This is a genomic window from Myroides pelagicus (assembly GCF_009711055.1).
Taxonomy (GTDB): domain Bacteria; phylum Bacteroidota; class Bacteroidia; order Flavobacteriales; family Flavobacteriaceae; genus Flavobacterium; species Flavobacterium pelagicum.
Map to the genome: position 1 here is coordinate 1 of NZ_WMJY01000006.1, position 57671 is coordinate 57671.

The following is a 57671-nucleotide window of genomic DNA, read 5'->3' on the forward strand; positions in this document are numbered from 1 at the left end:
GTAAGCTCAAAGATAAATTAAGAGTAATTACTAAACGAAGTAATGGACAAGGATATGAGAAACTCAAAGCAACATTAAAGATGTATGTAAGAGGTTGGGTGTCCTATTTCAAACTAGCACATATGTCAGATAAGATTAAGCGTATAGATAAATGGCTTCAGTCAAGAATACGGATATTTATATGGAAGAAGTGGAAGAATAATAGGACAAGATACACCAATCTTAAAAAGATAGGTATTAAAGTTAATCAAGCTTATCAATGGGCTAATACCCGAAAGGGTTGTTGTAGTGTAGCCTTGAGTCCCATTTTAAAAACATCATTGAATATTCAGATTCTAAGGAAAGCGGGCTATACATTTCTGAATGACATTTACCTAAAAGTATCGTAAATTAAGAACCGCCATGGTACGGAACCGTATGCCTGGTGGTGTGAGAGGTCGGCTGAAGAAATAATCTTCAGCCTCCTACTCGATTATTATTATTATTATTATTTCTTATTTTTGTTTGAGCTATTACACTCTATGTTATTAAACTTTTTAGTACTTTGTTAGTTGCTATTGAGCAATTTGACCTAGAATAATATTGTTTTTTTGGATTACTTTATCAGCAAATTGGTCTTTGATGAATAGTGCATTGACTAAAGTGATTTCATGAATAAGTTTTCCTTCTTCGCCATTACCAAGGATAGCACGGCGTGAGTTTATGCTTATCTGCCCTTCGTTAGCGATCCATAACTCTTGTAGATGATTGATGTTGTTGTCATTTGATCCAGGGATATTACCAGAGTTAGCACACACTTGATCAATGTTGATACCTGCTTTCCTGTATTGCTTGAAGGTAGCTGTCTTATCCTGACCTAGGTTGATTATTTTAGCAGTTGTTGTTTCCTCTGTAGGAAGATCTGCTAAAGAAAGATTGATAAATAAGGCTTCTTTATCGGATAGTGCAATATATTGATCATTACAGCTGTTGAGTTCTTTTAATGTGTTATCTGTATTGGTAAACTTAAAGTCTAGGGTACGAGCGTCGTAAGTGTATGTGCCAAAGAACATTTTGTCGTATTTGATATTTGTATCGCCCTCTTGGAAATTGACATTCAGTAGTGTAAAGGCATACTGATAAGTCAGTCCAGAACTATTATTTGCATTCTCTTTTACATGAATGACACGTTCAGTGCGCACAGTTCCTCCAGGTGAAGCATGAATACTCGTAGTTACATTTGGAAAAGCAGGTGCGGGGATTTTACAAATATTTTCTTGACTCAGCTTATCGCTGTACTTTCTATACTCTAAAGAGGTGTTTGTTCCGTCAATCGGCGTATCCACAAGTTTGGTTGTAGGATCAGCCATGAGATTATTTGTATCGATTAACAAGAGTAGCGCTTCTTTGTCCTGAATTTTGTAGTGTACTTTTTCAGCACCTGTTGTACTACATTTGTTAACTGTAGTATTTTTGCTAAAATCAATATCGTTATATACTAAATCACCGTCATTACAAGCACTTAATAGTGTTAGTGCTGCAAAGCTAAGCGTGAAGATTACCTTTTTCATACGTTTGGAATAAATCAGTTCAATAGAGGCAAAAATAGTTTTTTCTTTGCATAAAACCTCATTTTTGAATGTTTAAAAGTAGATTTGGTTATCTTTGAAAATGTTAAAACAAATGAAAAAACAACCTCAGATGAGTCAATCTACGATTAAGACCAATTACCCAGCTTTATACACTTTAGTAACAGTGTTTTTCTTTTGGGGATTTTTCGCGGCTGGAAACAGCATATTTATTCCTTTTTGTAAGGCATTTTTTCACTTAGATCAGTTCCAATCTCAGTTAATTGATTTCTCTTTTTATACAGCTTATTACCTTGGGGCTTTAGGGCTTTTCTTAGTGAGTTCGTATAAGCGAAAAGATGTAGTGAATGGTTGGGGGTTTAAGCGGTCTATTGTTTATGGCTTGTTGTTTTCTACTATTGGTGCAGCAGCGATGATTTGGGCAGTACAAGTAAGTGTTTATGCAGCTTTGTTAGTAGGTTTGTTTGTTGTGGCGTTAGGCTTTTCACTTCAACAAATAGCGGCTAATCCCTTGGCTATTAATTTAGGAGATCCGAAGACAGGTACGAGCCGCGTAAGTCTTGGAGGGGGGATTAACTCTTTGGGGACGACTATCGGTCCTTTGTTAATGGCTTATGCTTTGTTTGGTTCTACAACAAGTCTAACCGATGATCAGATTCAACATTTGAGCTTGGATAAGATGGTCTTCTTATATGCTGCAGTAGGTGGATTGTTTTTATTAGCAGCAGCTATGTTTTATTTTTCAAAAAAAATACCTGCAGGGGTTAGTCATGAAAAGATAGAACCAGCACATAAGTCAATTAAGTTACTATTAGTGATGACAGGGTTGCTGATTGCTTTGTTTGTTTCAGTGTTTAGTTCTTATACAAGCGAAGCTTTTTTAGAGGTTGAGCAATTAGAAGCGCAATACAAGCGTCAGTCGGCTGTGTTAGATCAGAAAGAAGCGTTAAGTAAAGATGATCAAGCTTGGTTGTTGGAGAAAAAAGCGGAAATTCTCTCAGCAAAAGCACCTATAGAAAATAAGCGAATTACATTATTATCTGCTGTATTAGTAGTAGTTGCCGGTAGTATTGCCTTTGCTTTTTTTAGAAGTAAAAGGGATAAAGAAGGTTGGGGAGCGATGCAATATCCACAATTACTTTTAGGTATGTTTGGGATATTTGCTTATGTAGGTGTCGAAGTAGGTATTGGAAGTAATCTGGGTGAATTGTTAAAATTAGAAGAGTTTGGTTCTTTGCAATCCTCAGAAATAGCGCCTTATTTATCAATGTATTGGGGGAGCTTAATGATTGGTCGATGGGCAGGAGCAGTTAGCGTGTTTAATTTGAATAAGACAAAGCGTATATTCGCTTTAGTAATCGTTCCTTTTGTTGCATTTGGGGTAGTTTTGCTTGCTAATAGTTTAGCAGGAAATGCAATTGAGCATTTGTATTATTACAGTATCTGTGTAGCTATACAAGTTTTATTTTCATTTTGGAGCAATAATAAATCAGCAAAGACGATGATTTTGTTTAGTCTTTTTGGATTGGTAGCTATGTTAATAGGTTTGTTTAGTACAGGAATGACGGCTATTTATGCATTTTTAGCAGGAGGATTAGCTTGTAGTGTATTATGGCCTGCGATTTTTAATATTTCTATTATGGGATTAGGTAAATATACAGCACAGGGATCTTCGTTTTTGATTATGATGATACTAGGTGGAGGAATAATCCCACCAATACAAGGTAAAGTTGCTGATATTATAGGTATTCATTATTCTTATATTGTGTGCGTGTTGTGTTTTGTCTATTTATTAATCTTTGGGTTAGTAGCAAAAAAAGTATTGAAAAATCAGAATATTGCTATTGATCAGATTGATAAATGATAGAATTGTCAGACTTGTCTTTGAATATTTATAGCAAGTATTGTTTTAAATTTTTAAGGAATTATTACATTTGCGTACCCCGATGAGAAACTAATAAAAAACTAACCATATTTAAGGAATATAAATAAACCAACTATAATGAAACAAATATATTTAGATAACGCAGCTACAACTTCAGTTCGTCCTGAAGTAGTAGAAGAAATGGTAAAAGTATTGAGAGATGATTATGGAAATCCCTCTTCTACTTATGCAATTGGTAGGCATGCAAAATCACTTATAGAAAATGCTAGAAAGACAATTGCTAAACAATTTAATGCAACATCATCTGAGATTATATTTACTTCTTGTGGAACAGAGGCTAATAACTGGATATTGCGTTCGTGTATTCGTGATTTAGGCGTAAAGCGTATTATTTCAACTAAACTTGAACATCATGCAGTATTGTATTCAATTAATAATTTGGCTGAAGAGTACGATGTGGAGGTCGTGTTTTTGGATATACTGCCAAGTAGTGAGATTGATTATACACAGCTAGAAGAGCTACTTAAAGATGAAAGTCAGAAGACATTAGTTTCACTAATGCATGTGAATAATGAAGTAGGAACAGAACTAGATTTAAAGCATGTTGCTCAGCTATGTACGACATACAATGCGTTGTTTCACTGTGATACTGTCCAGTCAATTGGGAAAAAAAGAATTGATTTAGCAGAATTGCCAATTGACTTTATAGTGGCAAGTGCACATAAATTTCATGGACCAAAAGGAATAGGTTTCGCATTTATTCGTAAAAAAAATGTACTGAAACCAGTTATTTTTGGTGGGGAACAAGAGAAAGGACTACGAGCAGGAACCGAAGCGGCTCATCAAGTTGTCGGAATGGCAAAAGCTTTAGAAATGGCTTATGAGTTATTAGATGAGGAAAGTGAACATATAGGTATGCTAAAGGCATATTGTAAAGAGGAACTGTGTAAAGTATTTCCAGAGATTAAGTTTAATGGAAATGAAGTAGGTTTCTATAATATATTGAACGTGTTGTTACCACTATCGGAAGAAAAAGCAGCTATGATGTTGTTTCAATTAGATATGAAGGGAATTGCTGTGTCTCGAGGAAGTGCATGTCAATCTGGAAGCCAAAAACCTTCCCATGTGTTATCACAGTTTTTGTGTGAAGAGGATTTAAAGAAACCAAGTTTGCGCTTGTCATTTAGTCATGAAAACACAAAAGAAGAGATAGATACACTTATAGAAGTGCTACAAGTAATCTAGCTAAATAAGGGAAAAATCTACTGTGGTGATATAGTAGATTTTTTTTGTGCCCAAAAGGTCCTTTTTTTAAAATAAAATGTGTTTGAAGTAAAATAACATTGTTTTACAAAAACATTAGCATTAAATTTGCGCGCAAACAACAACACACTAAATATGAGTTCGAATAATAGATATGCTTTAAGAGGAGTTTCTGCTGAGAAAGAAGATGTTCACAATGCAATTAAAAATATTGACAAAGGATTATTTCCTAAAGCATTTTGTAAAATAATACCAGATCACTTAACAGGAGATGAAGACTACTGTCTAATTATGCATGCTGATGGTGCAGGAACAAAATCATCATTAGCCTATATGTATTGGAAAGAAACAGGAGATCTTTCAGTATGGAAAGGCATCGCTCAAGATGCTTTGATTATGAATATTGACGACTTATTATGTGTTGGTGCTACAGATAATATTTTATTGTCTAGTACAATTGGTCGTAATAAGAACTTAGTTCCGGGAGAAGTAATCTCTTCGATAATTAACGGAACAGAGGAGTTAATAGAAGAGTTAAAAGGTTTTGGTGTAACTATTCATTCTACTGGTGGAGAGACGGCAGATGTAGGTGATTTAGTACGTACAATTATTGTTGATTCAACTGTTACTGCACGTATGAAACGCAGTGATGTAATTGATAATGCGAATATTAAAGCAGGCGATGTTATTGTTGGATTAGAGTCTTTCGGTCAAGCTTCTTATGAGAAAGGCTATAATGGAGGTATGGGAAGTAATGGATTAACTTCTGCCAGACATGATGTGTTTGACCATTCGCTAGCAGCAAAATATCCAGAGAGTTATGACTCTTCAGTACCAGAAGAACTTGTTTACTCTGGAAAGGTTCAATTAACTGATGCAGTTGAAGACTCTCCAATTGATGCAGGGAAGTTAGTTTTGTCTCCAACGAGAACCTATGCGCCAATTATTAAAGCAATATTAAGTAAATATAAATCAGATAGTGTACACGGTATGGTTCATTGTAGCGGAGGTGCACAAACGAAGATATTACACTTCATAGATAATTTGCATATTATCAAAGATAACTTATTTGACGTACCACCATTGTTTAAATTGATACAAGAACAATCGAAAACAGATTGGAAAGAAATGTATCAAGTGTTTAACTGTGGACACCGAATGGAGTTATATGTTAGTCCTGAAATAGCAGAAGATATTATAGCTATCTCAGCGTCTTTTAATGTTAAAGCACAGATCGTAGGTAGAGTGGAAGCAGCTGATAAAAAACAGTTGACAATCAACTCAACACATGGAACATTTGTTTATTAAAAAAGAATAAAAATGGGGAGGTTACTTTCAATTGATTTTGGAGAGAAACGAACAGGTATAGCCGTAACAGATGAATTGCAAATTATAGCTTCTGGCTTAACTACTGTAGAAACGCCAAAGTTGATGGAGTTTTTAAAAGAATATATTTCGAAAGAACAAGTAGAAAAAGTAATAATTGGAGAGCCTAAACGACTCAATAATGAGCCTTCTCAGGTTACCCCTGTGTTAAATGCGTTTATCGAGCAATTTCACAAGCAATTTCCTTCTATGGTTGTAGTGAGAGTAGATGAACGGTTTACTTCTAAGATGGCTTTTCAAACAATGATTGATAGTGGTCTAAAAAAGAAGCAACGCAAAGATAAAGCTTTGATAGATGAGATAGCAGCAACTATCATCCTTCAAGATTATATGAATCAATAATTTGATTAAGATAATTTAAGAAAAGTTTACCCTTTTGCCTTCTTAATTAGAAGTAATTTTGTAGAGAAAAATAAATTAGTAATAATGTCAAGTATACAAAAATCAGAGGCTGATGTTGTTTTAGTAGGTACTGGAATTATGAGTGCGACTCTAGGTGTCCTATTGAAAGAGCTGAAACCAAATTTAAAAATAGAGGTTATTGAGCGTCTCGACAGTCCAGCTGCCGAAAGTTCCGATGCAATGAACAATGCTGGAACAGGACACTCTGCGTTTTGTGAATTAAACTATACGCCTGAAAAAGCTGATGGAAGCATCGATGCTACTAAGGCAATTAATATTGTTGAGCAGTTTGAGGTATCTCGACAATTCTGGACATATTTGTTGAAAAAAAATGTCTTAAAGAATCCAAAAACATTCATTCATTCAGTACCACATATGAGTTTTGTATGGGGAAAAGACAATGTTAGCTTTTTGAAGAAGCGTTTTGAGGAATTGCAAAAGTACCCTTTGTTTCATGGAATGGAGTATTCTGATAATCCGGAGAAGATTAAAGAGTGGGCACCATTACTTATGGAAAACAGAGATGCTAATGAAGAATGTGCCGCAACTCATATGCCATATGGTACGGATATGAATTTTGGAGACTTGACACGTCAAATGTTTTCGCACTTAGGTGAAACAGATGGAGTAAATATTACATTTAACAATCAGGTGACTAATCTAACGAGAGTTGGTAAGAAGTGGAACGTAGCTTCTACAGATAGAAAGTCTGGAGCTAAAAGAGAAATTAGTGCTGACTTTGTCTTTGTAGGTGCAGGAGGTGGAGCTATTTTATTACTACAAAAAGCAGATATACCTGAAAGTAAAGGTTTTGGAGGATTCCCTGTTGGAGGTGAGTGGTTGGTTTGTCGTAATCAAGAGATTGTACAAAAACACTTGGCCAAAGTTTATGGTAAGGCATCAGTAGGAGCACCTCCTATGTCTGTACCTCACTTAGATACTCGTTATATCGATGGAAAACAATGTTTATTATTCGGTCCTTATGCTGGTTTTTCTACTAAGTTTTTAAAACAAGGGTCTTATTTTGACTTGATCAAATCGCTTGAGTTTAATAATATTGGGCCTATGTTAGGTGCTGGTTTAAGGAACTTAGATTTGACAAAGTACTTGATTGAACAAGTGTTGCAGTCAAATAAATCAAGACATAAAGCCTTAAGAGCTTATTATCCTGATGCAAAAGAGGAAGATTGGACGTTAGAGCATGCTGGTCAACGTGTTCAAGTAATAAAGAAAGACCCTAGTGGTAAGGGAATTCTACAGTTTGGTACTGAAGTTGTAGCCTCTGGAGATGGAAGTATTGCAGCTTTATTGGGTGCATCACCAGGAGCGTCAACAGCGACTTCTATTATGCTGAAGTTGTTAGCAAAGTGTTTTAAAGATGAATTCGAATCTGACCAGTGGCAAGCTAAGTTTAAAGAGATGATACCATCTTTTGGACTAAGCTTAAATGAACATCCTGAACTAGTATCAGAAGTTCGTGAGAAGAGCTCAGAAGCTTTAAAAATATACCCACATAATAATTAGTGGGAACTTACATTATATAAAGATAGGCCTCCTTTAAATAGCAATATTTAGGGGAGGTCTTTTTTTGCCTTTTGAGGTTATAATATATTGTTAATTCGTTTGTACTAGTGTCCTAATGCATTGTTTATTGTTTTGTTTACCAATAAAAAAGCGTATTTTTATAATAGAAAACATACAAATATGGAAAATAAAGAAAATTCAAATAGAAGAAAGCAACCTATTCTGGATGATATCTTCGATATGGCAAAAGAGGTTGTAGGAGATTTGTCAAAAGGGCTAAAAGAAGTAGGTGATAATGCTGATAAGATAGAAGCTTTTCTGAAAGTGGGATTAGATAAGTTCAGAGACAAAGCAGGAGAGACTTATACTAAAGTGAAGGAAGAAGGAAAGGAAGCATGGGAAGAGTTTAAGGAAGAATATGATGAAGCAAAAGTTAAAGCTGATATTGTTTATAAACGTGCAAAAGCAGAAGGCTTTGCTACTTGGGAAGAGTTTAAAGATAGCTTTCAAGATGTTCGAGAGGATATCAAGAAAGAAAGTGAAGAAGTGCTGAATCACGTTAAAAATATGTATGAGAAGAAGAAGAATGGGGGGTATGATACTTATGAGGATGTGACAGATATACACGAACAAGACAATCAAGATAAAAAACAATAGAAAAAGATAAGATTCTAAAAATATGTTTATTTCTTAGGTCAATTTACCGATTAGAAGGTAAGTCTGGATATAGGGACTTACTATATAGTGTTTTTAGAAATATTATCGTACATTAACTATTAAATTGAAGTTAGCTATGATAATGATTTATTTTCACGGGTATGGTTCAGATAAAACTTCCCGTAAATTTTTAGACTGTAAAGAATTGTTTAAGAATTCATCTAGCTTTTGTGTTGAGTGGACGCCAGAATCTGATATAGAAGGAATACTCAATGTGGTAGAAGCTGGATTAGCAGAACAAGAGCAAGTGATTCTAATTGGTGATTCTACTGGTGCTAATTTAGCTTATCAGTTGCGCGATAAGCGTAAAGAAAAAGGATTAAAATCTGTATTAGTACTATTAAGTCCTTTATTAGAATTAGACGCTCGTTTGAACACTAAGCTACTGTTTAGTGATAATTTGAGAGAGAATATTGTAAAGATTACTAATCCTGAAGATGCCTTTATATTAATCGGTAAACAAGATGAGGTGTTAGATTATACAGGACTACAAGATAAAATCACCTATAATACGGAAATATTGTTTGTGGAAGACTCTCATCGTTTGCCAAAATTTAGAGATTACTTAGGGTATATTAATTACTATGTTCAACGAAAGTTGAAGTTTGAATATTTCTAAGAGATGGAATGTAAAAAAGCAGAAGAAGTACTTATTCTGCTTTTTTTATTGCTTTGTAGTAGAGTTTTTTTAGAAAAGTAGTAAACTTGTAATAAAATATAGTAAATGGCAGGTAATACATACGGAAAACGTTTTCAACTTACAACATTTGGTGAATCACACGGTGAGGCTATCGGAGGAGTTATAGATGGTTGTCCAGCAGGTATTTCATTAGATATGGATTTAATTCAATTCGAATTGGATCGACGTAAACCAGGACAATCGAAGATTGTTACTCAACGTAAAGAGGCTGATGAAGTTCGTTTTCTTTCAGGTATATTTGAAGGTAAAACGACGGGTACTTCAATAGGTTTTATAATTGAAAATACTAATTCAAAATCGAAAGATTACGATCATATAAAAGATATATATAGGCCAAGTCATGCAGATTATGTTTATGATCAAAAGTATGGACATCGTGATTATCGTGGTGGAGGGCGTAGCTCTGCTAGAGAGACTGCTTGTAGAGTAGTTGCTGGTGCTATAGCTAAGCAAGTATTAAAGGAGTTGAAAGTGACAGCTTATGTTTCTTCAGTAGGTGATCTGACGGTAACTAAACTGTATCATGAATTAGACTTTAGTGAGATTGAGAAAAACCCTGTGCGTTGTGCTGATCCGGTAATAGCCATTGCTATGGAAGACTTAATTAAAACTGTAAAGAAAGATGGTGATTCTATAGGAGGTGTTATTACCTGTGTTATACAAGGAGTTCCTGTAGGATTGGGCGAGCCAGTATTTGATCGTTTGGATGCTGAATTGGCAAAAGCCATGATAGGAATAAACGCAGTAAAGGGAATTGAGTTTGGTCGAGGGTTTGCTGCAACACGTATGCGAGGGAGTGAACACAATGATGAAATTCTTGTAGGAGGAACAACAAAGACTAATAATGCTGGAGGAATAGTAGGGGGCATAAGTAATGGAATGGATATTTATTTTAATGTAGCTTTTAAACCTACCGCAACATTGATGAAAGACCAAATGTCTATAAATAAGAATAACGAAGAGGTGATAGTACAAGGTAAAGGAAGACATGATGCTTGTGTCTTACCTAGAGCTGTGCCAATTGTGGAAGCCATGGCAAGTATTGTGATGCTGGATATGTATCTAGAACAATATGGAAAACAAGGAATAGATAAATAGATTGATATTATAAAGAAAAACTAAACAAGGACTAATCACAATTGATTAGTCCTTGTTTAGTTTTGTTTATATCTTTTCGTTATTTGCTTTAATAAAGTCAGTTACTAGAAAGGAGATTAATTTACCTACGAGGTTCTTATTTTCAGGATAGTCTAAGGTAGGTGCGCCCTCACAAATATGTAAATAAGTTGCGTTCTTTGACTTTCCAAAGAAATGGATAAATTGACGCGCTTTTTCAGTAGCAAAGCCAGTAGGTGTTATTGCACTGCTAGCTACTAAACGTATTGCGTCTAGATCAATTTCTATACCATAAGGATTGTATTCTATGTGTTTTTGAGCAATATTTAGTTCTGTTTCGAAAGATTTTTCACCTCTTACATTCATTTGCTCAAAAGTGTTGTATTTAACTCTCTCAGCATTTGCTTTAATATTCATAAACACACTTTTTGATGTGTAGTTTTCATGTAGTCCAAAGATGAAGTAATTTTTAAGGAAGCCTTCTTCGAAAGCATAGGAAAAACCATTTCCACTATGTCTTCCTTCCAATGGTCTAAAATCAGTATGTGCATCAAAATTAATAGCATTTATTGCCTTTCCTTTAGCTAAAGCGCTTCCTTTGATATTTCCGTATGCATTATTATGCCCTCCACCTACAATAATGGGAAGCTTTCCTGCACGAACTATTTTGGTTACTATGTGAGATACTTCTTTATCAATTAACTGTACTAATTCAAAAAGTCTTTTTCTATGTTCTTTGTTGGATGGGTTCAGATCATTAGCTTCTTTTATTTCCTTTTCAAAATCTAAATGACCTAAAACAGTGACCCAACTGCCTTTACAGAATCGATTGTGCTGGATATTTAAGAAAGCACTTAAAAACGATTCCCATGCAGAGTTGGTTCCAGGTCTTCCAAAGTTTGCCTTTACGCCAATATCTTCTGGTATGCCAAGTACTACGTATTTAGTCTCTTGAAGTTTTAGCTCTTCTTCCCAATTTGCTGTAGGTGCTAAAAGTTGCACTTTCTCTCCAAACTTTATTTCACCATGTCTGAAATTAGTATAGTTTATTACTTCCTGTTTGGAAAGTACTTTTAATTTTACTATTGGCATAATCTCACAATTTGTTAGGTTATTGTATTTTACCTTTTAGAATAACTTTATCGATGTTATTTGTACCAAAGGCGTATGGTAATTCATAAAATGAATGCAATGGTTTAGTAATGATTAGGTTTGCTTTTTTACCAACAGTAATACTACCATATTCTTTTTCTATACCCATTGCATAAGCAGCATTGATAGTTGCAGCATTAATAGCTTCTTCTGGTGTCATTTTCATTTTAATACAAGCTGTTGATACTACGAAATTCATATTATGTGATGGCGTGGTTCCTGGATTAGAGTCCGATGCTAAAGCTAATGGTAAACCTGCATCTATTATTTTTCTCGCTGGGGTATACGGAATAGAAATAAAAAATGAACACGTTGGTAATGCGACAGGCATCGTTTTACTATCCTTTAAAATTGCGATATCTTCGTCATTGACAATCTCAAGATGGTCCACTGATAGGGCTCCATTATCTACACATGTTTTAATTCCTCCAATAGTGGTGAATTGATTGACGTGCACTTTGGCAATCATTCCGTGTTTTTGACCTGCTTGTAATATTTGTGCAGTTTCTTCATTGGAGAAATAGCCTGTTTCTAAAAACGCATCAATAAAATCAGCTAGTTTTTCTTTTGCTATAGCAGGAATCATTTCATTGATTATTTGATCGATGTAGCCTTGGTGATTATCTTTAAATTCCGATGGAAAAGCATGTGCTCCTAAGAAAGTAGCTTTTATTTCAATAGGGTAATTTTCTTTTAAACGCTTGATTACACGTAGCATTTTTAATTCAGATTCGACTGTTAATCCATACCCAGACTTTATTTCTACGGCTCCTGTTCCTAAGCTTATAACCTCTTCTAAGCGCTTTTTAGATTGATTGTATAATTCATCTTCTGTGGTTTCTTGTAGTTTTTTAGCAGAATTAAGAATTCCTCCTCCGCGATTGAATATTTCTTCATAACTAAGACCATTGATGCGATCGACAAATTCTAGCTCTCTATTTCCTGCATAGACTAGATGGGTATGACTATCTATCCAAGTAGGCAAAACTGTTTGTCCAGTAGCGTCAATGATAGTGTCAAAATCTTCTGAAGTGTCCAAATTCTCCATTTTTCCAAAGGAAGCAATGTGTTCTCCTTCTAAGATAAGATAGGCATTGTCTAATTGAGGGAGTGTTTTCATATCTGCTCCAGCTAATTTATCTACCTGTTCTGTTCGTATTTGAAGTAATTCTTTTATATTTTTGATTAATACTTTCATGTACTTTTATTCTAATGGTTACTTTAGTGCGTGAAGTTAATTATCATTAATTGTTTAAACAAAAATAATAATTGTGAAACGTACTAAATATAAGAAAATAAGAAAACTTCAACCAAATTTCCTCGAATATTCAGGTTCGTTTCCTGATGTTCCAATTAGTATGCAATTATTTATTTATGATGAGAGTGGGTATGTGGAGTACAATGATCTAAGTATGCGTGAAATTGAAACAGTCTTGAAGTCTTCTGATCCAGCAGCTGTGAAATGGTTTAACTTGCACGGTTTGCACGATATTGCACTTTTAGAAGAAATAGGTAATTTCTTTTCTATTGAGAGTTATATCATGGCTGAAATTCTAAACTTTTCTCGTAGAACGCATGTTGAAGAGTTGGACGAGGTGATGTTTTTTAGTGTAAAAGCTATTTTACCTTATAGTGATGAGGAAGAGGTAGTAAACATAGAGCAGATCAGTTTTATTCTCAAAGAGAATATTTTATTGTCCTTTCAAGAGAAGCGAGGAGCCATTTTTAACTTGATTCGCGAACGTATTCGTACGAAAGTAGGGCAGATCAGAAAGCGTGACGTTGGGTATTTGCTTTATGGTATGATTGATTCTTTGACTGATAACTTCTTTATTTCACTTGATGCTATAGAAGATAGGGTGGAACAAGTATTGGTTGATTCACGTAGTAATTATCAAAATGAGGTGCTCATCCGCATAGAGGAACTTACACAAGAATTAAATGATATAAAACGGGCTGTAACTCCATTAAAAGAGGTGTTGTACAATTTGAGTCAGCAGTATGAAAAGAAAGATGATTTATTTGTGATTAGTAAATCAAGTATATACTTTTTTGCCCGTTTACAGTTTAAATCAACTGAAATATTAGACCAAATTGAATATAATCTTAATAAACTTGATAGTGCAACTAATTACTTCTTTTCCTCTCAGAGTAATCGAATGAATGAGATAATGAAAGTACTAACTATTGTGTCAGTTATATTTATTCCTCTGACCTTTATCGTTGGCGTGTATGGAATGAATTTTGAAAATATGCCTGAATTAAAGAGTGTAAATGGTTACTATTTTACGCTTGGCGCTATGGTGCTGATTGTCTTGGTAATGATTGGTTACTTTAAATGGAGAAAGTGGTTTTAGTCGTTTAGTTGATATTTATTAAAAACAAAATAAAGGGAAACTGTGTCAAACCACAGTTTCCCTTTGTTGTTTAAGTGCTAGAAGAGAGTTTTTTAATTGTTGTTTTCATTCCAATAATAACTATCAGGATAGATTCTCTGTCCAAATATTGCTGTCCCAATGCGCAGTATAGTCGCACCTTCTTCAATAGCTACCTCTAGATCATTACTCATTCCCATGGATAGTTCTTTTAGCTCAACATTCGGTATATTGAGTGTTGTTATATGTTTTTGTATAGTTTTTAACATTTGAAAGCAAGGTCTTACTTTTTCTGTTTCAGCGCTGAATAGACCGATTGTCATCAATCCTTTAATTTGTATAGTAGGGAATTTCGCAACAGCTCTAATAAAGGGTTCAGCTTCTTCAGGCTTTATCCCAAACTTACTTTCTTCATTTGACGTATTGATCTGTATAAATACATCGATCTTCATCTGTCTTCTGTCTAAGTGCTGGTGCAGTTTTTCGGCTAAGTCTAGTCGGTCGAGTGATTCTATGCAAGTTACATCATGTTTAAGTATATCCTTTATTTTATTGGTTTGTAGGTGACCAATGAAGTGTTTGCGATGGGGTACTGTATTCAATATCTCATATTTTTGTTTGATTTCTTGTACCTTGTTTTCGCCAATTAAGGGGTACCCGGCTTCTATGGCAATTTTGATATTGTCTGCACTAACGGTTTTTGTGGCTAATAATAGTTTAACTTCACTTGGGTCTCTGTTATATTCGCGACAAGCGTTTGCAATTCGTTGTTCAATAATGTTGAGATTGCTTAAGATAATCTCTTTCATAGCACTTTTAGTTTTAGTAGTTATTGTTTAGAAATGGCTTTATTTCCACCAATGATAGTAGTTGTGTCCTTGATCAAGGATAAAACCACATCTTGGGTATAATGTATTGCTAATATCGTTAGTTTTTTCTGTTTCTAGCATTAATCCACAAGCTCCTGTTTCGATACACCACTCTTTGCTTCGCTGAATTAGGGCTAATGAAACACCTTTTCCTCTATGCGCTGGTTGCACGTATAAATCACTCAACAACCATTGTTTTTCTAGCTTTATATAGTGAAATAATTTGTATAATTGAACAAAACCAATGGCTTTGTCTTCACTTGTAGCGATAAAAATGTCGGCTTCATTGTTCAGTAAACGTTGCTTGATGAAATCAGTGCTTCTTGCAGTATGGCTAATTTGGCGGTAAAAAACACGATATTCATCGAATAGTTGTCCAAGTTGCTGGATGTCTTCTAGACTTGCCTTTCGAATTTTAAATTTCATTGTTTTGCTAATTTTTCTGTTTGTCTATGGCAAAAGTAGTTTAACTTTGGATGATGTTAATGATACAGATTTTGTATAAATAGGTAGTCCAGATGTTAAGACCGTGGAAATTAGAGATAGAGCTTACAAGCGATAGTCAAAAGGCTCTTTATTTGCAGATTGCAGATGCTATTATAGAGGATATTCAGATGGGGAGGTTGCAGAGTGGTACAGCTCTGCCAGGTAGTCGTGTATTGGCGAAGGAATTAGGTGTTAATCGAAACACGATAGTTGAGGCGTTGAATGTCCTTATTGCAGAGCGCTGGTTGGAGAGTAAAGAGCGGAAAGGGACATTTGTAGCCAGTGAATTACCAATGTTAAGTAGATGTGATAAAAGTGAAGGTGAATTGGTGCCTATTGCAGAAGAAGAATCGAGAAAAGCTTGGATTAGTTTTAATGACGGTCATTCTGATAGTCGGTTAGCTCCAGTTGATGAATTAGCTCGAGCTTATCGAAAGATTTTTAAGATGAAAGCGAAGTGGCAACTCATGGGGTATGTTGATCCTTTTGGGCAGTTGGATTTCCGTAGTGCATTAGCAGAAATGGTTAATTTTCAACGTGGGATGAATATTACTTCAGATCACATTTGCATCACAAGGGGGAGTCAGATGGCTATGTATTTATTAGCTAATTGTCTGTTTGAAAAGGGAGATTGTATGGTAGTGGAAGAGTTAGGGTATAACCAAGCTTGGCAAGCCTTTAAGACGTCAGGTGTTGAGTTGATTAGTATTGGTGTAGATGAAGAGGGGTTATGTGTGGAGGAATTAGCCTTGTTATTAAAGCAAAATAAACAGATCAAGGCTGTTTATACTACGCCTCATCATCAGTATCCAACTACAGTTACGATGAGTCCTAAGCGACGATTAGCGTTAATAGCTTTAAGTAATATTTATAATTTTTTGATTATAGAAGATGATTATGACAATGAGTTTCATTACGATTATCGACCTGTATTGCCTTTAAGTAGTCATGTTGAGTTGAAAAATTATGTTTATCTAGGATCGTTAAGCAAGATTATTGCACCCGCACTTCGCATCGGGTATTTGATTACAACCAATAGGAATTTATTGGATCGTATTGGTCATTTGCGCAGGCTTATCGATGTACAAGGAGATGTTATAATGGAGCAGGCAGTTCTCCAACTTATTCGCGAGGGAACGATAAAAAAGCATTTGCGAAAAGTTTCTCTCGTGTATAAAGAGCGAAGAGCACAAATGAAGTTGTTGTTAGATACTTATCTGTCTACCTATGTGAGTTATACGATTCCTTCGGGCGGATTGGCTTTTTGGGTTGTTCTTAAAGAAAAGATTGATTGTAATCGCTTTGAGCTCATAGTACGTAGTAAAGGAATCGATTTGCAATCTATTTCATCTTATAGTTTTCATGGAAAAGAATTGGGATTTCGCTTGAGTTTTGGAAATCTAGTAGAGGCTGAAATGGAAAAAGGAGTGATAGCTTTGAGTACTTGTTTTAAAGAATTAAATGAAGTAAAATAGTAGATTCAACAGTACAATTTGTGGTAGTACTCTACTAATTGTAGGTGTTTGTTGGAGTACTCAGTTGTGTATTGCGTCATGAGGTGTTTTTGTGTATTTTCGTTTGATGCAACTAAGATAGGTGAGTTGACAATGTTTAAGCTAATTAACTTATAGCTACTTTATGTAACGTTTGTATATTAGGTAAATATGTTTTTCGAAAAAGCTACTGTTCTCACGGATAAAACATTAGTATGACACGAAGCTGAGGTATAGTTTTTTTAAAACAAAGTTGCTTACTCTAACTCATGGAGTATTCAAAAAAGCAATATTTGTTGCCAAGCTATAGGTATAATTGCAGTATACGTGCAGAATACTAGCCCAGGAGAGTATTCTTGGCAAGGAAAGTGCAGGCATTGTGCAGGCATTGGTCAAGGATGCTAGGAAAAGGGGTAGGTGTAAGGAGAGGGGGACTCACAGTGCTTTAGATTATTTTGGATAAAAAGTAGTATTGTAACTTTTATTGATTTAGTTTACTGCTAAAGAATATTGAGTTATGCTTGATTTGAGTGAAAAAAGAGAGTCATTTTGACGTTTTTTCTGAATAGTTAAAAAGGAGACTATCCATTAAGTTAGTTGTTGTTCTTTGGAAAAATTAGATAAAGTAGGATAATGATTAGAATTCTTTTAGATGAATGAATAAAATGATGGGGAATGAATAAAGTAGTTGTAAATCTATGTGATTTTGGATAGGCGAAAATTGTCATAATATTAATATAAAGTACAATAGAGTTTTGTAGTAGAGTTGTATCTTTGCATCGATTTTAGAAGAAGGGATTAATAGTAAGAATAGTGTATTTTTTGGATGGTATATTAACGTAAAAAATGTTAATATATGGATAGGTTGTAGATTTTGGTATAACCTTTGATTCTAAAGATTGTAAATAAAAATAAAAGTATGATTTTGGCGTTAACAGTTTCTTTGTTTCCATCTTGTGGAATGGAGCAACCGAAAGATAAAAGTAGTAAAGACAACACGTCTAAACAAATGGATTTGTTGAATAAACATGATTTGGAGGGAACTTTTTTTAAGGCTGTAGCACAAGATTCTTTGCAGGTAGTGGCTATCAGTAAAAAGGGAATCGTATATTCAAGTTCGAAACCAAATCAGAAGATAATATTCCCATTTGTGGAGCCTTTGATTGAAGGAGAGAGTAGAGTGTATAAGTCTTCAACGAAACACGAGGAAATCGAAATAGTTATTTATGAAGATGAGACGGCACGTGATTTTTTTGATGGACGTTTTGATCATTCAGTAGCGGTTAGCTTGACGAAAAAACAGGAAATGAAAGATGAAATTATTGATTTTGCTTGTTTTGGCCACTATTTATACGATAATTCGCTTTCGGGAAACTGGGTTTTTCAATCGTACGAAGGGAAGCGTGTCGAAGAGTTAGGAATTAATCAAATACCGCTTATATGTATTGATATAAACACTCGTAGCTTTTCAGGAAGTGGGGGGAATCATATGATTTATGGTGATATTCGATGTGAAGGTGATTCGATTTACTTTAAGATTATTTTATCTCCGGAGTATGTAACTGATATGTATCAACGTGAAAAAGAGTTGTTGGCAGTATTAGATAGCTGTGATCGTTATGAGATTAAGGGAGAATATTTAGTATTGTTTGAGGGTATGACGCAAAAGTTGACTTTCGTGCGAGATGCATATTCTTTATAAAATAGAATTTACATTATATTTTTGTACTAAAAAAAGGAAAGATAACAATTGTTATCTTTCCTTTTTTATTTTGTTTCAAGCTTTTTTAGTTCGTCAAATGACATTTGATCAGGTCTTTCTTCGCTCCTTTTATAAGCATTTACAATCTGTTTTACTAACCTATGACGGACAATATCTTTATCGTCTAGGTACAAAATACCTATGCCTTCAATATCTTTCAAAACATATAGGGCTTCTTTAAGTCCAGAAGATACCTTGCGAGGTAAATCTACTTGGCCAGGATCTCCTGTAATGATGAATTTAGCACTTTTCCCCATTCTTGTTAAGAACATTTTCATTTGAGAATGTGTTGTGTTTTGTGCCTCATCAAGAATAACAAATGCATTATCTAGTGTTCGACCACGCATAAAAGCGAGTGGAGCGATTTGAATAACTCCTTTTAGGATATAATCATCTAAGGTTTGGGGAGGGATCATATCTCTAAGAGCATCATATAGAGGTTGCATGTATGGGTCCAACTTATCCTTCATATCACCAGGCAAGAATCCTAAGTTTTCACCTGCTTCAACAGCGGGTCTTGTAAGAATGATGCGCTTAACCTCTTTGTTCTTCAAAGCGCGTACTGCTAGAGCAACTCCAGTGTAGGTTTTACCTGTACCTGCTGGGCCAATGGCAAATACCATATCGTTTTTTTCGACGAATTTAACTAGCTTTTGTTGGTTAGGAGTTAATGCCTTGATAAGTTTGCCTGACACGCCATGTACTAATACATTGTCTAAGGGATTCATGACCTGAGGTCCGTTATCCATTACAATTCGCTCTATGGCATTCTCATCAATCTTGTTGTACCTAATAAAGTACTTGATTAATCGGTCGAATCTCTTTTCAAATTCGTCTAAAATCTCTTGATCACCATATATTTTTACTATACCGCCTCGTGCAACTATTTTAATCTTAGGGAATAGTTTTTTAAGTAAGTCTAAATGAATATCTTGAGGCCCCCAAAAGTCTTTTGGGCTAAAATCTGTAAGTTCAATTACTCTTTCGTTCAATACCTATGAGAATTAATTAAAAAAAATAACATAATTTTGTATCTCAAAGCTACTATAAAAATTTGATTCTTCTTTAATTTACATTAAAAATTTACAATGCAAAGGATAATTACATTGACGACCGATTTCGGGTATAGGGATTATTATGTTGGCGCATTGAAAGGAAAAATCTACTCAAATATCTCTAATTGTACTATTATAGATATCTCCCATGGAATAACGAGTTATAATAAGGAGGCTGCTGGTTTTGTTGTACGAGCGACTTATCACAACTTCCCGAAAGGGAGTATCCATATCATAGCAGTAGATGCTTTTATTTCTGAGAATACGCCTGCAATATGTGTGAAGTGTGATGGACATTATTTCATCACTACTGATAATGGAGTATTGACTAATTTGTTGATTGATAAAGATTATGAGCAAGCCGTATATATATATAACGAGGGAGGGATGCGTTCTAATGATTTGTTTGTATATTGTGCTTATCAACTTTCAGAAGGTCGTCCTCTCGAGAATATAGGTACTAATGTGGATTCGCTACAAAAACTGAACTTCATATCTGACAAGCTAACTATTGAAGAGAATACAATTCAAGGTAAGTTTGTCTATGAGGATAATTATGGTAATTTAATTACAAATATTAGTAGAGAAGTTTTTGAGCGTGTAGGTAAGGGGAGAAGATTTCAGATTCGTGTAAAGAATAGTTTGATCACACGAATCAATAATTACTATGCCGATTTTAAGTTATATGAAAACTCTACACTTAATGATCGAGCTGGTGATTTATTAGCGGTTTTTAATGATCTGGATTTGTTGGTGATAACGATATTTTACTCAAGACTTGACGGAGCTGGGGGGAGTCCACGAACTTTATTGAATTTAAATATGTACGACAATATTCGAATAGATTTTGTCGTTGAGAATATATAAAAAATAGAACCAAGATGTTTATTAGAATTGTTAAGTTAACTTTTAAGGAAGAGCACGTAGAGGAGTTTGTGCAATATTTTGAAGAAATAAAGCATGTTGTGAGAAGTCAACCAGGTTGTTCTTTTTTAGAGTTATATCAAGATAAAACACAGTCAAACGTTTTCTTTACATATAGTTATTGGGAAAATGAGCAAGACTTGGATATTTATAGATATTCAGATACCTTTAAAGAAGTTTGGCCATATGTAAAAAGTATGTTTGCTGAGCGAGCTCAAGCTTGGAGTGTAGATAGATTATTAACTGTAAACTAATTAATCTTATATGTTTGCAATTTGTTTTAGAGAGATTCGTTCTTTTTTGAGTAGTCTTACTGGGTACTTAGTAATTGCGGTTTTTCTTATCATAAACGGCTTGATGTTGTGGTTTTTTGATGGAAGTTATAATGTTTTGAATGGAAATTATGCTGATTTAGCTCCGTTCTTTTATTTATCGCCTTTGGTTTTGGTTTTTTTAATACCAGCTGTAGCTATGCGTAGTTTTTCAGAGGAAATCAAGCAAGGTACAATAGAGCTATTACTAACTAAGCCATTGTCAGTATGGCAGATTGTTTTAGGTAAGTATTTTGGGGTATTAAGCCTTATTATTTTGTCTATTTTACCTACAGTTGTCTATGTTTGGATATTAGAAGGATACATTATTGATGGTCAGTATTTTGACTATGGTAGTTTAATAGGGTCTTATTTCGGGTTGCTTTTTTTAGCAGCGATGTATGCTTCTATGGGGGTTTTTGCCTCTTCTCTGTCAGACAATCAAATAGTAGCTTTTATATTAGGAGCACTGCTGTGTTTGTTTTTGTCTTTTGGAATAGATTTATTGTCATCAGTAGCACAAAGTGGGATACTAGAGCAGTTTGGTGTACAGTACCATTTTAGGAGTATATCAAGAGGAGTAATAGATACCCGCGATTTAGTGTATTTTATCAGTGTTTCTTTTCTTTTTTTGAGTTTAACGGTATTAAGAATTAAATCGCTTCGTAGATAATGAATAATAGTAAGAAATCAAAAAGTATTCGATATATCTCGATAGTCGTAGTGGTCGTGTTGATTAATATCTTAGCAACGTTCTTTAGTTCTCGATTTGACTTGACACAAGATAAACGTTATACTTTATCAGAGACAACAGAGGTAATTTTGTCGCATGTAGAGCAACCTGTAATTATTGATGTTTTTTTAGAAGGGACTTTCCCTGCAGAATTCAGACGATTACAGGCGGAAACACGTCAAATGTTAGAAGAGTTTGAATTGATGAACTCTAATATAAAATTTCATTTTGTCAATCCGCTAGAAGGGGAAGATAATGAAGAAGAAGTGCTCGGTCATTTGATGGAATTGGGAGTAAAACCAATGTCAATAACGGTAAATGACAAAGGGACACAGACAAAGCAAGTAGTATTGCCTTGGGCTTTGGTTTCTCAGGGGCAAAAGACGGTAAAGGTATCTTTGTTGAAAAATATGATGGGCATTAGTACGGAAGAAAAGGTATTATTGTCAGTACAAAACTTAGAATATGTTTTTGCAGATGCAATACAGAGTGTGTCTAGTGAGAAGCAAAAGAAAATAGCAGTTTTAAAAGGTAATGGGGAACTGTCTGATATTTATATTGCTGACTTTCTAATATCACTAAGAGAGCGTTATCATATAGGTCCATTTACATTAGATTCGGTTGCGTCTAGGCCACAGGAAACTTTGGAGGAGCTAAAGCAGTACGATTTGGTGTTATTAGCAAAACCTACAGAGCAGTTTTCAGATAAGGAAGTCCAGGTCTTAGATCAATATATATTAGGAGGAGGGAAAGGTCTGTTTTTATTGGATCAGGTTCAAGCGGATTTTGATAGTTTACGAAATACTGGTCGAATGTTGGCTTATGCAAAAGATCAAAGTTTAGGAGAGTTGTTGTTTAAGTATGGCTTGCGAATAAACCCTGTATTGGTTAAGGATGAAATAGGGGTACCTATCAAATTAGCAATTGGTAAACAAGGAACTCAAACACAATATGGTGATTTTATCTGGAAATTTTCGCCTTTTGTATATCCAGAAAGCAATCATTCAATTGTCAAGAATATTGAAGGAGTGAAATTTGATTTTGTTTCTCCAATGGACACTTTAAAAAATGGAGTAGATAAAACAGTGTTACTCCAGACATCTAAGTATTCTATGACAGTAGGGACGCCAAATGAGATTAGTTTTGATGTACTCAATGAGGAAGTGTCACCAGAGATTTATGAAGGTAAAGGAAGTTATATTGTAGGTGTTTTATTAGAAGGCGATTTTAAGTCAGTTTATCAACATAGAATATTGCCTTTTGAAATGGAAAGACCTTTAAAAGAAGGAAAAGATAATAAGTTGATTGTTTTTTCAGATGGAGATCTGATAAAGAATCAAGTGGATCAAAACGGCGTACCACTTGAGTTAGGCTATGATAAATGGACAAATCGCTTGTTTGGTAATAAAGAGTTATTGCTTAATTCAGTTGACTATTTGTTAGATGATCAAGGTTTATTAGAATTGAGAACTAAAGAAGTGAAACTACCTATGCTAGATAAAGTTAGGGTGTATCAAAATTATACAAAAATTCAATTACTAGCATTGTTTTTGCCATTGGTTGTTGTGGTATTTATTTTAGTTCTTTTTTTGTTAATGAAAAAAGGTAAATTTCAAAAAAAGACCAGCTAAATCGTTTTTATTATTAATAATAATCCGATATATTTGTAGCTATAATGCACTTTGCGGAGTTAAATAATTGTAATATGAAGTTTATAGTATCGAGTTCCTACTTGTTAAAACAACTACAGGTTTTAGGTAGTGTTATCAATAGTAGTAATACCTTACATATATTAGATAATTTTTTATTTGAGTTAGATAATAATATCTTGAAGGTATCTGCTTCTGATTTAGAGACAACTATGTCTGCTACTTTAGAGATTGAATCAACAAGTCAAGGGAGTATTGCCGTACCAGCTAAATTGTTGTTAGAAACATTAAAAACGTTTCCAGAGCAACCGTTGACTTTTTCAGTTAAGGAAAACAATACCATAGAAATAAGTTCAGATGTAGGTAAGTATGTATTAGCTTACGCACAAGGAGAAGAGTTTCCAAAAGCAGAATCACTAGAAGAACCTTCAAGAACAGATGTGCCAGCTGGAGTGTTAGCTACAGCAATTAGCAAAACTATCTTTGCGGCAGGAAATGATGATTTGCGCCCTGTAATGTCAGGAGTGTTTTTTCAGTTCTCGCCAGCAGGGTTAATATTTGTGGCAACAGATGCACATAAATTAGTGAAGTATTCTAGAGCTGATATCGTTTCTTCGAATGAAGCAAGCTTTATTATGCCTAAGAAACCATTGACGATTTTGAAGAATATTTTAATGTCTTCAGGAGCAGATGTAACTATAGAATTTAATGAGTCAAACGCTCAATTCTTGTTTGAGAATTATGCTTTGACATGTCGTTTAATCGATGGGAAATATCCAAACTATGAAGCGGTAATTCCGAAAGAGAATCCGAATAAATTATTGATTAATCGTGTACAGTTTTTGAGTTCAGTACGTCGTGTTTCTATTTATGCAAATAAAACAACACATCAGATACGCTTGAAAGTAGCGGGAACGGAACTGAATATTTCAGCTGAGGATATTGATTATTCAAATAAAGCTGATGAGCGTCTGACTTGTGATTATCAAGGAGATGATATGCAAATTGGGTTTAACTCACGTTTTTTAGTAGAGATGTTGAATAATCTGCAATCAGATGATATTTTGTTAGAAATGTCTTTACCTAATAGGGCTGGTATTTTAACTCCAGTAGATGGATTAGAAGACGGAGAGTTTGTAACTATGTTAGTAATGCCAGTGATGTTGAATAACTAGTGTTTAGTTAGAAAATTTAAGGAAAAAAGAAATATAAAAAAGTGCTCTTGTGTATGTATAAGAGCTCTTTTTTCTATTATTATAAGTTAGTTTTATAAAAATAGAAGCTCTCTATTAATTATAGAGAGCTTCTTTAATAATTATAGGAAATCAAATGTATAATTGTAGTAAAAGTAAATAGTTATCTGTGTTTTTATGATTTCCGATATCTAAATTACGTCTTAATAATTAAAATATTTTATTTGTTTATTGTTTTTAATAAAAGTTATATTATTTAGATAATGTTTTATTGATATCCAGACGAAACGTTTTTCTTTCTTTATGGATGATGGGGTCTAAGTTTTTCCAAAGAGCTTGAATCTTATTGTTTTCTATTAATAAAGGGTTTGTTTCAATAAACTCTATTTTGTGTTTTTTGAAGCTAGCGTAAATTTCTCTGAAGATTATAGCAGTAATTCCTTTGCTCCTATATTCTGGGTCAACTCCGATTAGATAAAATTCGGCATGATTGTTTTGTTTTGTAGCTTTTAATAGATGGATGAAGCCAAAAGGGAATAGTTTACCTTTTGCTTTTTGAAATGCTCTAGAAAAAGAAGGCATTGTAATAGCAAAGGCAATCATTTTATTATCTTGATCCATTACACAAGTAATAAAGTCTGGGTGGATAAAGTTTAGATATTTTTTTTTATAGTGTTCAATTTGAAAATCTTGTATAGGGACAAAGCTCTGTAGATCTGCGTATGTTTTGTTCAATAGTGCAAACATTTCGTCTACATACGGCATTAATTCTTTAATGTTTCTGAACTCTAGTTTTTTGACATGGTATCGATTTTCGATAAGATTAGCCATTTTAGTTAGCTTCTCTTTATCGTATTTTTGCAGATCAAGTTTGTATTCAATCCATTCTGCCTCAGGTTTGAACCCTAGTGCTTCTAAATGCTTTGGATAGTATTCAGCATTATAAATACCGATCATTGTAGCAATGTAATCAAATCCTTTTGTTAACATGCCTGCTTTATCCATATTTGAAAACCCCATAGGTCCTTCAATATATTGCATGTTGTGTTCTTTACCAAAGGCAATTACCGTATTAATTAAAGCTTTAGTGACTTCAATATCATCTATCATGTCGAACCAACCAAAACGTACTTTAGGTTTGTGAAGTTCGTTGACTTCAGCCCAGTTAATTGCGCAAGCAACTCGACCTACGATCTCTTTATTTTTATAAGCTAAGAAGAATTTTACGTTTACTGTTTTGAAGATGTCATTGCTAGGATCAAAACTTTTTACTTCTTCTTTAATTATAGAAGGGACCCAGTATGGGTTGTCTTTGTATAATGTGAATGGAAATTTAACGAAAGCTGTGATTTCGCTTTTACTTTTAGCTTCTTTTATTTGTATCATGGTGTTTATAGTCAAATACGGTTCTTGCAAAGATAATTAATTGTTTGGGGAACTGAATTGTGTTAAGATAGCTTTTTGATAGTTAAGAGCTCGTTGTATTTGAGGCTTTTGGGGTAGATACGCGTCGAATAATTTGTGTTATCAAAAAGAGAGATGAATTTTTCGTTCCTAAGTTTGTGTTCTTGATTTAATGTAATCGTATTGAATAGAATAAAGCCATCTTTGCGCAACATTTTTTTTATATGTCGAATGAAATAGTCTTCAAATAGGAAAGAAGGCATGATGTGATCTTGAAAAATATCTATTATAATGAGATTAAATGTTTCTTTTGAGCGTAGAGCATATTCAAAAGCATCAATTTGTATAATTGTATGCTTATGTTGTAATTCGTTTAGTTTAAAATATTTTTTACCTAAATCAATAACAATAGGATCTAACTCTATGCTAGTGATTTTGTTTTCGTATTGAATGTGATTTCTTAGGGTATCAACAACGCTACCAGCACCTAATCCTAAAATTAGAATACTATCCATATTCTTGATTTTCCTTTCTCCAATGTATTTAAGTCCATCTCGCAATACTCGCTCTAAATTTCCGTAAGAATAGTTTGTGTTTTTTGAATTGAGATTTAACTCTCCTTTCTGCCAAGTGATATCGAGTTGGTTGCTGATAGATGATGAATACTTTTTTACTGTTATAGGAAAGAAGTAACTGAGGAATTTGGTAATCATTTTTAGTACTTAGCTATTTAAGTGTTGTGGTAAACAATATCAAAGCCTAAAGATAGTAAAAGTTGTAGCAGTGCGAAAGTATGAGTTTAATTAGATTGATTATTTTCGATTAGATTTGGTAATAAATATCAAAAGAGTTTGGTGTTAAATTTTATGACTATGCGAATTAAAAATTTCAATTAGTTACATTTGTATAATGCATAATTTAGTGTTTTTGATAAATGAATATAGATACAATAGTTAATACTTGGAAATGTAATGAAGTAACGGGAAGGTATGTTACAACTGAAATGATTTCACCTGTATTTAATGAATTGGGAGATCAATTTTCGGTACGATTAGAAGGGAGTTCTGTGTTGGGTAAGGAAATTAAAAGTGTGTGTTGGGGACAAGGACAAGTGAAAATTCTAATGTGGTCGCAAATGCATGGTAATGAATCTACAACCACAAAAGCTGTAATGGATCTGTTGAAATTTCTTTCTAGTGAAGAGGAAGAAGTAAAACAATGGTTCTCATATTTTACGATAAAGATCGTGCCGATACTTAATCCAGACGGTGCATCAGCATATACGCGTATTAATGCAAATCAAGTGGATTTGAATAGGGATTCTATTGATTTGACTCAGCCAGAAAGTAAGGTTTTGCGTAGTTTATTAGAGGAATTTAGACCTAATTATGCTTTTAATCTACATGATCAACGTACTATATTCGGTGTAGGGGATACTCCTGAACCCGCAACAATTTCTTTTTTATCTCCGGCGTTTAATGAGCAAAGAGATTTGAGTGCTTCACGTGAAGAAGCGATGAGGTTAATTGTGGCGATGTACAATGAGTTGTGTGTAGATATACATGGAAAAATAGGTAGATTTGACGATAGTTTTAATAAGAACTGTATTGGAGATTATTGTCAAACACTTGATATTCCTACTATTTTGTTTGAGGCAGGGCATTATCCAGAGGATTATGAAAGAGAAGTAACTAGAAAAGTTGTCTTTAAGGGGTTATTAACAGTAATTAGTCAACTGAAAAGTGGTGCTTATAGAGGCTTGTCTGTAAAGGATTATTTTGCAATACTTGAGAATAAAAAGAATTTCGTTGATATAATTTTTACAAATGTTGAAAATGCGCAAACAGGAGAAATATATGTTTTAGAGGTACAATATTTAGAAGTTTTGCGAGATAATAAAGTGGAATTCGAACCGATGGTTGTGGGTGTTGCAGACAGAATTAATAAGTTTGCACATCTTTCAATAAAAAATAGCTATTTTCTAAAAGATTGTATTAGCAGTAAAGAAGCTTTGTTAAATAGAAAATTGTCCGAGGTTATGAGTTTTGAGGAATATGAGATTAAAAAATTATTAAAAAAATAATAAAGTTTGATTATTTTTAAAGAAATACGGTTTTAATTTAGTATTATTGTACAGAATTATAGATTTAGAATTAAGATAAATAATTGATTTATGAGTAAATTTCGTTTAGATGAAATCGATCACCAAATATTAGATATGTTGATTGATAATACGAGAGTTCCTTTTACAGATATTGCAAAAAAACTTTTGATTTCTGCTGGTACAGTACACGTACGTGTTAAAAAAATGGAAGATGCAGGTATTATTCAAGGATCTTCGTTAACATTGGATTATGAAAAACTAGGATATGCATTTATCGCGTATATTGGTATCTTTTTGCATAATACTTCTCAAACAAAATTCGTTTTAGAGAGAATTAATGAAATACCATTCGTAACAGTAGCTCATGTTACTACAGGTAAGTTTAATGTGTTTTGCAAGATTAGAGCAAAGAATACACGTCACGCGAAAGAGGTTATTTATATGATTGATGATATTGAGGGAGTTTACAGAACTGAATCAATGATTTCTCTTGAAGAAAGTATCAATGATAAAAAACGTTTAATGCATACTATTTTTAAAGAATTATAGTAGCTATATTAGCTTATAGAACAAATAAAAACTGCTTAACGGCAGTTTTTTTTGTATAATTACTTAATTTAAATATATGGATTCACTGACACAAATTATATTAGGTGGAGCAATCGGAAACGCAGTTCTTGGTAATAAGCTCAAAAACAAAGCGGTGCTTTATGGTGCAGTAGCTGGTACTATACCTGATTTGGATGTAGCTGTTGGGTGGTTTACTGATTCATTGACAGCTTTGGAAATTCATAGAGGGATTAGTCACTCTATTCTTTTTGCACTTGTGTCGTCTTTTTTATTCGGATATATTCTTTTTAGAAGGGAACGAAACAAAGGAGTGACTTATGAAGAGGGGTATTGGTTGTTTTTTTGGGGATTATTTACTCATTCACTTTTAGATGCTTTTACTTCATGGGGCACACGTCTTTTGTGGCCTATGGATTATTCTTTCGCTTTTAAGTCTATTTTCGTTATTGATCCTTTATATACGTTGCCTTTTCTTTTCTTTTTGATTCAGTCAATGCGCTCAAAGAATGATTTGGTAAAGCGAATGCAATATAATACTCTGGGATTGATTGTTAGTACAGGTTACTTATGTATTACTCTATTTTTGAAAGGAGTTGTGTATTATAAGTTTACAGATAGCTTAGGGAAGCAAAATATTGAGTATACATCATTGTCTGTGAAACCCACAGCAATGAATACAATTTTATGGAATGGAATTGTTGAGACGAAGGATTCTTTTTTGATTGGGGAATATTCTTTTTTTGATCAATCACAATTACGTTTCCAAGTTTTTAATAAAAATCATCATTATACTGAACAATTAATGAATCACCAATTATTGAAAAGATTAGTAAGAGTTTCAGAAGGAAAATTCACTATATCGGAAGAAGATGAAAGACTGTATTTTAATGATTTGCGTTTTGGTTTGCTTAAAAATAATGGTGATGATATACAGTTTGCTTTTAGTTATGAGTTTTATGTTAATAGTCATGGGGAATTGGCAGTAAGAGAGGTTAAAAAGGAAAGAGCAGATGGTATAATTTTGTTAAAGAAGCTATGGCAGCGTCTGAAAGGTATGTAGCTAGCTATGAATATATAGAGATAACTATTATATTTGGGTAGAAATAACTGTGAACTATGAAAATTTTAATATCTCCAGCAAAAAGCTTGGATTATACTACAGAAATACCTACCACTACAATATCGAAACCGATTTTTTTAAAAGAAGCAAAAAAAATCAACAATGAATTGAAATCCAAGACACCTATGGACCTAATGGATTTGATGAAAATATCAAGCACTTTAGCGGATTTGAATTGGAACAGAAATCAGCATAGACATTTTGTACAATCAGATAATGATCAAAGTGATTTTAGGCAGGCTATTTATGCTTTTAATGGTGATGTCTATGTTGGATTAGATGCTTATAGTTTAAAGGATAGTCAGTTGGAAGATTTACAGAGTAGAGTGAGGATTTTATCTGGATTATATGGTTACTTAAGACCATTTGATGCAATCGAGCCTTATCGTTTGGAAATGGGGACAAAGCTTCCTGTGGATCAGGCTTCTAATTTATATGAGTTTTGGAAGCCTATATTGGCGAATTCTTTGAATAAAGAGTTGAAATCAAGTGAATTAGTGGTTAATTTAGCAAGTAATGAGTATTTCAGTTCAATCGATACTAAAGTACTTAAAGGTCAACTAGTGATTCCTGAATTTAAAGAGTTAAGAGATGGTAAGCTAAAGACGATTAGTTTTTATGCTAAGAAAGCTAGAGGTATGATGGTGAGATATATATTAGATAAGAAAGTAGAGAGTGTTGATGATTTGAAAAAATTCAACGTAGATGGTTATGGATTTTGTGAGGCAGAGTCTAAAGGAAATAAATTAGTTTTTACAAGATAAATAAATATTACCCCAAAATAACTTATGGATACGATACATTATATTAGCTCAGATGTTTTTACAATTGAGAAATTAAATGAAATAATTACACAAAATCAACGAATAGCTTTGTCAGAAGAAGCTAGAGCCAATATTGTAAACTGCAGAGATTACTTAGATGAGAAGATGGAGAAACATGCAGATCCTATTTATGGTATCAATACAGGTTTTGGTTCTCTGTGTAATGTAAAAATTAGCAATGCTAACTTATCGAAGTTACAAGAAAACTTAATGAAATCTCATGCATGTGGAACAGGAGACTTAGTGCCTGAAGAGGTAGTAAAGATTATGTTGTTATTGAAGGTGAAGTCATTGAGTTTCGGACACTCAGGAGTTCAGTTGGAAACTGTAGAGCGATTGATTGACTTCTATAATCAAGATGTTTTACCAGTAGTTTATACACAAGGATCTTTAGGAGCTTCAGGAGATTTAGCGCCTTTAGCTCATTTAACTTTGCCATTGATAGGAGAGGGAGAGGTTGTGTATGAAGGATATCAACAGCCTGCATCAAAGGTATTAGCTAAGTTTAATTGGGAACCTATAACGTTAAAATCAAAAGAAGGTTTGGCGTTGTTAAATGGAACTCAATTTATGAGTGCTTATGGTTGTTATATCTTATTAAAGTCTCGAAAGCTATCTTATTTAGCTGATTTAATAGGAGCTGTTTCGCTAGAAGCATTTGACGGACGTATTGAGCCTTTTAATGAGTTAATTCATTACGTTCGCCCACATAAAGGACAGATATTAACGGCTCAGTTTTTTAATGACGTTTTAGAAGGATCTGAGTTGATAACAAGAGCTAAAGAACATGTGCAAGACCCTTATTCATTTAGGTGTATCCCGCAAGTGCATGGAGCTTCTAAAGATGCTATTGATTATGTAGATCGGGTTTTTAAGACTGAAATAAATTCGGTGACAGATAATCCTAATATTTTTTATAAAGATGATTTGATTGTTTCAGGAGGTAATTTTCATGGGCAGCCTTTAGCGTTAGCATTAGACTTTATAGGAATTGCTTTAGCAGAGCTAGGTAATATATCTGAACGTAGAACGTATCAATTAATTTCTGGCTTAAGAGGATTGCCTGCATTTTTAGTGTCTGATCCAGGGTTAAATTCTGGTTTTATGATTCCTCAATATACAGCAGCAAGTATAGTGAGTCAAAACAAACAATTGGCTACTCCATCAAGTATTGATAGTATTGTGTCTAGTAATGGACAAGAGGATCATGTGAGTATGGGAGCTAATGGAGCAACTAAGACTTTGAAGATACTAGAAAACTTAGAGAGAATTCTAGCAATAGAGTTATTCAATGCGGCACAAGGTTTAGATTTTAGAAGGCCATTGAAGTCAAGTGCATTTATTGAAGCTTTTGTTGGGGCATATAGAGATGAGGTTAGTTTTGTGTCAGAAGACAGAATTTTGCATTATGACATAGAAAAGACAATATTATTTTTGCAGTCATTTCAAATAGAGTTAGAAAATTAGGAAGTAAATATTTTAGCCTACACCCTTTTTTATAAAGGGTGTTTTTTTTTAATATCTTTGTTGTTGAATTCAATAAAATAGATATACTTGGTACCATCAAACAAATTAACTATTCTAAATGACCCAATTTATGGTTTTATATCCATACCAAATCCCTTGTTGTATAATTTAGTTCAGCATCCTTATTTTCAAAGGCTTAGGAGGATATCTCAGATGGGGGTGTCATATTTGGTTTTTCCTGGAGCTCATCATACACGTTTTCATCATGCATTAGGTTGTATGCATTTGATGCAAAAAGCTGTGCAAGTTCTTCGCTTCAAAGGTGTTGAAATATCGGAAGAAGAAGAGAATGCATTATATATCGCTATACTACTTCATGATATTGGTCATGGTCCTTTTTCACATGCAATGGAACATAGTATAGTAGAAGGAGTGCATCACGAGTCAATCTCGCTAATTTTTATGAATAAACTGAATAATGAGTTTGATGGTAAGTTAGATTTAGCTATTCAAGTTTTTAAAGGCGAATATCCGAGAAGATTTATGTATCAATTGATCTCTAGTCAGTTAGATATGGATCGATTAGATTATTTGAAGCGTGATAGTTTTTATAGTGGTGTAGTGGAAGGGAATATTAATTCAGAGCGGCTAATTCAGATGCTGAACGTGGTTGATGATAAATTAGTAGTAGAAGAAAAGGGTGTGTATTCTGTTGAAATGTTTTTGATAGCACGTCGATTGATGTATTGGCAGGCCTACTTACATAAAACTAGTGTTTGTGCTGAGTTGATACTTGTTCGTGTATTAAAACGAGCAAAAGAATTAAGTTGTCAAGGGGTGCAGTTATGGGCAAGTGAGTCGTTGCTTTATTTTTTAGATAATCAAGTCAATGCAAAAGAGTTTGAAGAAAAGGCACTTGAATACTTTGCTTTATTAGATGATTCAGATATTATGGGAGCACTAAAAAGCTGGCAATTTCACGATGACTTTATCTTATCGACATTGAGCAAGATGATTGTAAATAGAGATTTGTTGAAGATAGAGGTTTATAATAAGAAAGAAGAACGTCTTAGTAAAATGGCTGATTTGAAGAAAGTTGTTGCGAAAAGGTTTGATTTGGACGAACGTAAAGTGAATTATTTTGCCTTTGACGGAAAGCTTAGGAATTTAGGATACAGTAAGGATAAAGAGCCTATTATGATACTTAAGAAAAATGGTTCTGTGATTGATATATTAAAAGTATCCGATCATTTGAACTTAAAACCGTTGACTAAAGAGGTAACAAAGTATTTAGTTTGCTACCCAAAAAACACATTTGAAAGTTAATTTTCAATTATATTTTATATTTTTGCCCTAATGAAAATATCAGCAGAACAAATAGCCGGGGTTTTGGAAGGCGAAGTTGTAGGGGATCCTACAGTTTTGGTTAGTACATTATCAAAAATTGAAGAAGGAAAAGTAGGATCGTTATCTTTTTTAGCGAATCCTAAGTATATACATCATATTTATACCACGCAAGCATCTGTAGTTATCGTTAATAATAGTTTTATTCCGGATCAGGAAGTAAAAGCGACGATGATTAAGGTGGAAGATGCTTATAAATCATTTTCAAAACTTTTAGAGTATTATAATCAAGTAAAATTGATGAAATCTGGTATAGAACAATATGCTGTTTTATCAGAGGGAGTGGAGCATGGTGATGATCTTTATTTAGGAAGTTTCTCTTATGTGGGAACTAACACTAAAATAGGAAATAATGTTAAGATTTATCCTAATACATTCATTGGAGATAATGTTAAAATAGGAGATAATACTATTATTTTTGCAGGAGTAAGAATTTATTCAGAGACTGAAATAGGTAATAATTGTATTATACATGCTGGGACTATTGTAGGGTCAGATGGTTTTGGTTTTGCTCCAAATCCAGACGGAACGTACAATAAAGTGCCTCAAATAGGTAATGTAATAATTGAAGATAATGTAGAGATAGGGGCAGGGACTACAATAGACCGTGCTACATTAGGTTCTACAATTATTAGAAAAGGAGTAAAGTTAGATAATCAGATTCAAGTAGCACATAATGTGGAAATCGGAGAGAATACTGTGATTGCCTCTCAAAGTGGTGTGGCAGGTTCAACAAAGATTGGAAAGAATTGTATGATTGGTGGACAAGTGGGCATTGTAGGGCATCTAACAATTGGAGATGGAGTGAAAATACAAGCCCAATCAGGAGTGACTAAGAATTTGAAGAACAATGCTGCTGTGCAAGGATCTCCAGCTTTAGCACATGCGGATTTTTTACGTTCTTATAATCACTTTAAGAATTTGTCAAAGTTATCTGAGGAAGTTGAACAATTAAAAAAGAAGAATTAGTTATAATTATTTATAGCCATCAAAACACTAAATAGATTTAATTATGGTTAAGCAAAAAACCATCCAAGACGAAATTACTTTAGTAGGTGTTGGTTTACATACAGGGCAAGAAGTAACAATGACTTTTAAGCCTGCACCTGTAAACAACGGATTTACTTTCGTTAGAGTGGATTTAGAAGGACATCCTGTAATCGAAGCAGATGCTAATTATGTTGTGAATACGCAACGAGGAACGAATTTAGAAAAAAAAGGAGTTCGTGTACAAACCACAGAGCATGTATTAGCGGGACTAGTAGGGTGTGATTTAGATAATGTAATTATTGAGTTGAATGCATCTGAGCCACCAATTATGGATGGTTCATCAAAATATTTTGTAGAGGCTGTAGAGAGAGTTGGTGTTGTAGAGCAAGATGCAGAGCGCGAGGAGTATATCGTGAAAGAAGTTGTTTCATATGTAGATGAAGCGACTGGAAGTGAAATCATATTAATGCCAGCAGATACATATCAAGTGACAACAATGGTTGATTTTGGTACTAAGGTTTTGGGTACTCAAAATGCTACATTGAAATCAATGAGTGACTTTAAAACTGAAATTTCAGAAGCTCGAACATTTAGTTTCTTGCACGAGTTGGAAGCTTTATTGGCTCATGGTTTGATTAAAGGTGGAGATTTGAATAATGCTATTGTTTATGTAGATAAAGAAATATCTCCAGAAACGATGGGACACTTGAAAAAAGCTTTTGGTAAAGAAAATATTAGTGTTAAGCCAAATGGTGTTTTAGACAATTTGACTTTGCACTATCCGAATGAGGCAGCGCGTCATAAATTGTTAGATGTAATAGGTGATTTAGCATTGATTGGAACTCGTATAAGAGGTAAGGTTATAGCTAATAAGCCTGGACATGCTGTAAATACGACATTTGCTAAGAAGATGTCTAAGATTATCCGCAATGAAAAGAGAAATCAGGTTCCAACTTTTGATTTATACAAAGAACCATTGATGGATGTGACAAGAATTATGGAACTATTGCCACATAGACCTCCGTTCTTGTTGGTGGATAAGATTTTAGAAATGTCAGATAAGCACGTTGTAGGTGTTAAAAATGTAACAATGAACGAGCCGTTTTTTGTAGGACATTTCCCTGGAGCACCTGTTATGCCTGGAGTTCTTATTTGTGAGGCGATGGCTCAATCTGGTGGGATATTAATATTAAGCACTGTTCCAGATCCGGAGAATTATTTGACATACTTTATGAAGATGGATAATGTGAAATTTAAGAACAAAGTTTTACCTGGTGATACTTTAGTTTTTAAGTTAGAACTAATTACGCCTATTAGACGTGGAATTTGTCATATGCAGGGCTATGCGTATGCAAATGGTAAGTTAGTGGCCGAAGCTGAATTGATGGCTCAAATTTCAAAAGTAAATAATATATAAAAAGATAATATGAATCAGCCTTTAGCATATGTACACCCTGGAGCGAAGATAGCACGTAATGTTGTTATTGAGCCATTCACAACGATTCATAATAATGTGGAGATTGGTGAAGGTACTTGGATAGGATCAAATGTGACTATCATGGAAGGAGCAAGAATTGGGAAGAATTGTAAGATTTTTCCAGGAGCTGTAATTTCTGCTGAACCTCAAGATTTGAAATTTGAAGGAGAGGTAACGACTGTTGAAATTGGAGATAATACAACAATTCGCGAATGTGTAACGATTAATCGAGGGACTAAAGATAGATATAAAACGATAATTGGAAGTAATTGCTTGATTCAAGCTTATAGTCATATTGCGCACGACTGTGTGGTAGGTAATAACTGTATCTTCTCGAACTCTAGTACGTTAGCAGGACACGTTACTGTAGGAGATTATGTTGTTTTAGCTGGATTGGTAGCTGTTCATCAGTTTTGTACAATTGGTTCACATTCATTTATTACAGGTGGTACTTTAGTTCGTAAAGACGTTCCTCCTTATATTAAGGCAGCTCGTGAGCCAATCTCATACGCGGGTATTAACTCTGTAGGATTGAGAAGACGAGGGTACGAACCAGAAAAGATACGTGAGATTCAAGAGATTTATCGTATTTTATATCAAAAGAACTATAATACGACTCAAGCATTAGAGCTTATTGAAGCAGAAATGGAAGCAACTCCAGAGCGCGATGAAATACTAATGTTTATTCGAAACTCTTCTCGTGGTATTATGAGAGGATACTCAGGAATTTATTAATTAATAATATTAAAATTTATTAAATACAATGGCAACTACATCGGATATTAGAAACGGTTTATGCATCAAGTATAACAATGATATTTATAAAATTGTTGAGTTCTTACACGTTAAACCAGGTAAAGGACCTGCTTTCGTAAGAACAAAAATGAAAAGTTTAACTAATGGTAAAGTATTAGAAAATACGTTTTCTGCAGGGCATAAGATTGATCCTGTACGTGTAGAAACTCATAAATTTCAATATTTATACCCAGAAGGGGACTTGTTTCACTTTATGAATGTCGAAAATTATGAACAAATTACGCTTTCTAGAGATATTCTAGATGCACCAGGTTTATTAAAAGAAGGTGAAAATGTAATGGTTCAAGTAAATACTGAGACTGATTTGCCGATAGCAGTGGATATGCCAGCTTCTGTAATTTTAGAAGTTACTTATACTGAGCCAGGAGTAAAAGGAAATACGGCAACAAATGCTACTAAACCAGCTACAGTTGAAACAGGAGCTAGTGTGAATGTTCCATTATTTATCAATGAAGGTGATAAGATCAAAATTGATACTACAAATGGTGCATATGTAGAGCGTATTAAGGAATAATTGATTTAGAAGTACAAATATGCGCTTTGCAAAGGTTCAAGACTTACAAATAATAGCAGATATTATTGGAGCTAAGTTTGTAGGAGATGCTTCATTTCCTGTATATGGAATGAATGAAATTCACGTAGTTCAAGAAGGAGAAATTGTCTTTGTTGATCATCCTAAGTATTATGATAAGGCTTTGAGTTCAAATGCTTCAATAGTTTTGATTAATAAAGAAGTTGATTGCCCTGAAGGTAAGGCTTTGCTGATTTCAGATGATCCTTTTAGAGATTTTAATAAACTATCTCGCTTTTTTAATCCTTTTAAGCCTGCAACAGCTTTGGTGGCTAAAGATGCGATTATTGGAAAGGGAACAATTGTACAGCCAAATGTATTTATAGGGAACAATGTTGTTATAGGAGAAAATTGTTTAATTCATCCTAATGTTGTTATCTATGATGGTACGATTATCGGTAATAATGTAGTGATTCATGCAGGAACTATTTTAGGTGCTGATGCTTTCTATTATAAAAAACGGCCGGAAGGATTTGATCCTTTAGTTTCTTGTGGTCGTGTAGTAATTGAAGATAACGTTGGTATCGGAGCTGCATGTACTATTGATAGGGGAGTAACAGGTGATACGACAATCAAAGAAGGGTCAAAGATAGATAATCAAGTTCATATTGGTCATGACACTATTATTGGTGTGCGTTGTCTGATTGCAGCACAATGTGGTATTGCAGGTTGTGTTGTGATTGAGGATGAAGTTACATTATGGGGGCAAGTCGGTACTACAAGTGGTATTACAATCGGTGCTAAAGCTGTAGTGTTAGCACAATCAGGTGTTTCTAAATCTCTACAATCCGGTAGGGTATATTTTGGATATCCTGCTGAGGAGTCACGTGAAAAGCTAAAGCAAATTGCTAGTGTGAAACGTATTCCTGAAATAATGGAGAAATTGAAGCAATTGTAGAGTATGATTAGTTCATATTTTTATAATAAAATAAAATTAGATAATAATTAATATAACTTTACCTTTAAAGTAGAATAAAAAATTTTATTGATTGATAGAATTGTTTATTTTTGTGTAAGGAAGTTTAAATAAATAAAAACAAGATCATGAGTGTTTTAGTAAATAAAGATTCAAAAATAATCGTTCAGGGATTTACTGGAAGTGAGGGTACATTCCACGCTTCTCAGATGATTGAATATGGTACTAACGTTGTAGGAGGTGTAACTCCTGGAAAAGGTGGTAGTTCGCATTTAGATCGTCCAGTATTTAATACTGTAGCTGAAGCTGTTGAAAAAGCTGGGGCAGATACATCTATTATCTTCGTACCGCCAGCATTTGCTGCTGATGCGATTATGGAAGCTGCTGATGCAGGTATTAAAGTAATTATTTGTATTACAGAAGGTATTCCTGTAGCTGATATGATCAAAGCTTATGATTACATCAAACATAGAGATTGTCGTTTAGTAGGTCCTAACTGTCCAGGGGTTATTACTCCAGGTGAAGCTAAAGTTGGTATTATGCCAGGTTTCGTTTTCAAAAAGGGAACAGTAGGTATTGTATCTAAATCAGGTACTTTAACTTACGAAGCTGCTGATCAAGTAGTAAAAGAAGGTTTAGGTATTACTACTGCTATTGGTATTGGTGGTGACCCTATCATTGGTACTACTACTAAGGAGGCTGTGCAATTATTAATGGCTGACCCAGAGACTGAAGCTATTATCATGATTGGTGAGATTGGTGGACAATTAGAGGCTGATGCTGCTCGTTGGGTTAAAGAAAATGGAAACAAAAAACCAGTTATTGGTTTTATTGCGGGTGAAACTGCTCCAAAAGGTAGAACAATGGGGCACGCTGGTGCTATCGTAGGTGGTGCTGATGATACTGCTGCTGCTAAAAAACGTATTATGGCTGAGTGCGGAATTCACGTTGTTGATTCTCCAGCTGAAATAGGAAAAAAAGTAAAAGAAGTTTTAGGATAGTCTAATGCTTTTATATGATACAAAAAAAGGTTACCCAAGTGGGTAACCTTTTTTTGTATCATATAACTCATTATATAATTCTTTTAGTAAAAGGAAATACTCTGTCTGGAATTATTCTCCATGGGTATTGCCTTTTTCTTGATTTGTCATAGAAGATCTCAATCTTAATAAACAACAAGAGGCTATCCTTACTAGATAGCCTCTTATTATTTTTATTACTATAGAATGCTTTTTATTATCTTAATTGAGCATTTAAGTTATTTTCTAATTGGTATTTAATTTTACCCATTATCTTATCAACTTGACTGTCTGTTAATGTCTTGCTCGAATCTTCCATTAAGATAGATATAGCGTATGATTTCTTACCATCTTCTATTTTATCCCCTTGGTAGACATCAAACAATGTAACGTCTTTTATTGTGTTTTTATCAACTTGTTTTGTTAATTGATATATTTGGTCAAAAGTTACTTTTTCATCTATTAGAAGTGCATAATCACGTTTTACAGCTGGGAATTTATTTATATCTGTAAACTTAATCTTTTCGCTAACGACTTTAAGTACATTATCCCAGTTAAAGTCAGCGTAACAAACCTCTTGTTTGATATCTAGTCCTTTTAATACAGCTTTTTTAAGTATACCAAATTCAACGATAATATCTTTACCTAGATAGTATGCAATTCCTTCAGAGAATACATCATTTTCAGTAGGTTGTGTAGTTGTTTTAGTAATCCCTAAGCGTGTCAATATACTATTTATATATCCTTTGAATTCAAAAAAGTCAGTTGCTTTTGGAGTTGAATTCCATGAAGGCTTTATATTGTTACCTGTTGAGAATACAGCAAAGTGCTTGTGTTCTTCATAGCTACCTAGCATCTTGTGGTATGACTTACCGAATTCAAACAGTTTTAAATCACTTCTTTTTCTGTTTATATTATAGGCGATAGCTTCTAGGCCACCAAATAATAACGATTGACGCATAACGCTTAAATCGTTACTTAGTGGATTTAATATATCTACTTGAAAACTAGTTTTTATATTGTCAGAAAGTTTATTGTACTCAGGTGTAGTTAATGAGTTAGACATAATTTCATAAAAACCTTGAGCGACTAATAAATTTGATATTACGTTTTGTACTTTATGGTCTTCAGTTCGTGAAGCATTAGCAATCGTCGCATTTAGCTTAGATGAGAACGTAATGTTGTTGAATCCATATACGCGTAATATCTCTTCAATTACATCAATTTCTCTAGTTACGTCTGCTCTGTATGGAGGAACTGTAATACCTAGTCCTATATCAGACATACTGTGTACTTTAATATCTAGAGAAACAAGTATTTTCTTGATTGTTTCTTTTGATATTTCTTCTCCTAGAATTCTATTGATATTATTGAAATTTAAGAATACTGAATGATCTTCAATTCTCTTAGGATATAAGTCTATAATATCTGACGTGATTTCGCCTCCAGCTACTTGTTGTATTAATAATGCTGCATGTTTTAATGCGTATTCAGTAATAGCAGGATCTATTCCTCTTTCAAAACGGAAAGAAGAATCTGTATTTAATCCATGTCTTTTAGCAGCTTTACGGATTACAACTGGGTGGAAATAAGCACTTTCTAAAAAGATTGTTGTTGTGTTGTCACTTACAGCAGCTCTTGTGCCACCGAAGATACCAGCCATACATAAAGGACCGTTTTCATCACAAATCATTAAATCATCTTGATGTAACGTTCTTTCTACTTCGTCTAATGTTGTGAATTTTGTTCCTGCTTCTACTGTTTTAACCAATAGTTTGCTTCCTTTGATCTTTCCAGCATCAAATGCGTGTAGTGGTTGTCCTAGGTCATGAAGAACATAGTTAGTTACATCGACTATATTGTTTTTAGGAGTAATTCCTATTGCTTTTAATCTATTTTGCAACCATTCAGGAGAAGCCTTAACTTCAATACCTGAAATTGTCACACCACAATAACGAGGTGCTTTTTTGTAATCTTCAACTGTTACGTCAATTTTAAGAGTTCTTCTTTCAACTTTGAACTTACTTACTGACGGTGTGATTAATTCTTTGTGTTGAGTATCTTCTTTTGAGTTTTGCAATAATCCAGCTCTCAAGTCACGCGCTACCCCCCAATGGCTCATAGCATCAGAACGATTAGGTGTTAATCCAATCTCGAAAACTTCATCAGTTGCAATATTGAAAACTTCAGCTACTGGTGTACCTGGCTGTAAAGCAGCATCTAGAACCATAATTCCGTCGCCGTTGGTACCAATACCTAACTCTACTTCAGAACACACCATTCCAAAGCTTTCTTCTCCTCTGATTTTTCCTTTTTTTATTTGGAATGCTTTTCCTTCTGCATCATATAATTCAGTACCTACAGTTGCTACAGGTACCTTCTGACCTTCAGCAATATTTGGCGCTCCACAAACAATTTGCACGGGTTCACCTGTACCTAGATCTATCTTTGTTAAATTTAATTTATCAGCATTAGGGTGCTTAACACATGAAACTACATGTCCTACAACTACTCCTTTTAAACCACCTTTCAGGCTTTCATAACGCGTGATTCCTTCTACTTCAAGACCTAAATCTGTTAATATCTCTGAAGTTTCATCAGGTGTAATGTCTAATTTGATGAATTGTTTTAACCAATTGTATGAAATATGCATTCGAATAATTTTTATAAGTATGCAAATATAAGCATTGAATAAGTTTAAGGGAAATTATTTATGATTAAATATTTCTAAACGTTTATGCGGTTTTTGCTCAAATATTGTGATAGCTTGGAATAGTCTTATCGTTGTAACTTGTCTTAGTTCTGACTTTGTAAATTAAAACCGCCTTACCCTAGAATAAGGGAAGGCGGTTTATATATCTTGTTTAGTTATTGATGAATTAGTAACTAATTATTTATTATTTTATTAGCTATAAGAATTTATCTTTAACCTCTGCAGTTGGTATTAAGCATGTTTCTTTTTTGCCATACCATTTATAGCGATTTTTGGCAATGTAGTCATAGATATAATCAGCAAGACCAGTAGGAAGTATTGCAAATATTCCCAGTACAGAATAGATTCCTCCTAGCTTTGATGCTATTTGTAAAGCTGCTCTTGACTTGATGTAGTATGCTATTCCAGGTTCGTATAAAACGATACTGTCTATTTTAGCACGATCTACTCCAATGTGATTCAGTATTTGAATACCTTTTTCAGAGTCAAGGGATACAAATCTAAACTGGTCTAATTTATCTGCTTTAATTATTTTATTGACTGTGTGATCGCATAAATTGCAGACACCGTCAAATAATACAATTTTCTTGTTGCGTGGTATATCTAACATTATTTTTTACGTTCTACCATTTCTAATTGATCAAGGCTCACTTTTGAGGTAAATATGCCGTAATTAACTGTTGCTTTGTTTTTTTCAATCACATCAATTGTACCTACTGCTCGTCCATCGATCATTCTTACTCGATCTCCTACTTTCAAAGGGAAGTTCGTTTTCTTCTGTGTGTCTTGCAGTTGCTTTTTCGCTTTTTCTTCTTTCTTTTCTTTGCGAATGACTTCTACTTTTTGTTCTACTTCTTTAATGATTTTCTTTTGTTCTTCTTCCTTTTGTTTCTTTTCTTTAATGGTGATCTTTTTGCGTTTAGAGTTTTCGATTTCTACTATTTTTAATACCTCACCAAATAAGCTTTTTTTACTTTTGTTATTAAAGTATTTTTCTGATAGATCATCGAATCGTTGCCCTAGAGAAACTAATCGTTGGTTTGAATCAAACAACTCTTGGTATCGCTCTAGCTTGTCTTGTATTTTAGCATTGATGGATTCCATTTTTTTACTCTCATCTCTTGCTCTTGTTTCTTCTTCTTTAAGGTTTTGAGAGGTGCGCTCTAGTTTGTGTCTTTCTTTCTGTAAGTTAGCGATTGTTTTGTCAAAACGTACTTTATCACCTTCAATTTTTTTCTTTGCTCGATTGATTAGACTGTATGGAATACCATTTTTCTGCGCTACTTCAAAGGTAAAAGAACTTCCTGCTTGACCGACATTTAATTTATACATCGGTTCAAGTGATTTCTCATCAAATAGCATATTGGCATTCGTGGCATTTGGTAATTCATTTGCCAGAATCTTCAAATTCGTATAGTGTGTCGTAATGATACCATAAGCCTCTCTATCGTAAAACTCTTCTAAGAATACCTCTGCCAATGCTCCCCCTAATTCAGGATCAGATCCTGTACCAAATTCATCTATTAAGAAAAGCGTGTTTTTGTTGCATTTCTTTAAAAAATAGTTCATATTCTTAAGCCTGTAGCTATAAGTACTGAGGTGGTTTTCTATAGACTGGTTGTCTCCAATATCAGTAAGTATTCTGTCAAACAAAAATGTTTTACTTCGCTCATGAACTGGGATTAATAAACCAGACTGAAGCATAAGTTGTAGCAGCCCAATGGTTTTTAACGTAATACTTTTACCACCAGCATTAGGTCCAGAGATGACAATGATGCGACTATCTTGAGTTAACTTAATCGTTTGTGGATAGGTAGGTTTTCTCTTTTCCCTATTGTTTAATAGTAGGATAGGGTGATAGGCCTCCTTGAAATACATCTCTTTATCTTGACTAATTTCTGGAAGTAATCCATTTATTTTGTTGGCATATTTTGCTTTTCCTGCTGTTACGTCAATATAGGTTAAGAAACTTTGATATTCAATCAAAAGGTCTCTGAACGGGCGTATTGTATCCGTTAGGTGTTTAAGAATGCGTACAATCTCCTCGCGTTCTTCATACTCTAGATTATTGAGCTCTCTAGAATATCGAAGTGTTGCTTCGGGCTCTATATATACTATACTACCTGTTTTGGAAGTTCCCAATACACTTCCCTTTACTTTTCGTCTGTGCATAGCTATTACGGCTAATACACGTCTGTTTTCAACCACAGTTTCTCTAATGTCGTCAAGATATCCAGCACTATTGTATTGCGTTAGTGCAGCTCCAAAACTTTGGTTAATTTTACCTCTTACAATATTAATGTTCTTGCGAATGTTTAATAAATCTAGAGAGGCATTATCTTTTATCTCTCCATATTTATCTAATACTTGCTCTATCTCTTTTAAGATTGACTTTTCTAGTAGAGTTTGTTCTGCCTCGTAGTATAGGTTAGGGTAGTATTCTTGAAATTTTTTAAGGAAAGTTATCAAGTTTATAGTTGTATCAGTTAGCGTTGCAATTTTCTTGAAACTGCTAACTTCTAAGAAGCTATTTTCGATTGCCAAAAACTTTAACTCGTAATCTATACTGTCAAAGTAATGCGTTGGGATGATATTGTTATTGGTATATGAAGAAACGTATTCATAGGTTTGCTTTAAGGCACGCATGGTTCCAGCCTCTGTTTTTAAAGGGCCTATTTTCATAGCGGCTTCTTTACCAGCTTCAGTTGTGCACAAAGCTGATACTGTTTCTAATACCGTGTCAAATTCTAAATCTTGTAATGTTTTTTTATTTATTGATGTCATTTTATCAAAATGAGAATAGGTACAAAAATAAAACTATTTAAGAGAAATATAGTTGTTTTCGTTTTCTTACTACCTTATTTTTATTTCTGTGGTTTTTGAATTGTGTCGGAAATACAGGGGATTGCTAGTTAATAGGGCTTATGACTAAACGTTAAAGGGCTTCATTAACTACTGAAAGAAGCTGAATTTTAAATTTTGACGCCGGTTTTACCATGCTACTGTGCTTCAAGGGAGGTGATAGGGGAGTGATCGAGATATTTATCATTAAAATGTCCCGACCACCTCCTGATCATATCCCGACCATTCAAAAGAAGAAGTCATGACAAATACAAGAAAATGAATAGGCGAAAAAGTTATAAAAGGAATTTAAAGAGGAGGTGTTTGAAAAACTTTGTTTCAACTAAAAACAGCGTGGGAGGTAATTTTGTATTTGTACTAATTTAATGATTATTTTTAGCTAAATGTAAAACTGGAGGTGAAAAAAATAATAGAGGGATGGAAAGTAATATTTATGTAGAGCAATTATTACGTGATTTGAGTGATAAGGTGGTTCAGCGGTTAGTAGCAAAAGGAGAAGAAATCCTTAGCTTAGGTGAAATCTGTGATTTTGTTGGTATAGTTCGTAGGGGAAGTCTGCGTATGTATTATATTGATGGTGAGGGAAATGATGTTTCATTTGCATTTTATTTAGAGGGCAATATTTTTACTCATTACGAGGGAGTGTTGACGAATATGCCTTCTCAGATGATCATCGTAGCTATGGAGGATACTGAGGTAGAGTTATTACCTAGACCTGATTTGTTTTCGTTTTATGAAGAATCTATCGAGAATCAAGCACTAGGTCGTAGTATGGCAGACTTGATATTTTTAGAAGCGAAGCGCCGAATTGATTTTCTTTTGTTTCTAAGTCCAGAACAGCGGTACCTTCAATTACTCTCAGATACACCTCAGATCTTTGACCTAGTTGCTCATAAGTATATCGCCAGTTATATTGGTGTCAAACCTCAGTCGCTTTCTCGTATTCGCGCAAGACTTAAATAAAAGTGGCATTAACTTAAGTGAATGTTTGTCTTGTATAGAGTTAGTATTTTTGATTTGTAAATAATTGGTGATTACACCAATGTAGAGTGTAACTGTTTTATAAATCAAATGTATGGTTGTAGAAGTAATAATACGAATTGTGAATGTGTTAATTTTCTTGTTTTTATCAGGGATACATATTTATTGGGCTTTTGGTGGTAGATGGGGAGTAGAAGCTGTACTGCCGAGCAAAGATGGTGTGAAAAAACTGACCCCATCACCTGTAGGAACATTAGTTGTAGCTAGTGGATTGGCATTCTTTTCTGGTGTTAGTGCGATTGAGTTAGAGTCGTATCAATGGATGTATTTAGTGGTCGGAATTGTTTTCGGACTGCGCGTGATAGGGGATTTTCGCTATGTAGGTCTATTCAGAAGGGTAAAAGATAGTGTATTTGCTGAGAAAGACACAGTGATTTTCATTCCTCTTTGTGTTTATTTGTCACTTAGTAATTTGTTTTTGTATTTCTATTAAAAATCATTGTTTATTAGTGTTAGCTGATATAAGTCAGTTGATTTATGCCGATAATTTGAGTATTTTGAAAACGCTTTTAGGAGCGTAAATACGCTAAAAGCGTTTAATCAAATTCAAATACAAATTATATGAGATATGTTTCCGCAACTGAGGCAGCTAAAGTTGTCAAATCAGGTGATAGAATTTATGTACATGCAGCTGCTGCAACCCCTAATATCTTGACAAAGGCAATAAGTGACCGTGCAGAGGAACTGCGCAATGTAGAATTTTGTCATATTCACACAGAAGGACCTGCTCCGTATGCTGACCCAGCTTTGGCAGAGAGTTTTCATGTTAATTCTTTTTTTATTGGCAAAAATGTACGACATACCATCGCTGCAGGTAATGGTTCTTATACACCAGTCTTCTTGAGTGAGGTACCTAACTTGTTTAGAAAAGGAGCATTGAAGGTAAATGTAGTATTAATACAAGTCTCACCACCTGATGAACATGGATTCTGTTCATTGGGAGTGTCGGTAGAAGCTACGGTTGCTGCAATGGAACATGCAGAGGTAATCATTGCTCAGGTCAATAAATATATGCCTCGCACTTTTGGAGATAGTGTATTGCATATTTCTAATATTGATATGGCTGTAGAGTATCATACGCCAATTTATGCGCAGAAGTTAGCTGAAATAACAGCGACAGAGGCGAAGATAGGTGATTATGTGGCGTCACTAATAGAAGATGAAAGTACGTTACAGATGGGGATAGGTTCTATTCCAAATGCAGTGCTTTCACGACTAGGCAGCCATAAAAATTTGGGCTTACATACAGAGATGTTCTCTGATGGTGTGATCGATCTGATCGAGAGTGGTGTGATTAATTGTTCTAGAAAGACTATTGCTAAGGGGCGAGCATTAGCTACTTTTTTGATTGGATCAGAACGCCTGTATAAGTTTGTGGATAATAACCCTTTTATTGTGATGAAAGAATCAAGTTATGTCAATGATACTTCAGTGATTAGACAGAATCCAAAGGTTGTCGCTATCAATTCAGCGTTAGAGGTTGACTTGACAGGGCAGATTTGTGCTGATTCTTTGGGGGTACATATGTACTCTGGAGTAGGAGGGCAAATGGACTTTGTGAGAGGGGCATCATTGAGTAAAGGAGGGAAGGCTATTATTGCTTTATCTTCTACTAGTACGAAAGGGCATAATCGAATAGTTCCTTTCTTGAAGCAAGGAGCGGGAGTGGTGACTACACGTGCACATGCTCAGTATATCGTGACAGAATATGGTATTGCTGATTTGTATGGTAAAAACCTAAAACAAAGAGCAGAAGCCTTGGTCAATATTGCTCATCCTGATTTTAGAGAGGAAATATTGAAATCGTATTATGATAGCATTAAAAAGTAAAAAAAAAGCCTTTTCAACTCAGAAAAGGCTTTTGTGTTTTTATTTATTTTGATATCCAAATAGTTCGTTTTCTTTGATCATTTGAGATATACCCGCTGGTAGTTGTTGTTCCCATCCTTCTTCGTTTTCTTGCAACTGTCTTAAAACATCGTGAGAGAAGATACCTAGGTGTTTTTCTTCATAGTCAGTGATGTCAATGATTTGATTGTGCTTTTTGAAGAATTTGTACAACTCTTTCATTGGTAAATCTACTTTTAAATTTGTAGAGTCAATGATTTGATTGTCGTCATTAAGCATAGGGTATAGATAAATCATCATGTTTTTTCTAAACAATTTACCAAGTGCTTCTAAAATACCACCTGTTAGATTTGTATAATATTTCTCTTGGAAGATGTTTAATAAGCTACTCACACCCATACTCATCGCTATTTTCTGGTCTGTGTATTTGCACAAGTACTCTGTCAACTTGTAGTATTCCTGGAAGTCAGAAATCATAACAGTTTGTCCTAACGAACACAATAGCTCGGCGCGGTGTAAGAAGTCAATCTCGTCTAGTGTACCTTCAGCTAATAAGTTAGATAAAGTGATTTCAAAAATAACGGTTGTATTCTGTCTACTAAGGTTGTTTTCTCTGATAAACAAGTCAATGGATTTCTGAATCATATCCATATTAACGATTGTTACAGGTCTAAAACTACCTCTAAGTACTAAGATGTTTTGTTTGTATAATACATTAGCAGGTAATTTGCTTAAGCCATCACTTCCAAACATAACAGCGTCAGTCATGTCGTTTTTAACCAATAGTAAGCTCATTAGTCGGTTATCTACATCTTGGAACATTGGTCCTGAGAAGTTGATGCTGTCGATTTCTATTTGATCTTTATCTAAGTGATCGTATAGGCTGTGTATTAGTTTCTTTGGGTTGTGATTTTGGTAGTAAGCACCATATATAAGGTTAACTCCTAAGATTCCTAAAGTTTCTTGTTGTAGTTTAGAGTCCGTTTCTTTGAATTGGATGTGTAGGACAATTTTACTAAATGCTTGATCAGGTTCTGTTTGGAATTTAATACCAATCCATCCATGTCCTTTATTCTTTTTAGCGTAATCAATTGTAGCTACTGTATTAGCATAACTAAAGAATGTTTTACTAGGGTTGTCTTCGCGAATTAAACGATCTTCTAGTTTACGTGTTTCATAGTCGAGCATTTTGTTTAATCTGCTTTCAGTAACATATCGACCATCTTCTTCTACAGAGTAGATAGCATCACTAAATACTTTGTCATAAGCAGACATTGCTTTTGCAATGGTACGCGATGATCCTCCAGCACGGAAGAAGTGTCTTACTGTCTCTTGTCCTGCTCCAATTTCTGCAAAGGTTCCGTATATATTGTTGTTCAGGTTTATACGCAATGCTTTGTCGGAGATAGCTGGTTGATGTTCAATTAATCTATCTCCTTCTAGTACTAGGTCTTCTGCAAATTTATTCATTGATTAGCTTTTTAAACAAACGTAACAAATATCGTACAAGAAAAAAAGATAAACCTTATTTTTGTAATAAATTTTTATATTTTGGAAGTATACTTTTTAGGGACAGGCACCTCACAAGGAGTGCCAATCATAGGAATCGATCATCCAGTAGCACATAGTATAGATAAAAGGGATAAAAGACTTCGTACTTCTGTCTTGATTAAGTGGGATGATGTAACGCTAATGATTGACTGTGGACCAGATTTTAGACAGCAAATGTTGACTGCTGAATGCAATTATCTGGACGCTATACTGTTTACACACGAGCACGCTGATCACATAGCAGGATTAGACGAAATACGTCCATTGACAATTTTACACGGTGATTTACCTCTATATGCTTCTGAGCAAGTAATGGAAGCATTGAAGAAACGATATGATTATATATTCACAGAAATAGATAGGTATCCAGGAGCTCCTTCTGTTGAGCAACATATCATATCGGGTGGAGAGCCTTTTACGATCAAAGGAAAAGAGATACAAGCTATAGATATTCTACATGGTTCACTTCCAATCTTGGGTTTTCGTTTAGGAGAGTTGGTTTATATTACAGATGCAAAATACATTAGTCAAATTGAGCGTGAAAAGATAAGAGGATGTAAGGTTTTAATCGTTAATGCCTTGCGTATTAAAGAACACCCTACACACTTTAACTTAGATGAGGCACTAGCTTTTATAGAAGATATAGCTCCCGAACAGACGTATTTGACTCATATCGCTCAAGATTTAGGATTTCATGCGGAAGTAGAGAATATCTTGCCAAAAAATGTATATTTGGCGTTCGATAATTTACGAATAGAAATTTAAATACCCCAAATAATGAGACATAAAGCGTTCTTTTACCTGTTTTTATTTTCGTTGCTAATCGTAGTACTCTTGTATGCGAACAATAAAAATATGTATAAAGCGGAAGCTAGAAAGATTGAAATTGCCCATAAGCGTATTGATATAGTACGTGATTCATTAAAAGCTGCGAAGGCAGATCTTATTGAGGCAAAGTATTTTTCGTTAGAAAACAATGCAGATGCGCAAGAATATTTTAACTATAAAACTTTAGATAAGGATATTGTCCGTATAAAGGAAGAAGTATTAGCCTTAAATCATCAAGAAGATGGTAATCCTTTAGTTCCTTATGGAAAAATAAATGGAGAAAAATGTATCGTTAATAAGATAGAGGTTCTAAACCACCGTTGGTTAATTGCTGAGTTCTATGCTGGTGATTTAAGAGGTGAGGTGTTGGTTAAGTATTTCTTTAATCCAGAAAAGCCGACTACCTTTGACAGTATAGAGACTGTGTTGTATAATAAAAAATAAGGATTTATTGTATGAGAATAGTATTAGGTTTTTTATTTTTAGTGAGTTTTTCTCTTGTTTCATGTGACTTTATCAATAAGAAACAAAACGATGAGCAGGAGTCTTCAGTGGTTTTTACTAACGGGAGTCGTACAATAGTAGGGGAAGAAGATGAAGATGGTTGTGCGTACTCGGCGGCTTATCGTTGGAGTAAGATAAAAAAAGATTGTATTAGACCTTATGAGCACGGTTTTAGACTAAATCCTATTGAAGTGAACCAAAGCAGTGATAGCGTCATAGCAGAAGCTAATGATATTGATGAAAATCAAGTGAGCTGTTTTATTGTGCTTAGTGATGATAAGCAATTAGCCGAAGTTTTTTTGCCAGATACAGAGAAACAAAGTATTTTGCTTGAGGTGAAAAATCTTGCAGGAGTTTATAGTAATGAAGGTTGGGAATTAGATACTCGTCGTGATATGATGTTGAGATACAAAGATGAGCCAATGTTTGTGTCTGCAAAAACGATTGAACTAAATATCATAAGTTCAGATCAAGGTTTAGAAGAATAATAATTAAGCTTTTAAAAGGCTTTCTTAATAAGGGAAAAAAAGGGAATAATGTCTTTTCATTATTCCCTTTTTTGTATCTGTTACTCTTGTTCTAAGAAGTCTTTGAAATCTTTGAAGTTTAGTGGGTGAACGCCATGGCCTACTGGGTATTCTTTGTATTGATGGTCTATGTTTAGACTTTTGAGAATAGTAGGTGTTCTTCTTGCCCAATCAATAGGAATTACTTGATCAACAGTTCCGTGAGAAGCAAATAATTGAAGGTTGTTCAAGTTGCTGTCTTTATAGTTTGGTACTATGATGTTTTCATTAAAGTATCCACTTAGCGCAACTACTTTGTTTACCTTATTGGGGTATGATAAAGCAATAGCGTAGCTCAAGATAGCTCCCTGGCTAAATCCAACTAGATTAACCTTTTGATTATCTATAGGGTACTTTTGAATTAATTCATCAATAAAACGGACGATTAAATCTCTAGATTCGATTGCTTGGCTGTCATCTGAAAACTTGTTCGCCTCTGCGTCAAAGTGTATTGCGTACCAAGCATATCCGTATGGTGGTACGGGGTAAGGTGCTCTAGCAGAAACAATATAATATTCGTCAGATAGTTCGGAAGCAAAGGAGAATAAGTCTTCTTCGTTACTGCCATAGCCGTGTAATAAAAGAATTAAAGGATTGTTTTCCTCTTTGATTTTAGGTTCTTGTATTAGGTATGGAATGGAAAGTGAAGTGTCTAACATAGATTAGGCTGATAATTTATTAAACCATTTTTGAAAGTAAACTCCTACAGTAGGAAGTACTTTAATTTCATTACTTAGGGCTCCAACAAAGCTAAATACCCATAAGATAAAGAAGCATAAGAAGAATGCAGAGGTAATCATCCATGAATCAAACATTCCTACAAAATATGCTAAGGCATAGAATAGGAGGTGAACTCCAAATGCTTGTTTAATATAAAAGCCTGCGTATTTGTTTTTTTGATCCATATTCATGAATATGGCAATAAGACAGCCGATAACTGTAATGTGAGCTATTACCGCCATCGTTTTACCATCTTTTACTTCTTGAGCAGGGATGAATAGTTTAGTATCGTTTTTCCTTGAATCTTGCATAATTTATTTATTCTTTGTTCAACGTGATTAAGTTGTTGTTAATACACCCTAATACTTTTCCTTTCATATTGAAATTTAGGAAAGCTGAATTATGTGATTTAGATAGAATATTTGTTTTTGTAAATGTATTCTCTCCTGTTGTAACAAAAAGAGATAAGTTTGCTTTTTCTCCTTCTTTTATTTGTACTGTTGGTAATTGAAATAATACTCTTGCTTTCGTTAGTTTGTCTACGATTACTTCAACTGGTAATACCGTGTTTAATGCTGTAAAGGCACTCTCTAGTCCGATAGTACCAAAAGAAGCTTTGTCAAACTCTAGTTTTTTGTGTTCTATGTCAAGAGGATTGTGTTCAGAAGTGATGCAGTCAATCGTACCATCAATAACAGCATTGATTAGCGCTTGTCTTGTTGCTTCATCTCTCAATGGAGGCAGTACTTTAAACCTTGTGTCGAACTCGTTTAGTCGTTCATCTGTTAATGTTAAGTGATGTACAGCTACACTACATGTCACAGCAAGTCCTTTCTTCTTAGCATCTTTTATTAGTTCAATGGATTTGATTGTAGAGATTGTAGGAATGTGTAGTTTACCTCCTGTGTATTCTAATAAGAATAAGTTGCGTGCAACTTGTATCTCTTCTGCTAGGCAAGGAATACCTTTTAGTCCTAGTTTAGTGCTTTCGATTCCTTCATTAGCTACTCCTTTTCCTTGAATCTGATTATCTGAAGAATAAGCAATTACTAAACCATCAAAGTCTTGAACGTATTGTAGAGCAATCTTTAGAACATTTGAACTTGTAATGTCCTTTTTGTAGTCTCCAAAAGCAATAGCACCTGCGTTCTGCATATCGTAAAGCTCTGCAAGGTCAGTTCCTTGAGCGTTGACAGTAAGTGTACCAATTGGGAATACTTCTGTAGTAGCTCCAAAGCTTTTGTGTTTGATGAAATTAACAATGGTTTGATTGTCTGTAATAGGGTTGTTATTCGGTTCTATTGCCACCTGTGTAAAACCACTTTTAGCAGCTACATCTAAACCGTGTTGTATGTTTTCTCTCTCTTCAAAACCAGGCTCTCCAAAACATACTGAAGAGTCAAACCATCCTTGAGATACGTGTAGATCTTCTTTCTCAACTACGATAGTAGTATTGTCTGTATGCTCAATAGAATCTGCAATCTTTGTTATGATCCCATTGTTGATTTGTATGTCAACCACTGTATTGTGATGAGTGCTTGTGGGATCGATTACTCTAGCTTTCTTTAAAAGAATATTCATTGTGTTTGGTTATTTTTAATTGATGATGTGTCGTTATTCTTGCAAAAGTACTTTAATTTTTAATATGTGTATAGTTCTGCAAAATATTTAGTTTAGGTATAAAAAAATACATCTATTAAATAGATGTATTCTTTGATTTGCTAGACAATACTTTTGAGCTATTAAAGCAATCATTTAAAGCTTGATAGATCTGAAAGTCTGTCGCAGTATAAATAAATTTATCACTATAGCTACAATTTTGAAGAGTTGTTACAATATCTTCTCTAGTAATATCAAGGAGACCACATACGATTTCTCTATCGTATCTCGTCTGCATTAATGCAATCATATTCTGATCCTCTTTGATAGCTTCAAGCTTTTTTAGTTTTTTGTCTTTGCCCTTGAATAGGTTATAGACTGCATCTACTGGACTATAAAAGCTTCCGATAGCTGTACCGTAGTAAGGGGTTCCGTTGTTTCTGTAGAAGTTGAAGTTCATCTTGTCGTTTAGCTCCAATAGTTTGGTGTCAACTTCTAGAACTCCTGTAAGGTCAAATCGTTTGATTACAATTTCATCAAGTACAATTGATTGCTCTTCAAAGTATATTTTTAGATTTTCATTATTAACCCAATCGTTAGTTACTTTTAGCTTGATTGGTACGTAACCAGGGTATGATATATGAATAGAGTCATTCACTTTTGCAGGAACGGAAAACGAACCGTCTCGTTTACTTACAGTACCTTTTACTTGAGTGATGTTAATTACATTTACGTCATCGACTGGCAAGAATGATTTGTCGTGAAGAATTGTTCCTTTTACTTCCGTTTTTGTTTGTGCAAGAGATGTAAAAGTGCCTAGTATTAGGCATAAAAAAACTGTAAAATTTCTCATATTTTTAAGATTGCCTAAAAATAAAAGATATTTTACAGTTTTACATGCTATTTCAAAAAAATTAACAATTAGCTTCTTCTGCTTCTTCTTGGAGCTGAGCTATCGTTACTTCTTCTAGATCCTCTTTCGTTACGAGGAGCTCTATCAGAAGAGCTTCTATCGCTTCTTCTTTCACCACCTCGTCTTTCAGAACCACTTCTGTCATTTCTTCTCTCACCACTTCTTCTGTCATTTCTTCTCTCACCACCACCATTACTATTGCGGCTTCCTCTTCGGTTGTGGTCACGTCTGTTGTTGTTTCTTCCACCATCGTTGTTAGAAATCTCAACATTAATACGACGTCCTTCGTAAGATTCTCCATTTAGAACATCCATGATTTTCTCAGCGTGCTCTGCTTCAACGTTAAAGAAAGAGAATCCTTCTTTTACATCTACTTTGAATAGGTCGTCTCTACCAAGGTCTAAAGTTTCTTTTAAGTAGTCTTTTAAAGACATCCAGTCAAGACCATCTTTCGCTCCGATATTAATAAAGAAACGTACAGCTCCGTCTGAAGGTACTTCTTTTGAATTACCACGTGATGATACAGCTGTTAAGTTGTTAGATGGTTTTTGGTAGTATTCTAAGAATTGGTTGAACTCTACTGAAACTACTTTCTTGATGATTTCTTCTTTGTCAAACTCTTCTAAAAGTTCAGTAATTGAAGGGATAAATGCTTCAATTTCTGGGTTTACTTCTACGTGTTTGATTTTATTTGCTAAGTGGTACAACTGAATTTCGCAAATTTCAATACCTGAAGGGATTGGTTTCTCTTCAAATTTAGTTTTGATGATTCGTTCAATTTGACCAATTTTTCTAAGCTCACTTTTAGTGATGATGACCATTGAAGTACCTGACTTACCAGCACGACCTGTACGACCACTACGGTGCGTATATGTCTCAATTTCATCTGGTAGTTGGTAGTTAATTACGTGCGTAATATCATCAACGTCAATACCACGTGCAGCAACGTCAGTTGCTACTAACATTTGAATCTGTTTGCCGCGGAAAGACTTCATTACCGCGTCACGTTGTGCTTGTGATAAGTCTCCGTGTAATGCAGCAGCGTTGTATCCGTCTTCAATTAATTTTTCAGCAATTGCTTGTGTATCCCTTTTAGTTCTACAGAAAACAACAGAGAAGATATCAGGATTAGCATCAGCTAAACGCTTAAGTGCAAGATAGCGATCTCTACCTCCTACAAGGTAAAACTCGTGAGTTACATTAGTAGAAGCTTGGTTCTTGTGTCCTACTGTGATTTCTTCTGGAGTTTTCATAAACTCTTTAGCAATACTTGCTACTTCTCTAGGCATTGTAGCTGAGAATAACCAAGTGCTTTTTTCTTCCGGCGTATCCGCTAAAATAGCAGTAATATCGTCATAGAAGCCCATGTTAAGCATTTCATCCGCCTCATCTAATACGCAGTACTCGATATGTTTAATATTTACCATATCTCTGTTGATCATATCTTGCATTCTACCTGGTGTAGCTACGATGATATGAGCTCCGCGTCTTATTTCTCTTGCTTGTTCTGTGATGCTAGCACCACCGTAAATAGCAACAGTGTGAAGGCCTTTTACGTACTTAGAGTACTGTTTGATTTCGTTTGCAATCTGCAAACATAACTCTCTAGTCGGCGATAAGATAAGCGCTTGTGTATTTTTCTTAGACAAGTCTATCTTCTGGATCAAAGGAAAACCAAAAGCTGCGGTTTTCCCAGTTCCCGTTTGGGCTAACGCAACAATATCGGTATTTTTCTCTAATAGTAAAGGAATCGCCTTTTCTTGGATCTCTGATGGATTTTCAAATCCTAAATCACTGATCGCTGATAGAAGGGATTCATTTAATCCTAATTGTTCGAAATTGTTCATATATATATTAAAAAATAGCTGCAAATCTACCATTATTTATTTTAAGATGATAATTTTGAAGGAAGTATTATAAAAAAAAAACCATAACCGCCTTAGGGGTATGGTTTTTATATCTGTTATTGTTATAATGATGAACTATTGACAATAGTTAGGCAAATATTGACTTTTGGTAGTTGATTTACTTATTTGTTTTATTTATCAAAAAATCAACTAGTTGACTAATTGCTTTCCCTCTATGGCTAATTGCATTCTTTTGGTTGATGTCGATTTCTGCAAAAGATTTATCCATTCCATTTGCCATAAAGATTGGGTCATAACCAAAACCGTTTGTTCCTTTTCGCTCTGTTAGAATAGTCCCATCAACTAATCCAGTAAATAGATGTTGCTCTCCATTGATGTGTAGTGCAATCACTGTTTTAAAATTTGCCTTTCGGTTAGTTTGGTTCTTTAATTCGTATAATAGCTTATCTATATTAGCATCATCGCTTTTTTGCTCCCCAGCGTATCTAGCAGAATATACTCCCGGAGCACCATCAAGTGCATCAACTTCTAATCCTGAGTCATCTGCAAAACAATCAAAGCCATAATGTCTTTTGATATAGTCTGCTTTTAGTAATGCATTTCCTTCAATGGTATCTGCAGTTTCTGGTATGTCGACATTACATCCGATGTCTTCTAAACTTAGTATTTCAAAATCTTCTCCTAATTGATTTTTGATCTCTTTAATCTTGTTTTTGTTGTTTGATGCAAAGATTAGTTTCATAATGTATTGTGTGTTAACTAATATAATTCCATATTGTACTCTTGCTGTTTAAGGCTTCGAGTTTTTGTTTTATCTTTTGATTATCGGGATTTTCTAGACTAGGGTCTTGTTTTAAGAGTTCTACAGCTTGATGTCTGGCATAGTGTAGAATGTCTTGATCTTTGACTAAGTCTGCTATTTTTAGTGGAAGTGTACCACTTTGTTGTTTTCCCATGATATCTCCTGGACCTCTTAATTTAAGATCAACTTCTGATATTTCAAACCCATCATTGGTGCGGCACATTGTCTCCATGCGAATCTTTGAGTCATTGCTGAGTTTATCACCGGTCATTAATATACAATAACTTTGTTCAGCACCACGTCCTACACGTCCTCTAAGCTGATGAAGTTGTGATAAACCAAATCGCTCTGCACTTTCTATAATCATGACAGAAGCATTTGGTACATTTACGCCTACCTCGATAACTGTTGTGGCTACCATGATATTGGTTTCTCCTTTTGCAAAACGATCCATTTCAACCTCTTTTTCAGAAGGGGTCATTTGACCGTGTACTATACTAACACTGTACTCTGGAAGAGGGAAGTCTCGTGATATACCTTCATACCCTTCCATTAAGTTTTTATAGTCTAGTGTTTCGCTTTCCTCTATGAGTGGGTACACAATATAAACT

General features: G+C 34.3%; 54 protein-coding genes (1 of these 54 running past the window's edge). 35 read left to right on the plus strand and 19 right to left on the minus strand.

The annotated features are described in order from the left end of the window. A partial coding sequence (locus GJV77_RS03880; RefSeq protein ID WP_317162544.1) for a group II intron maturase-specific domain-containing protein occupies positions 1–389 on the plus strand: 389 nt, incomplete at its 5' end. A gap of 165 nt (positions 390–554) precedes the next feature. Here GJV77_RS03880 and GJV77_RS03885 read toward each other — a convergent pair. Further along, positions 555–1550 (minus strand): hypothetical protein, encoded by a 996-nt coding sequence (locus tag GJV77_RS03885; protein ID WP_155035042.1) that lies wholly within the window; start codon positions 1548–1550, stop codon positions 555–557. A gap of 130 nt (positions 1551–1680) precedes the next feature. On the opposite strand from GJV77_RS03885, the gene GJV77_RS03890 reads away from it, so the two are divergent. The 8 genes from GJV77_RS03890 to aroC all read left to right on the plus strand — a co-directional run bounded on the left by GJV77_RS03890 (position 1681) and on the right by aroC (position 10543). Next, entirely contained in the window at positions 1681–3432 is a 1752-nt protein-coding gene (locus GJV77_RS03890; protein WP_155035150.1) for an MFS transporter, read from the plus strand. Positions 3433–3570: 138 nt separating this feature from the next. Further along, positions 3571–4698, plus strand: coding sequence for a cysteine desulfurase family protein (locus tag GJV77_RS03895; RefSeq protein WP_155035043.1), 1128 nt, complete (start codon positions 3571–3573; stop codon positions 4696–4698). A 153-nt stretch (positions 4699–4851) separates the two neighbouring features. Further along, the gene (locus tag GJV77_RS03900) at positions 4852–6024 is read left to right on the plus strand and encodes an AIR synthase related protein (RefSeq protein ID WP_155035044.1); all 1173 of its coding nucleotides are present in this window, start codon (positions 4852–4854) and stop codon (positions 6022–6024) included. A 12-nt stretch (positions 6025–6036) separates the two neighbouring features. Next, positions 6037–6444: a Holliday junction resolvase RuvX gene (gene ruvX / locus GJV77_RS03905; protein WP_155035045.1), complete on the plus strand. Its 408-nt coding sequence runs from the start codon at positions 6037–6039 to the stop codon at positions 6442–6444. Between the two features lie 84 nt (positions 6445–6528). Further along, entirely contained in the window at positions 6529–8028 is a 1500-nt protein-coding gene (gene mqo / locus GJV77_RS03910; RefSeq protein WP_155035046.1) for a malate dehydrogenase (quinone), read from the plus strand. A gap of 180 nt (positions 8029–8208) precedes the next feature. After that, a complete protein-coding gene (locus GJV77_RS03915) occupies positions 8209–8685 on the plus strand; it encodes a hypothetical protein (RefSeq protein WP_155035047.1) in 477 nt (158 codons plus the stop codon). A 136-nt stretch (positions 8686–8821) separates the two neighbouring features. Beyond that, positions 8822–9364: a YqiA/YcfP family alpha/beta fold hydrolase gene (locus tag GJV77_RS03920; protein ID WP_240142813.1), complete on the plus strand. Its 543-nt coding sequence runs from the start codon at positions 8822–8824 to the stop codon at positions 9362–9364. A 105-nt stretch (positions 9365–9469) separates the two neighbouring features. Beyond that, entirely contained in the window at positions 9470–10543 is a 1074-nt protein-coding gene (gene aroC, locus GJV77_RS03925) for a chorismate synthase (RefSeq protein ID WP_155035048.1), read from the plus strand. A 66-nt stretch (positions 10544–10609) separates the two neighbouring features. Here aroC and GJV77_RS03930 read toward each other — a convergent pair whose 3' ends face one another. After that, the gene (locus tag GJV77_RS03930; protein WP_155035049.1) at positions 10610–11653 is read right to left on the minus strand and encodes a formimidoylglutamase; all 1044 of its coding nucleotides are present in this window, start codon (positions 11651–11653) and stop codon (positions 10610–10612) included. A 19-nt stretch (positions 11654–11672) separates the two neighbouring features. Next, positions 11673–12911 carry an imidazolonepropionase gene (gene hutI, locus GJV77_RS03935; protein ID WP_155035050.1) on the minus strand — a complete coding sequence of 413 codons (1239 nt, stop codon included), beginning with the start codon at positions 12909–12911 and terminating at the stop codon, positions 11673–11675. Positions 12912–12984: 73 nt separating this feature from the next. On the opposite strand from hutI, the gene corA reads away from it, so the two are divergent. Beyond that, complete coding sequence (gene corA, locus GJV77_RS03940) at positions 12985–14070, plus strand: magnesium/cobalt transporter CorA (protein ID WP_162521559.1); 1086 nt, start codon at positions 12985–12987, stop codon at positions 14068–14070. A gap of 92 nt (positions 14071–14162) precedes the next feature. Here corA and GJV77_RS03945 read toward each other — a convergent pair whose 3' ends face one another. Together GJV77_RS03945 and GJV77_RS03950 are read right to left on the minus strand one after the other, a co-directional pair. Continuing rightward, complete coding sequence (locus tag GJV77_RS03945; RefSeq protein WP_155035051.1) at positions 14163–14897, minus strand: YggS family pyridoxal phosphate-dependent enzyme; 735 nt, start codon at positions 14895–14897, stop codon at positions 14163–14165. A 39-nt stretch (positions 14898–14936) separates the two neighbouring features. Further along, positions 14937–15383, minus strand: coding sequence for a GNAT family N-acetyltransferase (locus tag GJV77_RS03950; RefSeq protein WP_155035052.1), 447 nt, complete (start codon positions 15381–15383; stop codon positions 14937–14939). A gap of 92 nt (positions 15384–15475) precedes the next feature. On the opposite strand from GJV77_RS03950, the gene pdxR reads away from it, so the two are divergent. Both pdxR and GJV77_RS03960 read left to right on the plus strand, forming a co-directional pair. Continuing rightward, positions 15476–16918, plus strand: a complete 1443-nt coding sequence (pdxR, locus tag GJV77_RS03955) for a MocR-like pyridoxine biosynthesis transcription factor PdxR (protein WP_155035053.1) — start codon at positions 15476–15478, stop codon at positions 16916–16918. 937 nt (positions 16919–17855) lie between these two features. After that, positions 17856–18638 (plus strand): META domain-containing protein, encoded by a 783-nt coding sequence (locus tag GJV77_RS03960; protein ID WP_155035054.1) that lies wholly within the window; start codon positions 17856–17858, stop codon positions 18636–18638. 65 nt (positions 18639–18703) lie between these two features. Here GJV77_RS03960 and GJV77_RS03965 read toward each other — a convergent pair whose 3' ends face one another. After that, positions 18704–19690, minus strand: a complete 987-nt coding sequence (locus tag GJV77_RS03965; protein WP_155035055.1) for a PhoH family protein — start codon at positions 19688–19690, stop codon at positions 18704–18706. Positions 19691–19786: 96 nt separating this feature from the next. On the opposite strand from GJV77_RS03965, the gene GJV77_RS03970 reads away from it, so the two are divergent. From GJV77_RS03970 to dnaN, 5 genes are all read left to right on the plus strand, one after another. Beyond that, positions 19787–20620: an SAM hydrolase/SAM-dependent halogenase family protein gene (locus GJV77_RS03970; protein WP_155035056.1), complete on the plus strand. Its 834-nt coding sequence runs from the start codon at positions 19787–19789 to the stop codon at positions 20618–20620. A 14-nt stretch (positions 20621–20634) separates the two neighbouring features. Beyond that, positions 20635–20931, plus strand: a complete 297-nt coding sequence (locus GJV77_RS03975) for a putative quinol monooxygenase (protein WP_155035057.1) — start codon at positions 20635–20637, stop codon at positions 20929–20931. Positions 20932–20941: 10 nt separating this feature from the next. Continuing rightward, the gene (gene gldF, locus GJV77_RS03980) at positions 20942–21661 is read left to right on the plus strand and encodes a gliding motility-associated ABC transporter permease subunit GldF (protein WP_155035058.1); all 720 of its coding nucleotides are present in this window, start codon (positions 20942–20944) and stop codon (positions 21659–21661) included. Beyond that, positions 21661–23352, plus strand: a complete 1692-nt coding sequence (gldG, locus tag GJV77_RS03985; RefSeq protein WP_155035059.1) for a gliding motility-associated ABC transporter substrate-binding protein GldG — start codon at positions 21661–21663, stop codon at positions 23350–23352. The genes gldF and gldG overlap by 1 nt, the downstream gene beginning before the upstream one ends. A 74-nt stretch (positions 23353–23426) precedes the next feature. Next, entirely contained in the window at positions 23427–24545 is a 1119-nt protein-coding gene (gene dnaN / locus GJV77_RS03990; RefSeq protein WP_155035060.1) for a DNA polymerase III subunit beta, read from the plus strand. A gap of 270 nt (positions 24546–24815) precedes the next feature. On the opposite strand, the gene GJV77_RS03995 is transcribed toward dnaN, so the two are convergent. Both GJV77_RS03995 and GJV77_RS04000 read right to left on the minus strand, forming a co-directional pair. Then, positions 24816–25949 carry a GNAT family N-acetyltransferase gene (locus GJV77_RS03995; RefSeq protein WP_155035061.1) on the minus strand — a complete coding sequence of 378 codons (1134 nt, stop codon included), beginning with the start codon at positions 25947–25949 and terminating at the stop codon, positions 24816–24818. Positions 25950–26011: 62 nt separating this feature from the next. Next, a complete protein-coding gene (locus GJV77_RS04000; protein WP_155035062.1) occupies positions 26012–26680 on the minus strand; it encodes a spermidine synthase in 669 nt (222 codons plus the stop codon). A 221-nt stretch (positions 26681–26901) separates the two neighbouring features. Here GJV77_RS04000 and GJV77_RS04005 point away from each other — a divergent pair, with 221 nt between their 5' ends. The 12 genes from GJV77_RS04005 to sucD all read left to right on the plus strand — a co-directional run bounded on the left by GJV77_RS04005 (position 26902) and on the right by sucD (position 39227). After that, complete coding sequence (locus GJV77_RS04005) at positions 26902–28050, plus strand: M14 family metallopeptidase (RefSeq protein WP_155035063.1); 1149 nt, start codon at positions 26902–26904, stop codon at positions 28048–28050. A 90-nt stretch (positions 28051–28140) separates the two neighbouring features. Then, the gene (locus GJV77_RS04010; protein ID WP_006258948.1) at positions 28141–28620 is read left to right on the plus strand and encodes an Lrp/AsnC family transcriptional regulator; all 480 of its coding nucleotides are present in this window, start codon (positions 28141–28143) and stop codon (positions 28618–28620) included. A 76-nt stretch (positions 28621–28696) separates the two neighbouring features. Continuing rightward, positions 28697–29701, plus strand: coding sequence for a metal-dependent hydrolase (locus GJV77_RS04015; RefSeq protein ID WP_155035064.1), 1005 nt, complete (start codon positions 28697–28699; stop codon positions 29699–29701). A gap of 56 nt (positions 29702–29757) precedes the next feature. Beyond that, on the plus strand, positions 29758–30525 hold the full coding sequence (yaaA, locus tag GJV77_RS04020; RefSeq protein WP_155035065.1) for a peroxide stress protein YaaA: 768 nt from the start codon (positions 29758–29760) through the stop codon (positions 30523–30525). A 24-nt stretch (positions 30526–30549) separates the two neighbouring features. Then, a complete protein-coding gene (gene hutH, locus GJV77_RS04025; RefSeq protein ID WP_155035066.1) occupies positions 30550–32052 on the plus strand; it encodes a histidine ammonia-lyase in 1503 nt (500 codons plus the stop codon). A gap of 87 nt (positions 32053–32139) precedes the next feature. Then, positions 32140–33378, plus strand: coding sequence for an HD domain-containing protein (locus tag GJV77_RS04030; RefSeq protein ID WP_155035067.1), 1239 nt, complete (start codon positions 32140–32142; stop codon positions 33376–33378). Positions 33379–33408: 30 nt separating this feature from the next. Next, the gene (gene lpxD, locus GJV77_RS04035; RefSeq protein WP_155035068.1) at positions 33409–34425 is read left to right on the plus strand and encodes a UDP-3-O-(3-hydroxymyristoyl)glucosamine N-acyltransferase; all 1017 of its coding nucleotides are present in this window, start codon (positions 33409–33411) and stop codon (positions 34423–34425) included. A 43-nt stretch (positions 34426–34468) separates the two neighbouring features. Beyond that, positions 34469–35863, plus strand: a complete 1395-nt coding sequence (locus GJV77_RS04040; RefSeq protein WP_155035069.1) for a bifunctional UDP-3-O-[3-hydroxymyristoyl] N-acetylglucosamine deacetylase/3-hydroxyacyl-ACP dehydratase — start codon at positions 34469–34471, stop codon at positions 35861–35863. 9 nt (positions 35864–35872) lie between these two features. After that, on the plus strand, positions 35873–36658 hold the full coding sequence (lpxA, locus tag GJV77_RS04045; protein WP_155035070.1) for an acyl-ACP--UDP-N-acetylglucosamine O-acyltransferase: 786 nt from the start codon (positions 35873–35875) through the stop codon (positions 36656–36658). 28 nt (positions 36659–36686) lie between these two features. Then, entirely contained in the window at positions 36687–37253 is a 567-nt protein-coding gene (efp, locus tag GJV77_RS04050; protein ID WP_155035071.1) for an elongation factor P, read from the plus strand. 19 nt (positions 37254–37272) lie between these two features. After that, positions 37273–38208 carry a UDP-3-O-(3-hydroxymyristoyl)glucosamine N-acyltransferase gene (locus tag GJV77_RS04055; RefSeq protein WP_155035072.1) on the plus strand — a complete coding sequence of 312 codons (936 nt, stop codon included), beginning with the start codon at positions 37273–37275 and terminating at the stop codon, positions 38206–38208. Positions 38209–38354: 146 nt separating this feature from the next. Next, the gene (gene sucD, locus GJV77_RS04060; RefSeq protein ID WP_155035073.1) at positions 38355–39227 is read left to right on the plus strand and encodes a succinate--CoA ligase subunit alpha; all 873 of its coding nucleotides are present in this window, start codon (positions 38355–38357) and stop codon (positions 39225–39227) included. 235 nt (positions 39228–39462) lie between these two features. On the opposite strand, the gene pheT is transcribed toward sucD, so the two are convergent. The 3 genes from pheT to GJV77_RS04075 all read right to left on the minus strand — a co-directional run bounded on the left by pheT (position 39463) and on the right by GJV77_RS04075 (position 44742). Beyond that, positions 39463–41898 (minus strand): phenylalanine--tRNA ligase subunit beta, encoded by a 2436-nt coding sequence (gene pheT / locus GJV77_RS04065; RefSeq protein WP_155035074.1) that lies wholly within the window; start codon positions 41896–41898, stop codon positions 39463–39465. Between the two features lie 256 nt (positions 41899–42154). After that, positions 42155–42568 (minus strand): thiol-disulfide oxidoreductase DCC family protein, encoded by a 414-nt coding sequence (locus GJV77_RS04070; protein ID WP_155035075.1) that lies wholly within the window; start codon positions 42566–42568, stop codon positions 42155–42157. Then, positions 42568–44742: an endonuclease MutS2 gene (locus tag GJV77_RS04075; protein ID WP_155035076.1), complete on the minus strand. Its 2175-nt coding sequence runs from the start codon at positions 44740–44742 to the stop codon at positions 42568–42570. Before GJV77_RS04075 ends, GJV77_RS04070 begins: the two co-directional genes overlap by 1 nt. A 495-nt stretch (positions 44743–45237) precedes the next feature. On the opposite strand from GJV77_RS04075, the gene GJV77_RS04080 reads away from it, so the two are divergent. The 3 genes from GJV77_RS04080 (at position 45238) to GJV77_RS04090 (ending at position 47691) form a co-directional block, all read left to right on the plus strand. Continuing rightward, positions 45238–45783, plus strand: a complete 546-nt coding sequence (locus tag GJV77_RS04080) for a Crp/Fnr family transcriptional regulator (protein WP_155035077.1) — start codon at positions 45238–45240, stop codon at positions 45781–45783. Positions 45784–45895: 112 nt separating this feature from the next. Beyond that, positions 45896–46294, plus strand: a complete 399-nt coding sequence (locus tag GJV77_RS04085; RefSeq protein WP_155035078.1) for a DUF3995 domain-containing protein — start codon at positions 45896–45898, stop codon at positions 46292–46294. 128 nt (positions 46295–46422) lie between these two features. Beyond that, positions 46423–47691, plus strand: coding sequence for an acetyl-CoA hydrolase/transferase family protein (locus GJV77_RS04090; RefSeq protein WP_155035079.1), 1269 nt, complete (start codon positions 46423–46425; stop codon positions 47689–47691). A gap of 39 nt (positions 47692–47730) precedes the next feature. Here GJV77_RS04090 and GJV77_RS04095 read toward each other — a convergent pair whose 3' ends face one another. Next, positions 47731–49179 carry a TonB-dependent receptor gene (locus GJV77_RS04095; protein WP_155035080.1) on the minus strand — a complete coding sequence of 483 codons (1449 nt, stop codon included), beginning with the start codon at positions 49177–49179 and terminating at the stop codon, positions 47731–47733. 81 nt (positions 49180–49260) lie between these two features. Between GJV77_RS04095 and GJV77_RS04100 the strand changes: the two genes are divergently transcribed. The 3 genes from GJV77_RS04100 to GJV77_RS04110 all read left to right on the plus strand — a co-directional run bounded on the left by GJV77_RS04100 (position 49261) and on the right by GJV77_RS04110 (position 51080). Further along, entirely contained in the window at positions 49261–50025 is a 765-nt protein-coding gene (locus GJV77_RS04100) for an MBL fold metallo-hydrolase (protein WP_155035081.1), read from the plus strand. 90 nt (positions 50026–50115) lie between these two features. Next, a complete protein-coding gene (locus GJV77_RS04105) occupies positions 50116–50532 on the plus strand; it encodes a hydrolase (protein ID WP_240142814.1) in 417 nt (138 codons plus the stop codon). An 11-nt stretch (positions 50533–50543) separates the two neighbouring features. Next, positions 50544–51080: a hypothetical protein gene (locus GJV77_RS04110; RefSeq protein ID WP_155035083.1), complete on the plus strand. Its 537-nt coding sequence runs from the start codon at positions 50544–50546 to the stop codon at positions 51078–51080. Between the two features lie 80 nt (positions 51081–51160). Here the strand turns inward: GJV77_RS04110 and GJV77_RS04115 are convergent, their stop codons facing one another. The 7 genes from GJV77_RS04115 to recG all read right to left on the minus strand — a co-directional run. Beyond that, entirely contained in the window at positions 51161–51817 is a 657-nt protein-coding gene (locus tag GJV77_RS04115; protein ID WP_155035084.1) for an alpha/beta hydrolase, read from the minus strand. A 3-nt stretch (positions 51818–51820) separates the two neighbouring features. Next, positions 51821–52189 (minus strand): hypothetical protein, encoded by a 369-nt coding sequence (locus tag GJV77_RS04120; RefSeq protein ID WP_155035085.1) that lies wholly within the window; start codon positions 52187–52189, stop codon positions 51821–51823. 7 nt (positions 52190–52196) lie between these two features. Then, positions 52197–53459 (minus strand): dihydroorotase, encoded by a 1263-nt coding sequence (locus tag GJV77_RS04125; protein WP_155035086.1) that lies wholly within the window; start codon positions 53457–53459, stop codon positions 52197–52199. A 115-nt stretch (positions 53460–53574) separates the two neighbouring features. Further along, entirely contained in the window at positions 53575–54330 is a 756-nt protein-coding gene (locus tag GJV77_RS04130; protein WP_155035087.1) for a carboxypeptidase-like regulatory domain-containing protein, read from the minus strand. 68 nt (positions 54331–54398) lie between these two features. Beyond that, a complete protein-coding gene (locus GJV77_RS04135) occupies positions 54399–56237 on the minus strand; it encodes a DEAD/DEAH box helicase (RefSeq protein WP_155035088.1) in 1839 nt (612 codons plus the stop codon). Between the two features lie 178 nt (positions 56238–56415). Next, positions 56416–57000 carry a non-canonical purine NTP diphosphatase gene (locus GJV77_RS04140; RefSeq protein WP_155035089.1) on the minus strand — a complete coding sequence of 195 codons (585 nt, stop codon included), beginning with the start codon at positions 56998–57000 and terminating at the stop codon, positions 56416–56418. Positions 57001–57013: 13 nt separating this feature from the next. Next, on the minus strand, positions 57014–57671 hold the 3' portion of the coding sequence (gene recG / locus GJV77_RS04145) for an ATP-dependent DNA helicase RecG (protein WP_155035090.1). It continues 1445 nt past the right edge of the window; only the last 658 of its 2103 coding nucleotides appear in the window; its start codon lies beyond the right edge, outside the window; its stop codon occupies positions 57014–57016.

What these genes read in the sequence shown, in the direction of transcription:
- ruvX (WP_155035045.1), top strand. Translation starts at nt 6,037, where the DNA reads ATGGGGAGGTTACTTTCAATTGATTTTGGAGAGAAACGAACAGGTATA.
- GJV77_RS04075 (WP_155035076.1), bottom strand. Translation starts at nt 44,742, where the DNA reads ATGACATCAATAAATAAAAAAACATTACAAGATTTAGAATTTGACACG.
- GJV77_RS03950 (WP_155035052.1), bottom strand. Translation starts at nt 15,383, where the DNA reads ATGAAATTTAAAATTCGAAAGGCAAGTCTAGAAGACATCCAGCAACTT.
- GJV77_RS04135 (WP_155035088.1), bottom strand. Translation starts at nt 56,237, where the DNA reads ATGAACAATTTCGAACAATTAGGATTAAATGAATCCCTTCTATCAGCG.
- GJV77_RS04040 (WP_155035069.1), top strand. Translation starts at nt 34,469, where the DNA reads ATGGTTAAGCAAAAAACCATCCAAGACGAAATTACTTTAGTAGGTGTT.
- GJV77_RS04125 (WP_155035086.1), bottom strand. Translation starts at nt 53,459, where the DNA reads ATGAATATTCTTTTAAAGAAAGCTAGAGTAATCGATCCCACAAGCACT.
- GJV77_RS04105 (WP_240142814.1), top strand. Translation starts at nt 50,116, where the DNA reads ATGTATAAAGCGGAAGCTAGAAAGATTGAAATTGCCCATAAGCGTATT.
- GJV77_RS03970 (WP_155035056.1), top strand. Translation starts at nt 19,787, where the DNA reads ATGCAAAGGATAATTACATTGACGACCGATTTCGGGTATAGGGATTAT.
- GJV77_RS03960 (WP_155035054.1), top strand. Translation starts at nt 17,856, where the DNA reads ATGATTTTGGCGTTAACAGTTTCTTTGTTTCCATCTTGTGGAATGGAG.
- GJV77_RS04120 (WP_155035085.1), bottom strand. Translation starts at nt 52,189, where the DNA reads ATGCAAGATTCAAGGAAAAACGATACTAAACTATTCATCCCTGCTCAA.
- GJV77_RS03895 (WP_155035043.1), top strand. Translation starts at nt 3,571, where the DNA reads ATGAAACAAATATATTTAGATAACGCAGCTACAACTTCAGTTCGTCCT.
- GJV77_RS04140 (WP_155035089.1), bottom strand. Translation starts at nt 57,000, where the DNA reads ATGAAACTAATCTTTGCATCAAACAACAAAAACAAGATTAAAGAGATC.
- yaaA (WP_155035065.1), top strand. Translation starts at nt 29,758, where the DNA reads ATGAAAATTTTAATATCTCCAGCAAAAAGCTTGGATTATACTACAGAA.
- pheT (WP_155035074.1), bottom strand. Translation starts at nt 41,898, where the DNA reads ATGCATATTTCATACAATTGGTTAAAACAATTCATCAAATTAGACATT.
- GJV77_RS03900 (WP_155035044.1), top strand. Translation starts at nt 4,852, where the DNA reads ATGAGTTCGAATAATAGATATGCTTTAAGAGGAGTTTCTGCTGAGAAA.
- GJV77_RS04080 (WP_155035077.1), top strand. Translation starts at nt 45,238, where the DNA reads ATGGAAAGTAATATTTATGTAGAGCAATTATTACGTGATTTGAGTGAT.
- dnaN (WP_155035060.1), top strand. Translation starts at nt 23,427, where the DNA reads ATGAAGTTTATAGTATCGAGTTCCTACTTGTTAAAACAACTACAGGTT.
- sucD (WP_155035073.1), top strand. Translation starts at nt 38,355, where the DNA reads ATGAGTGTTTTAGTAAATAAAGATTCAAAAATAATCGTTCAGGGATTT.
- GJV77_RS03975 (WP_155035057.1), top strand. Translation starts at nt 20,635, where the DNA reads ATGTTTATTAGAATTGTTAAGTTAACTTTTAAGGAAGAGCACGTAGAG.
- GJV77_RS04090 (WP_155035079.1), top strand. Translation starts at nt 46,423, where the DNA reads ATGAGATATGTTTCCGCAACTGAGGCAGCTAAAGTTGTCAAATCAGGT.
- mqo (WP_155035046.1), top strand. Translation starts at nt 6,529, where the DNA reads ATGTCAAGTATACAAAAATCAGAGGCTGATGTTGTTTTAGTAGGTACT.
- gldF (WP_155035058.1), top strand. Translation starts at nt 20,942, where the DNA reads ATGTTTGCAATTTGTTTTAGAGAGATTCGTTCTTTTTTGAGTAGTCTT.
- hutI (WP_155035050.1), bottom strand. Translation starts at nt 12,911, where the DNA reads ATGAAAGTATTAATCAAAAATATAAAAGAATTACTTCAAATACGAACA.
- GJV77_RS04130 (WP_155035087.1), bottom strand. Translation starts at nt 54,330, where the DNA reads ATGAGAAATTTTACAGTTTTTTTATGCCTAATACTAGGCACTTTTACA.
- GJV77_RS03915 (WP_155035047.1), top strand. Translation starts at nt 8,209, where the DNA reads ATGGAAAATAAAGAAAATTCAAATAGAAGAAAGCAACCTATTCTGGAT.
- GJV77_RS03890 (WP_155035150.1), top strand. Translation starts at nt 1,681, where the DNA reads ATGAGTCAATCTACGATTAAGACCAATTACCCAGCTTTATACACTTTA.
- hutH (WP_155035066.1), top strand. Translation starts at nt 30,550, where the DNA reads ATGGATACGATACATTATATTAGCTCAGATGTTTTTACAATTGAGAAA.
- GJV77_RS04110 (WP_155035083.1), top strand. Translation starts at nt 50,544, where the DNA reads ATGAGAATAGTATTAGGTTTTTTATTTTTAGTGAGTTTTTCTCTTGTT.
- GJV77_RS03945 (WP_155035051.1), bottom strand. Translation starts at nt 14,897, where the DNA reads ATGAAAGAGATTATCTTAAGCAATCTCAACATTATTGAACAACGAATT.
- gldG (WP_155035059.1), top strand. Translation starts at nt 21,661, where the DNA reads ATGAATAATAGTAAGAAATCAAAAAGTATTCGATATATCTCGATAGTC.
- GJV77_RS04095 (WP_155035080.1), bottom strand. Translation starts at nt 49,179, where the DNA reads ATGAATAAATTTGCAGAAGACCTAGTACTAGAAGGAGATAGATTAATT.
- GJV77_RS04115 (WP_155035084.1), bottom strand. Translation starts at nt 51,817, where the DNA reads ATGTTAGACACTTCACTTTCCATTCCATACCTAATACAAGAACCTAAA.
- GJV77_RS04070 (WP_155035075.1), bottom strand. Translation starts at nt 42,568, where the DNA reads ATGTTAGATATACCACGCAACAAGAAAATTGTATTATTTGACGGTGTC.
- GJV77_RS04005 (WP_155035063.1), top strand. Translation starts at nt 26,902, where the DNA reads ATGAATATAGATACAATAGTTAATACTTGGAAATGTAATGAAGTAACG.
- GJV77_RS03920 (WP_240142813.1), top strand. Translation starts at nt 8,822, where the DNA reads ATGATAATGATTTATTTTCACGGGTATGGTTCAGATAAAACTTCCCGT.
- GJV77_RS04015 (WP_155035064.1), top strand. Translation starts at nt 28,697, where the DNA reads ATGGATTCACTGACACAAATTATATTAGGTGGAGCAATCGGAAACGCA.
- GJV77_RS04055 (WP_155035072.1), top strand. Translation starts at nt 37,273, where the DNA reads ATGCGCTTTGCAAAGGTTCAAGACTTACAAATAATAGCAGATATTATT.
- GJV77_RS03995 (WP_155035061.1), bottom strand. Translation starts at nt 25,949, where the DNA reads ATGATACAAATAAAAGAAGCTAAAAGTAAAAGCGAAATCACAGCTTTC.
- GJV77_RS04010 (WP_006258948.1), top strand. Translation starts at nt 28,141, where the DNA reads ATGAGTAAATTTCGTTTAGATGAAATCGATCACCAAATATTAGATATG.
- aroC (WP_155035048.1), top strand. Translation starts at nt 9,470, where the DNA reads ATGGCAGGTAATACATACGGAAAACGTTTTCAACTTACAACATTTGGT.
- GJV77_RS04085 (WP_155035078.1), top strand. Translation starts at nt 45,896, where the DNA reads ATGGTTGTAGAAGTAATAATACGAATTGTGAATGTGTTAATTTTCTTG.
- GJV77_RS04000 (WP_155035062.1), bottom strand. Translation starts at nt 26,680, where the DNA reads ATGATTACCAAATTCCTCAGTTACTTCTTTCCTATAACAGTAAAAAAG.
- efp (WP_155035071.1), top strand. Translation starts at nt 36,687, where the DNA reads ATGGCAACTACATCGGATATTAGAAACGGTTTATGCATCAAGTATAAC.
- GJV77_RS03885 (WP_155035042.1), bottom strand. Translation starts at nt 1,550, where the DNA reads ATGAAAAAGGTAATCTTCACGCTTAGCTTTGCAGCACTAACACTATTA.
- GJV77_RS03930 (WP_155035049.1), bottom strand. Translation starts at nt 11,653, where the DNA reads ATGCCAATAGTAAAATTAAAAGTACTTTCCAAACAGGAAGTAATAAAC.
- lpxA (WP_155035070.1), top strand. Translation starts at nt 35,873, where the DNA reads ATGAATCAGCCTTTAGCATATGTACACCCTGGAGCGAAGATAGCACGT.
- lpxD (WP_155035068.1), top strand. Translation starts at nt 33,409, where the DNA reads ATGAAAATATCAGCAGAACAAATAGCCGGGGTTTTGGAAGGCGAAGTT.
- pdxR (WP_155035053.1), top strand. Translation starts at nt 15,476, where the DNA reads ATGTTAAGACCGTGGAAATTAGAGATAGAGCTTACAAGCGATAGTCAA.